The organism is Arcanobacterium sp. S3PF19, assembly GCF_000758825.1.
In the GTDB taxonomy this organism is placed as follows: Bacteria; Actinomycetota; Actinomycetes; order Actinomycetales; family Actinomycetaceae; genus Arcanobacterium_A.
On sequence record NZ_JRMX01000014.1, the window covers coordinates 287469 to 331068 of the forward strand.

At 56.4% G+C, this 43600-nt stretch carries 23 protein-coding genes and 2 tRNA genes (1 of these 25 running past the window's edge); 16 read left to right on the forward strand and 9 right to left on the reverse strand.

The genetic code is table 11. The features are described 5' to 3' along the window. From HMPREF1631_RS05630 to HMPREF1631_RS05645, 4 genes are all read right to left on the reverse strand, one after another. Positions 1-970: the 5' portion of an ATP-grasp domain-containing protein gene (locus tag HMPREF1631_RS05630; protein WP_052047158.1), read on the reverse strand. Its footprint begins 239 nt before the window's first position; 970 of the gene's 1209 nt are visible here — the first part of the coding sequence; its start codon is at positions 968-970; the stop codon falls past the left edge of the window. A gap of 19 nt (positions 971-989) precedes the next feature. Next, a complete protein-coding gene (locus HMPREF1631_RS05635; RefSeq protein ID WP_034233472.1) occupies positions 990-2003 on the reverse strand; it encodes a peptidoglycan bridge formation glycyltransferase FemA/FemB family protein in 1014 nt (337 codons plus the stop codon). Between the two features lie 114 nt (positions 2004-2117). Next, positions 2118-3854, reverse strand: coding sequence for a murein biosynthesis integral membrane protein MurJ (gene murJ, locus HMPREF1631_RS05640; protein ID WP_052047159.1), 1737 nt, complete (start codon positions 3852-3854; stop codon positions 2118-2120). Positions 3855-3988: 134 nt separating this feature from the next. Beyond that, positions 3989-4546 carry an NADPH-dependent FMN reductase gene (locus HMPREF1631_RS05645; protein ID WP_034233476.1) on the reverse strand — a complete coding sequence of 186 codons (558 nt, stop codon included), beginning with the start codon at positions 4544-4546 and terminating at the stop codon, positions 3989-3991. Between the two features lie 293 nt (positions 4547-4839). Between HMPREF1631_RS05645 and HMPREF1631_RS05650 the strand changes: the two genes are divergently transcribed. The 5 genes from HMPREF1631_RS05650 to HMPREF1631_RS05670 all read left to right on the forward strand — a co-directional run bounded on the left by HMPREF1631_RS05650 (position 4840) and on the right by HMPREF1631_RS05670 (position 14572). Further along, positions 4840-10068, forward strand: coding sequence for a leucine-rich repeat protein (locus HMPREF1631_RS05650; protein WP_084707504.1), 5229 nt, complete (start codon positions 4840-4842; stop codon positions 10066-10068). 113 nt (positions 10069-10181) lie between these two features. Further along, positions 10182-11264 carry a LacI family DNA-binding transcriptional regulator gene (locus HMPREF1631_RS05655; RefSeq protein ID WP_084707506.1) on the forward strand — a complete coding sequence of 361 codons (1083 nt, stop codon included), beginning with the start codon at positions 10182-10184 and terminating at the stop codon, positions 11262-11264. Positions 11265-11583: 319 nt separating this feature from the next. Next, positions 11584-12954, forward strand: a complete 1371-nt coding sequence (locus HMPREF1631_RS05660; protein ID WP_034233235.1) for a nitrate/nitrite transporter — start codon at positions 11584-11586, stop codon at positions 12952-12954. A 9-nt stretch (positions 12955-12963) separates the two neighbouring features. After that, positions 12964-13779 (forward strand): hypothetical protein, encoded by an 816-nt coding sequence (locus HMPREF1631_RS05665; protein ID WP_034233242.1) that lies wholly within the window; start codon positions 12964-12966, stop codon positions 13777-13779. 10 nt (positions 13780-13789) lie between these two features. After that, positions 13790-14572, forward strand: a complete 783-nt coding sequence (locus HMPREF1631_RS05670; RefSeq protein ID WP_034233244.1) for an inositol monophosphatase — start codon at positions 13790-13792, stop codon at positions 14570-14572. A gap of 133 nt (positions 14573-14705) precedes the next feature. Here the strand turns inward: HMPREF1631_RS05670 and HMPREF1631_RS05675 are convergent, their stop codons facing one another. Next, positions 14706-15455, reverse strand: coding sequence for a nucleoside phosphorylase (locus HMPREF1631_RS05675; RefSeq protein WP_034233246.1), 750 nt, complete (start codon positions 15453-15455; stop codon positions 14706-14708). Then, positions 15452-16687, reverse strand: coding sequence for an MFS transporter (locus tag HMPREF1631_RS05680; protein WP_034233248.1), 1236 nt, complete (start codon positions 16685-16687; stop codon positions 15452-15454). The genes HMPREF1631_RS05675 and HMPREF1631_RS05680 overlap by 4 nt, the downstream gene beginning before the upstream one ends. Positions 16688-16900: 213 nt before the next feature. Between HMPREF1631_RS05680 and HMPREF1631_RS05685 the strand changes: the two genes are divergently transcribed. From HMPREF1631_RS05685 to HMPREF1631_RS05705, 5 genes are read left to right on the forward strand one after another with little or no spacing between them, the layout of a single operon-like run. Next, entirely contained in the window at positions 16901-17641 is a 741-nt protein-coding gene (locus HMPREF1631_RS05685; RefSeq protein ID WP_034233250.1) for an IclR family transcriptional regulator, read from the forward strand. A gap of 33 nt (positions 17642-17674) precedes the next feature. After that, positions 17675-18463 (forward strand): ABC transporter ATP-binding protein, encoded by a 789-nt coding sequence (locus HMPREF1631_RS05690; RefSeq protein ID WP_198017384.1) that lies wholly within the window; start codon positions 17675-17677, stop codon positions 18461-18463. Then, the gene (locus tag HMPREF1631_RS05695; protein WP_052047160.1) at positions 18450-19244 is read left to right on the forward strand and encodes an ABC transporter permease; all 795 of its coding nucleotides are present in this window, start codon (positions 18450-18452) and stop codon (positions 19242-19244) included. Before HMPREF1631_RS05690 ends, HMPREF1631_RS05695 begins: the two co-directional genes overlap by 14 nt. Further along, positions 19228-20262, forward strand: coding sequence for an ABC transporter substrate-binding protein (locus HMPREF1631_RS05700; RefSeq protein ID WP_034233483.1), 1035 nt, complete (start codon positions 19228-19230; stop codon positions 20260-20262). The genes HMPREF1631_RS05695 and HMPREF1631_RS05700 overlap by 17 nt, the downstream gene beginning before the upstream one ends. Positions 20263-20268: 6 nt before the next feature. Next, a complete protein-coding gene (locus HMPREF1631_RS05705; protein WP_052047162.1) occupies positions 20269-21021 on the forward strand; it encodes an ABC transporter permease in 753 nt (250 codons plus the stop codon). 87 nt (positions 21022-21108) lie between these two features. Here the strand turns inward: HMPREF1631_RS05705 and HMPREF1631_RS05710 are convergent, their stop codons facing one another. From HMPREF1631_RS05710 to HMPREF1631_RS05720, 3 genes are all read right to left on the reverse strand, one after another. Continuing rightward, entirely contained in the window at positions 21109-23280 is a 2172-nt protein-coding gene (locus HMPREF1631_RS05710; protein ID WP_156956242.1) for a hypothetical protein, read from the reverse strand. Between the two features lie 285 nt (positions 23281-23565). Beyond that, positions 23566-23638 (reverse strand) — tRNA-Arg (locus HMPREF1631_RS05715). Positions 23639-23967: 329 nt separating this feature from the next. Beyond that, positions 23968-24057: transfer RNA gene (locus HMPREF1631_RS05720), tRNA-Ser, on the reverse strand. Between the two features lie 169 nt (positions 24058-24226). Between HMPREF1631_RS05720 and HMPREF1631_RS05725 the strand changes: the two genes are divergently transcribed. The 6 genes from HMPREF1631_RS05725 to codA all read left to right on the forward strand — a co-directional run bounded on the left by HMPREF1631_RS05725 (position 24227) and on the right by codA (position 43362). Continuing rightward, positions 24227-30946, forward strand: coding sequence for a S8 family serine peptidase (locus HMPREF1631_RS05725; protein WP_034233254.1), 6720 nt, complete (start codon positions 24227-24229; stop codon positions 30944-30946). A 51-nt stretch (positions 30947-30997) separates the two neighbouring features. Next, the gene (locus HMPREF1631_RS05730; RefSeq protein ID WP_034233256.1) at positions 30998-31762 is read left to right on the forward strand and encodes a Rossmann-like domain-containing protein; all 765 of its coding nucleotides are present in this window, start codon (positions 30998-31000) and stop codon (positions 31760-31762) included. 48 nt (positions 31763-31810) lie between these two features. Beyond that, positions 31811-32386 (forward strand): LytR C-terminal domain-containing protein, encoded by a 576-nt coding sequence (locus tag HMPREF1631_RS06865; protein ID WP_052047163.1) that lies wholly within the window; start codon positions 31811-31813, stop codon positions 32384-32386. Between the two features lie 256 nt (positions 32387-32642). After that, positions 32643-40484, forward strand: a complete 7842-nt coding sequence (locus HMPREF1631_RS05740; protein ID WP_052047164.1) for an InlB B-repeat-containing protein — start codon at positions 32643-32645, stop codon at positions 40482-40484. A 202-nt stretch (positions 40485-40686) separates the two neighbouring features. Beyond that, on the forward strand, positions 40687-42063 hold the full coding sequence (gene codB / locus HMPREF1631_RS05745; protein ID WP_084707510.1) for a cytosine permease: 1377 nt from the start codon (positions 40687-40689) through the stop codon (positions 42061-42063). Between the two features lie 9 nt (positions 42064-42072). Further along, complete coding sequence (codA, locus tag HMPREF1631_RS05750; RefSeq protein WP_034233258.1) at positions 42073-43362, forward strand: cytosine deaminase; 1290 nt, start codon at positions 42073-42075, stop codon at positions 43360-43362. The last annotated feature ends 238 nt before the right edge of the window (positions 43363-43600 follow it).

Here is a 43600-nt window from a genome sequence, read left to right on the forward strand (position 1 = left end):
CAAAATCGCGCACCGCCTGTTCAATGAAATTCACGCCGTTGAGGTTTGCGTAGTGGAAACTGCGCCCGAGACGCGTATTTAACTCCAGCATATACGGGCGGTCCGTGTGCGCGTCCACTTTGAAATCAAAATTGAAAAATCCGTAGTAGCCCAGTTTTTCCAGGGCGCGGGTGCACATTCCAAACAGATCGGAACGGTCGGTGTCGGTCAGAAGCAGATGATTGCCCACCCACATCGGGCGTTTGTCGGTAAGCACGCTGCGCGCCTGCACAAAAGTGCACTGTTGCGTGCGTCTGCTGCGATATCCGTTTACCGAATACTCCTGTTCGTTTGTGCCCGCAATATAGGTTTGGACCAGCATTTCCCCGGTGAACCCGCTGCGGAACACACTTCCGAGATATGCGCGTGCCTCATTTGGGTCCGCGGCAAAAAATCCCTTGTGTTTGCCCGGAAAGTCAAAACGGTTAAATTCCCCGTAATTGGCCGCTTTCAGGAACAGGGCACCTTCTTCGGGGACGGCCCGGCAGTAGTTCTCTGCCGTGGCAACACCCGTCTTGGGCACGGCCACGCCGCACTCTTCCATCCGGGAATAGAAATAGTTTTTGTCTGCGAGAGCCGGCCCGAGTTTGGGATCAGGGTAGGGAAGCAGGGGCGTAAAATCCAAATTTTCGAGACAGGAGTAAAGAAGTTCCAGGTATTCTTCGGTGGGGCCGAAAATCATCACTTCGTCAATTTCATCGCGGTATTTTGCGTAGACCGAGTTGAGCAGTGCGCAAAATACATCCGGATCCGAGGAAAACCGGGGATCGGTGTGCAGGTGGGCGATTGAAGTGCGGTAAAACGGGAGCAGCACGCCCGCCCCGCAAACCACGCACTTTTTTCCGAATGCCGCATGGTAGCTGCGTGCAATCGTATAGGAATTCTCGTCCGTGCCCAAAATAACCGGAAGAATTTTTTCCGCATCCGTCATTTTTCCCACCTTTGCGTCTCTAGTGTGCCCGGGCTTTTGAGCGTCTGATAAACAGAGCGTATTTCTCTTCGTCCAACGGAATGTCCAGATTTCCGATCCAGTTCACAACGCCGTCGCCCGTAAATTTACGCTTGAAACGGTACAGACCGTCGTTTTCTTCGTCCGTGGAAAAAATACCGCCCATGTCGTAATAACGGTATCCGTGCTCAAAAGTGTATTTCAGTTCCTCAAAATTGATCTGGTAGCTTTGCCCGAGATTATATTCGTGGGTATCCGCGCCATACATCGAAAATGCCCGGTTGCCGTGCGTCACAAGCATGGATGTGGCGACTGCCTCGCCTTCGTACATCGAAAAACTGAGCCGCACATTTCCCGGGAAGGCGTCGTAAAGACGCTCAAAATAGTCGTAGGGACGGTAAGTGATGCCGTGATACTTATTCATTATTTCCAAAATGCGGTAAAACTCCGGCAGATCGCCGCGCCCGCCCACACGGTTGCTGATTCCCAGGCGGTAGGAGCGCCGGACCGTTTTTCGCGTATTGGTCGACAGCGAAGCCAGGATCTCCTCGGCATTTGCGAAACCGGACTCTGAAAAGTCCATAACCAGGCTTTGCAGCGGCTGGGAAGTGGATCCGTGGTCTTTGCGGAACGTGTATCCGCAGCTGCGGTAAAGCTCTTCAATTTCGGGGTTCTCGGGAATTTCCGGATCCATGCGGAATAAAAATCCGTTCCGTGACCGGGCAAAATCACTGATTTCCCCCAGAAGTGCGCACACCGAAGCGGTATCGGAAAGATCGCATACCGGTCCGCGCGGAGCGTAGAAAAAACGTCCGCCGATATCTTTGTCCGCAATGGAAAGCACGGAAACCGCGGCAGTGACGCGGCCGTTTTCCTCGGTGTAAAAACAGTGGTGCTGCCAGCCCTTTTTCACCTGTGCCCAGCCAAATGTCTGCATAAGTGAACCGTAGGGGGAAGAGTCGGTAAATTCGCGCAGTTCCCGGACTTTTTCTTTATCGTCAAAATTTAAAAGCACGATGTTGATTATATCAGGGAGGAGGGGAAACGGAATCTTTTCCTGTTTTCCGGTAAGCCGTGCGCGCACGGCCGGCGGCGTGTTTTGCCTCTTTGGCCCGCGCGAAAGAAGGCTTTATCTGATTTTCGCGGCTATTTTCTTCAGTCCCAGTTTGGAGGCGATCAGAGCCAGAGCCCGGATAATGGCGTCCAGCTCACGTATTGCGAAAAGTTTCAGAAGCGCCAGGAATGCCGTTCCCATCAGCGGTGTAACCACCAAAATCACAATCACGGATCTGAAAAATCCGCCCTGCGTTATGTGTGCGGCAAACACGTTTACCGCCGCGAAAAACGGAACGGTAATCAGCAGCGTGACGGCGAGCAGCTTCAGGTGTGTGCGCAGAATTTCTCGCCCGTGAATTCTCTGCAGGAGTTTTCGGCAGCGGAGGAACAGAAGCGTTCCGCTGGTTGCCGTGGCAACGCTCATCACCGCGGCGATTGCGCTTACCGTATATACGGGAGGCAGCAGGGAGCACAGCAGATACCCTCCCGCCAGAATAAACTGCGCCGGCAGAGCCATAAAAAAAGCACCGCGCATATCGTTGAACGAATAGCATACGCGGTTAAATACGATCGTCGCCCCGGCTCCGAGAAGAGTAAAGCTCATCGGGACCACCACAAACGCCAGAGAAACAATTTCATTTTGCGAACCGGCGGGCACGAAAATCCGGGAAACGGGCATGGCGAGCACGGCAATTAGGGAAATTGCGAGGAAATTAAAGGCGGAGACGGTGTTTATCGTGGATGCCGCCTGCCGGCGCATCTGCACATAGTCGTGTTTCTGCGCGGCTTTGGCAAGCCGGGTGAACATGGCGGTGGCGATCGAAACGGTAATGAGCGATGTGGGAAGCTGGCAGATGGAAAAAGAAACCGTATAGGCGGCATTTCCCGCAACCAAAGCGGTGTCTGTTCCCGCATCCAGCGCTTTCTGCGTGGCGCCCGAGGCAACATTTGTTTCCAAAGCCGTGGGGATAATGGAAATGAACGTGAGGAAAAGAACCCAGAGGGATGCCCTGCCCGCCGTGCCCAGACCGGAATTGCGCCATGCAAAATCGGGGCGGAAGCGGATTCCCACCAGATGCAGAAACCTGAAGAGAATCAGTGCCTGCGAAGCAACGCCCGCGGTGGAGAAAACTGCCAGAATCAGCCCGCGCGCGCCCTGCCATGCCTGCGGATTTCCGACGGTCTGCGCAGTGGCACGTCCGAAAAGCAGCAGCAGCAGCAAAAGGCCGGCGATTGCCACGACGTTGTTCAGCACGGGAGCCCACATGCCCGGGCCGAATTTTTCCCTTGCGTTCAGGATTTCCCCGAGTATTGCGTACAGGCCGTAAAAAAACAGCTGCGGCAGACACCAGTAAGTGAAAAATACCGTCATGGAGTACCACTGCGCGTCCATCGTGGAAGCAAAAGTTTTTACCACCAAAGGTGTGGCCAGTGTGAGCACGGCGGTGAGAACGCCCAAAACGGTAACGGAGAGCGTAAGAAGCTTGTTGATAAAGGCGCTGCCTCCGTCCGCACAGTTTTCGGATGCCTTCACGATGGAGGGAACCAGAACCGCGTTTATCAGTCCCCCTGCGATGGTTGCAAAAATAATATTGGGGAGTTTGTTTGCAATATCGAAGGAATTTGCAATCGGAGAGTTCAGGCCGAGCACCAGAGTCAGCAAAACCGGGGAGCGGATCATGCCCAGGATTCGTGAGGTGAATGTGCCGAGAAACATTACCAGCGATGAACTTACCACGGAAGAATGGGATGTTTTTTCCGTCTGTGCCTCCGCCGCGCGTGCGGAGTGTGCCGTTGAGTGCATCTTCATAGCAGTAGTCTAAGCCATCGGCATGCTTTGCGTTAATATCTGCGGGCAGGTGTGAATGTGTCAATCGAAAGAAAAGAGCGTTGATGCGTGCCCGCCTTCCCCGCGGAAGGCGGGCACGCAGAAGAGATGCGGGGTTACTTTTCGATCAGAGAGACGAAATTTTCAATATACCGGCGCAGGAACGCAACCGTGTCGGGTGCGCAGATTTTTCCGTTTTCGTCCAGCAGTTTGGGTGAGTGCCCAAGGAAAACTTCCGGCTGGCCGGGCAGGGGCATATCGAAATACGACAGTGCCAGACGCAGATTCTTCTGCGCGCTGTATCCGCCCATGCTGCCTACGGAATGGCTGACGATTCCGGCCGGCTTGTTTTTCCATGCCACATCGCTGTTTGGCTTCGAACCGATGTCAACGGCATTTTTCAGGCAGGCGGGAATGGTCCGGTTGTTTTCTGGGGTCACAAACAGAACTCCGCAGCAGGCTTTGATCGTTTCCCTAAATTCGCGGTATTCCTCCGGCAGGGGCATATCGGTTACTTCCGGATCGTCGTAATCAAAGCTGTAAAGCGGCAGACCGCCGATTTCCACTATTTTTGCCTCGTAGCCCGCAGGGAAATATTCTGCCAGGTTTTCCGCTATTTTACGCGCATAAGATCCGCGTCGCAGGCTTCCTACAAGTATCGAAATTTTTTTCATGTTCTGTAACTCTTCGTTCTCTCGCTTTTGTGCCGTTTTGCGGCGGCACGGTCTGTGTTCCGTCCGCATCTGCGGCCGGTGTGCGTATCGGCAAAGGAGACGCTCCTTTTGCGTCTTTTATTGTAACAGCTCAATTTTTCTTTTTCTTCCCGCGGGCGTTTCCGTTCCCGCGGGGCGCAGGTCTGTTTCCTAAATTGCCCTGACGTGCGGGTTTGGGGGTGTTCTCGCAGGTAAAATTATGTTAGGATACCCTTTGTCCGTATTTTTGTATTTGCAGCCTGTGGGGGTTATCTATGCTTTTTTCACCCGACTGTGTTTTCTTTACGCGCAGAAAAACAATGGTTTTCTTTTTCGCTTTTCTCTTTGCGCTCAGTTCCTGCTGCGCAGGCATGGGCAGGGCGTTTGCCTTTGGCGCGGGCACGGCTGCGGATATGCCGGACAATGGGAAATCCGGGGTAAAAATTTCTTCGGATGTACGTGTGGGGCCGGACGGATTTGCCGACGTGCTCGTTACTTTTGCCGACAGTGCCCCGGACAGACGGATTTCGCAGGCCCGTGCGGAACTTACGCCGAATGCGCCCATGGCGGCGATCGCTCTGCGTGCCGCCTCACTGAGGGCAGACGCGGCGCAAAAGCAGGCTCTGCAGATTCTTGCGGGCAATCCGGGAGTGAAAAGTTTTGAGCAGCTGAAAATTGCCAATACGATTAATCTGAAGGCCCGCCCCGACGTGCTTAACGCGTTGGCCCGGCTGGAGCAGGTGCGTTCTGTCAGCCCCAATCGCAGTGTACATCCGGTTAAGCCCGCAAAAACACGCCGTGCCGCCGTGGGTTCCCCGCGCAGCGCAGAGTTTGACGAATCTGCGGAGGTGGAAGAAAACATAAAGGCGATCCGCGCAGACAAAGTGTGGGATATGCGAAAAATCGACGGAAAAGGCGTGACCATCGGTCTTATTGACCAGGGTGTGGATTTTTCCCATCCTGCCTTAAAAACACATTTTCGCGGATATGACCCGAAAACGGGCAATATCGAATTAAAGGGCAATTATCTGGACCTTGTCGGCAGCGGAAATACAGATACGCACGGCACTCATGTGGCGGGAATTATGGTCGGTTCCGAGCCGAGAATGCGTGGCAATACCGAAGTGCGGGTAAATCGGATCGGAGTTGCCCCGGGTGCAAAATTTATTGCCGTGCGTGCATTCCGCGACGGGGTCGGAGGAAGCAACGCCAATATTATCAAAGCCTGCCGGTGGATGCTCGCTCCGGGAGGCGATCCGGGCAAAGCTCCCAAAATCATTAATCAAAGCTGGTCCGACGGCACGGACAAACCCGATCCGTGGCTGGAAGAAGTGTCCAAGACTATCCGTGAAGCGGGAATTTTAAATGTTTTCAGTGCCGGAAACAGCGGTGCGGTAAAAGCCGTGCCCGGTTCGGTGGACAATCCCGGTTCAATGCCCGGTGTGTTAAGCGTAGGTGCCGTAGACAACGACGGGCGTCTGGCTGATTTTTCCCGCAGGGGACCGGGCAAATGGCCGGGTGCCGAACTTAAACCGGATTTGACGGCTCCCGGCGTGCATATCCGCTCCTCACTGCCGGGCGGACGTTACGCTTCCTGGGACGGCACCAGCGGCGCCGCTCCGCACGTGTCCGGCGTGGCTGCTCTGGCGCTGCAGGCCAATCCGAATCTTTCCGTGGCGCAGCTTGAAGACCTGCTGAAAAAGAATACGCGCGGCGGAACGGATGAAAATTATCCGTCCAAGCCGAATTTTGGCTATGGGTATGGCGTGACGGATGCTTTGGACACGGTAAATGCGGCATTGCGCGCGGCAGGGAAACTGCCGGAGGCAAAAACGGGAACTTTAAGCGGAAAAGTTTCGGTAAAGGCAGCTGCGCCCGCCGAAATCAAAGCCGACGTTGATATCCCGGCGCGCGCCTATGTGCGCCGCTCTCTGCCTGTATCCGTTGAGTTGGGCGATTCTGCGGATATTAAAACACTTACCCTTGTTTTGCTGCAGGGCGGCACTAAGGCAGCCGAACAGAAAGTTTCGGTAGGAAAAAACGGAAGCGCTTTCTATAAGATCGCAATTCCGGGAGATAAAATTACCCGCGCGGGAAATTATCGGCTTTCGGTGCAGGCGCAAACCACCTCCGGCGATACATACACAACGGAAGAAGTGCCCGTAACGGTAAAAGAATCCGTAAAACCCGGAGAATATTTCACCGATTTTGAGCAGCGGGAGGCCGGAATCGACACAGAAGGCGATTTTGGAATCGGTACGGTAAATCTTCAGGCCGACCCGAAACCTGCCTCCGGCAGTGAAATTTTGGGTCTGAATCTGAACCGGCTCGGAATGGGAAATGCTCCGCAGTCCACATTCGAGCTGCCCGCCATAGATCTGACCGGCATAAAAGCCTCGGATAAAGCGGAGCTCGTCTTTGACGAAAATGCTTCCTGGAGCGGAGGCGTGATCGGATTCCAGGCGCTGGGCGTGCCCAAAGCGCCGGAAGAAAAAGCCCTGGAAGTATTTAATTATCCTACGAAACTGCAGCAAAACGGATGGGTGCAGAGGCGGATCGATCTTTCGCGGTTTGCCGGAAAAACCATTGATCTGTTTGGGTTCAGCATAGTCGGCGGAGGCGTATCCGGCGAGGGATGGTCTGTGGATAACCTGCGGTTGGAGTTAAACGGAAAGACGCTGAAAGCAAACACCGAGCCGGCGCCGCGCAGGATCGGAAAAATGACGGCCGTTTCCGCTCTTTCTTCGGGTCTGAAGCCGGTTTTGGCCGGAATTTCGATTCCGTCCCTGGGGCTGAAAGCGAAAACGGACGGGAAAACGGGTGTATTTGCTTTTTCGTCTCTCCCCGTGGGAAAGTATGACGTTTATCTCGGTGCGCAGGGCTTCGTGACGCAGAAACACACGATAGAGGTGAATGCCGATACGGAAGAAAAACTTGACGTTGTGCTGGAGAAAGACGCATCTCTTCCGGCTCCGCCGCCGTCTTCCGGTTCCGAAGACGGCGCGGGCAGTGTGCCTTCGGAGGGTGAATCGGGAATGCGTGAGATAGGCTACGACAACAATAACCCGTTGGCGGGCGGAATTATTCACGCAAAAACTGGCAATGCCGTTGCGGTGGACGTAACGGGCGGTGCGGATTGCGAGCTGGGAGCGGTGCGGATTTTCGGCGCGGGAAACAATCCGTATCTTCGTTCCGGGAAGATGGAATTGCGGATAAAAGCGGTAAATTCTCTCGGACGTATCATAGATGTGGCAAAGCCGCGGATGATCACGGTGAAAACCGGTGTTTGGAATCAGATTGACCTTTCGGGGGAGAAGATTCGCGGCAACCGGAAGCTCTATGTGACGGTGAAGCAGATTTTGCCCGGCGGACGCACCCCTGCCGTGGCTTTGGATGGCTCTGTGCGCCCCTCAACTTCCGCAGTATCCCATGCGTATCTGTTTAACGGCGAATTTGTGCCGTTGAAATCCACGGGGTATTTCGGAATGCCCATGATCAGGGCCGTGTTTAAGACGAATAATCCGCAGGATAAGGCACTTTTCCCCGCTGCGCCGAAATTTGCTCCGCAGATTGGCACCGCTCCCGTGCCCGACCCCCTGATTTCCGACGAGCAGCAGCCGAAAGACCTGACCGATGTGGGCGAATGGCAGATCAGCCCCTCGCGGGGAGTGATCACCAAATGGTATAAACTCGGTGAGTTTTTGGCCAAACCCGCCAATGAGCAGATCTTGGAGGTGCCCGGGGAAATCGGAGGCGTGAAGATAACGGGTATCGGCGCCGGGGTGTTTAAGAATCCGGCGCGCGGGGTAAAGAATGTGGCCGAAGTCCGGATCCCGGAGGGCGTCACTGAGATTAATGCCGAAGCGTTTTTCAATCTCGGCGTAGGAAAAATAAGCTTCCCGCAGAGTCTGGAAAGAATCTATGCCGGCGCTTTCCAAAACGCAAAAGTGAAAGAACTTGTTCTTCCCGGAAATCTGCGCTACATAGGCGAGGATGCATTTGCCTACAGCAGAAAAATCGAAAAGCTCGACATTCCCGACAGTGTGGAATTTATCGGCCGTTCGGCTTTCGACGAAGCCGAGGCGCTGACTTTCCTGAAACTTCCCCGGAATCCGAAATTCACGGAAATCAGCGCGCTGACTTTCCACAGCGCGGGAAAACTTACGGAAGTGGAGATTCCCGCTTCCGTGCGGATGATCAAAGCCGGTGCTTTTGATAAAGGATTTTCCTTCGACGAAAGCGGAATTACCCGTTTGGTCCTGCACGAGGGACTGGGTTCCATTCAGGACAATGCGTTCAAGGGGAATAAGATCAGCGTGCTGCGGATTCCGGATTCGGTGGAGGAAATTGCGGATTCGGCTTTTGAAAACAATAAAATCAATTCTTTGGTGCTCGGCACGTCTTTGCGCACGATCGGAAGCAGTGCCTTTGAAACAAACGAATTGAAAGAAGTTGTGCTGCCGGATCGGACCGAATCGGTGGGCAGAAGGGCTTTTGCCGACAATCCGCTGAACCTGGTGCGTTTTGGGCGCAGTCTCATGCCCTACGACAAATCGAAGAAAAAGGGAATCAGAGAGTATGCCCTTCCCGATACTTTGGGCAAATTGGAGATATACCGCGCGGAGCAGGTGAATGATAAATTCAAAGAATCTTTGGCCTCCGACAGCGGGCTGAAGACGCAAATTACAGTTCTGGACGGCAAAGTGAAAACTTTCACCGATGCCGAAACGGGAATTAAAGCGGAAATCGGATCTTCGAATATTGCAGAAGGCGTAAAGCCGAAAATCTCTGTGCTGGCGCAAGACGGTGAGCAGGTAAAGTCGCTCATCGCAGGGCTCGCCCCGGACGGCCGGCGTATTTCCGTTCTTCGCGCGGTATCGGTGCAAATGGTTGACGCAAATGGGAAAAAGGCGGACTGGCAGGGAACGCTGCGGGTATTCTTACCCGTTTCGCAGGCGGGTGCCCGGATTTATACCCGGCCTTTGGGGAGCGGTGACCGGTGGACGCTGCGTTCTTCCGCGGAGCAAAATGCGGATGCTGTTTCGGACCGTTCCGCAGCAGATCCTTCTGCGCCGGCCGGCGGCGTGAGTGTGGAACTCTCCGCGGCTTCCGAGATTGCTGCCGTGCACGAAGATGCATCCGCGCCGGATTTGCCGGGTGAGATTGATTATGGATACAGGCTGCCGTTTATACCCCCGTTTAGTGTGCCGTTGCCGCCGGATGTGAACCCCGGCGGGGAGAGCGGGCATTCCTCCGATTCGGTTACGCCCGGAGCGGGATCAGTTTCCCCTGCGGGCACTCCCGGCGAAAGCTTCGCGCATACGCCAAAGGGCGGATCGGATAAAGTTTTGCTTTCCGCCGGGAATCGTGCGCGCCGTCTTTCCCGAACGGGAGCCGCACTGCCGCTGACGTGTCTGTATGCGTTTTCTGTTCTTCTCGGTGCCTCTGTCTGCGTGCGCAGAAGGGAGAAAATGCGGCGGCGGCGTATAGTCGGTAGCATATAGATGGGTGCGCGGCGGCGCTGCCGTTTTCGCACGCCGCCGCGCAGCGCGAAGCGTACGGATTTTCCCGTGCGCTGCCGCGCCGTATATGCCGGCGGGACGAATCCGAAGGGGAAATGATGGCGGAGAAAACGAAAGCAGGCTGCCGGCAGGTAACGATGAAAGACGTGGCCCGCGCAGCGGGGGTTTCCGTTTCCTCGGTGTCTTTGGCGCTGCGCAACGATTCGCGTATCTCTCCTTCCGTGCAGGAACGTGTACGCCGCGAAGCGAACCGTCTGGGGTACCGCTTTAATCTTTCGGGGGCGCTTCTTTCGCAGTCTCGCCCAAAGCTGCTCGGAGTAGTGGCGCATTTCGATCAGGAGCTGCACACGGCCTATGTGCGTGAAATAGCGGATCTTGCTTCCGGAAGCGGGTACCGGATCATCGCGGAAAACGCCGCGCTGTACGACGATCCCGCAACGGCGTTGGAGAAGCTGGCGCAGCTGCGGGTGGCGAACGTGATTGCGATCAATCCGCCCGTATACAACACGGACGAGGATATTCTGCCGACTGTGGTGATTGCCCAGGATACGGATTTGCCGCAGGCCGATCTGGTGCGCAGCGACAATATGCAGGGCGTGACCGAGCTTGCTTCCCATCTCAGGCAGCTGGGACACCGCTGTGTGTATTATCTGGCCGGTCCGCAGGGCGTTTCCGGCGATGCGCGGCTGGAAATGCTGGCTTCCGTGCTGAAGCGGGAAGATATTGAAATGTATCCGTGGCAGGCAGGCAATACGCTTTCCGCCGGTTTTGCCGCTATGCAGGATCTGTTGGTGCGGCTGTGGCAGCGCGGGCGGAACGCGGAAGCCGAAAATTTTTTCCCCGCCCGTGTGGGGGCCCTGGGAAAAACAACGGCGATTGTCTGTTACAACGACCAGTGTGCAATGGGTGCGTATCTGGCGCTGCTGAAAGCGGGGATTGACGTGCCTGCGGATGTTTCTTTGGTCGGCTTCGACAATTCCGCGGCAGGTGCGAGCCCTGCGTTTTCTCTGACCACGATTGACCGCTGTCCGCGGAAAGTGGCGGAAGCTGCTTTCTCTTTGGCCTGCGCGCGGCGGGAAGGGCGGGAAACGGAGATCCGGCGGGTGACAGTGCCCACACATCTGGTTGTGCGCTCTTCGACCGCGCAGGCGAACTTTTTACGCCGCGTCGGAAAGTGACGATTCAAACGTTTGAATAAAAAAGTGAATACCGTAAATTCGCGTAAAATAGCCATCAAAAAAACTATTACAAAAATGTAAAAATTAAATTTTAAGATAAAAAAGGAAAAATCTATTGACATCGTTCAAACGATTGAATAGATTTGAGGTAACGGAAGATATCCTGACCGGCAGGGTATCGGTCCGCTTCGGCGAACCGGAAAACGTCCGGCGGCGTCACCGGCGCGCAAAGGAGTGCGCACACGCAGAATAAGAGGACGCCCGGGATTCCGTTTTCTCCGGTGCGGATATGTAACGTGTATAGTAAGGGGGCTATGCGATGCGAAACGCAGTTAAAAATCTTGGCTTTACGGCCACAAGCTTTATTTCCTTAATTTTGATTACCGTAAACGCTCAGCTGATCTACGCATTTTGGGATATCAGAAACACAATCCCGAAAGATTTTCCCGCCGCGATGGGCGTATCGGACGGTCAGGCCGGCTCGCTTTATTCCATGCAGGGTCTGGTGATTATTCTGGGGACCATTGCTTTGGGCTGGATCGGCGACCGGTTCAGGATCAGAACCATCATGCTGATCTCTTCCCTCGGCGCGGGCGGCATTTCCCTGTTTATCACTGTCGGATCGCCGCATCTTTCCTTCGCGACGCTGCTTATCTGCTTCTTCCTGATGCTGCTGTTCACCGAAGTTCTCTTCAAGCCTGCCAACTTCAAGGCGGTCAGCCTGTCCACCGGTCCGGACCATCAGGGAACGGCATTCGGATTCTTTGAATTCGGCAGGGGAATGCTTGCGTTTTTGGTCTCGCTGCTGTGGACGGGAATGCTGGCGGGCGGCGTTGCGCCGAAGACAATCATGTACACTTCCTCGATTATCGTGCTGGTAGCCGGTATTTTGGTGTTTTTCACGGTGCCGAAGGAAGAAAAGGTAGGCGACGAAACCACCGCCTCCAGCACGCTGGAAGCCATCAGGGGTGTGGCGCACGTGGCCAAACTGCCGATTGTGTGGATTGCCGGAATCAACGTGTTCTGCATTTACGGCGCTTTCGTTGCGGCGGGAACGTATTTTGCCCGCTATCTTCAGGCCGGGTACGGCACCTCGGCCGTGGCTGCGGCAACTTTCGCAACGGCGGTGATCGGGCTGCGGATGCTGCCCCTGGTGTCCACGATTCTGGTGGAGAAGGTATTTAAGTCAACGGTGAAATTTATGCGTACGATGGAAGTTCTGCTGGCAGTGCTGCTGATCGCCATCGCCTGCATTTTCTTCACCAATCACCCGGCGGTCAGCGAGTATCCCGCCGGTCAGGTTCCCGAGGATCTGATTTCCCAGGCCACGCTGTGGACGCTGGTAGTGCTGATGCTGTTGGCGTCGGCAACCACATTTATGATCCGCGGAGTTTACTATGCGCCGATCGGAGAATTCGGAATTGCGAAGAAACAGGCCTCCTCGGCAATGTCGTTCGCAATCACAATCGGTTATATTCCGGCGCTGCTGGCTCCGATCGTGCTCGGCAATCTGATCACGCCCTCCGTCAAGGATGCCAACGGGAATGTGGTCACCGAAATTCTTACCTCCACCGAGATTCTGGGCGCGGCTTTCATCGGCCTGGCTGTTCTCAGTCTGGTGGCGGCGGTTATGTCGCATGTGATGGTCGGAATGAAACGGCGTCACAGCGAAGCGAAAGCCGATTTTTAGGAGAGAGTTATGAGTGTCGGTTGGATAAAAAACATTTCGGACGAAACACTGCTCAGGGATCTGCTGATCCCCGGCACGCACGACACAATGACCGGTCCGTGCCAAAAACGCTATTACAAGACGCAGACGCTGTCTTTGTCGGAGCAGCTTGAAGCCGGTGTGCGGTATCTGGATATCCGGCTTACCCGGGATCTGTATGCCGCCCACCGCGAATGGAAAAGCGATATCGGCGGCGAAACGATACTGGAAACGCTGAAAGATTTTCTGAACCGCAATCCGGAAGAATTTGTGTTGGTGCGTTTTCAAAACGCGAACGAGAAAAAGGACGATTTCGACAGATACTGCCCCGCGCTGAAGGGACTGGTAGGCAGGTATTCCGATCTGTTTTTCGAGTTTTCTTCCGCGCAGAAGGAGAAGATCTCGGAGCTCACGGTGGGTCGGCTGCGCGGGAAAGTGCTCGCTTTTGAGTGCTCGCCGCACGAATATGAGGCCACCCGGGCCGGCGCCCTGCACTGGGCATATCCGTGGCACGACTGCCCCGGACTGGCGATTCAGGATCTGTGGGACGGACCGGCCGTGGAAGAAAAAATTGCCGCGGTGACCAACGCCCTCGACTGCCCCGCATGGAAAGACAGACTGGTGCTGAACCACATCAGTGCGACAAACGGAGAGCCCGGATACCCGGATGCGTACGCCGCTGTTTTGAACGAAACAGTATTACGGGGCGTGCGGGATTTGGCCGCGGGAAGTGGTAGATTAGCCGGTGTGCTGATCTTCGATTTCGTTACCGAAGAAATAGCAGAGAAAATTATTAAGAAGGGTTAGTGTTGCTGTAATGAATGTTTCCCAATTGAGTTTGGCGCAGCTGCGGGATTTGGCGCTGCCGTTTTTGGAGCGCGCCCGGGAGATTGCCTTGGGCACCGGAAAGTTGGAAGTCAGCGTAAAATCTGACCGCAATGATTTGGTGACGCAGGTAGATCGGGAGATTGAAAATTTTCTTGCCGGGAAACTGGAGCAGGCGACCGGTTATCCGATGCTGGGCGAGGAAGGGCATACGCGTGATTCCTTTGCCGGCCGGGTATGGATACTGGATCCGATCGACGGAACCATGAACTATGTGGCAACCCACCGGGATTATGCCATTTCGCTGGCATTGGCCGAAGACGGTGTTCCCGTGCTGGGTATCGTGGTTGATGTTGTGCGCGGAATCGTGTATTCCGCCATTCGGGGGCAGGGCGCGTTCTGCGACGGAAAGCCTCTGGGGCGCGTACCTGAGGACGTGGGATACCGGAATGCGGTTTTGATCACGGATCTGAAAGAAATCTGTGCGCTTCCCCGTCTGCGTCAGGCGCTTACGGAATCCAGGGGCCACCGCCGTTACGGGTCGGCCGCGCTCGAACTGACGGAGGTTGCCTGCTCCAGGGCCGGAGCATTTGTCCATCTGTCTGTTTCGCCGTGGGATATTGCGGCAGCTTCGCTGATCTGCGGCGAAGTCGGTGTGCGTGTGACGCGTATGGACGGCACACATCTGAATGTGTGCGAAAAGGGGTCAATTTTGGCAGGCTGGCCGCAGGTGCACGAAGAGCTGTTGGAAAAGCTGATCCGTGCCCCGCGCTGACCGGAGAAAATCTTTCCGGCCGTGACTTTCCGTCACGGCCGTGCGGCGGGTTACAAAGGAGGTGCCCGTTCCCAATTGGGAACGGGCACCTCCCGTCTGTTTTCATTTTGTCAGTGTTTTGCCCTGCGCTTTCTCAGGCACAAACAGCGTGAATTGCCTCCAGTACCGCCCGCGCCGAAGCGAGATGGCGGCGGCGGTAATCTTCGTCATTTGCCCAGAAGTTGTTTTTGCGCGTGACGTGTACCACAAGGCTGTTGGCAACGGGAATGCGGTAGAGCGATCCCAGGATAAACAGGATGGCTGTTTCCATCTCGCAGTTTAGGATGCCCCGGTCCCGGTAATATCCCATTCCGCCGCCGCGCGTAAAGAGTTTCCCGGTTTCGGTCTGCGGATCGCGGAACTGCCCGGCGTAATATCCTTCGGACGTGAGCCCGATTCCGATATGCGTGACCATGTCGTGCTGTTTCATCTGCGTATTGATTTCGCCCAGAAGAATCGGATCCGCTACGGCCGGGAAGGAATCTTCGACGTAGCTCGACATCAGTCCGGCAGAGCGGGCCATGGCGGAATTCAGGATAATGTCTCCGACGTTTATTCCGTCCTGCCACGCGCCGCAGCCGCCGCAGCGCACAATCCGTTTTGCACCGTTTTCGATCAGTTCGGTGACGGCGATTTCGGTGGAACCGGATCCGATTCCCGTGGAGCAGACAGATACGGGGATACCCCTATAGCTGCCGCCGATAACCTGAAATTCACGCGAATCGGTGATTTGGTGCACATTTTCCAGCAGTGTGCCGATTAAGGCCACGCGGCCCGGATCACCGACGATCAGTGTTGCTTCCCCGAGCATTCCGGGAAGCAGATTTTTCAGGTGAATACTCATTTTTCCTCTGCTCCTTCGTTTGTGTGTTTCTTCACGTTCAGAGTGAGAACCGTGAGGAAAGAGATTACATACAGTACCGAGAGGAAGCCCATTGCCACGGTGAGCGAATAGTTGTCGAGGAAGAATCCGATTGCCACGGCGGAGAAACCTCCCACGGCACGTCCGATATTGAAAATAACGTTGTTTGCCGTTGCGCGGATATATGTCGGATAAAGATTTCCGACGATTGCCCCGTATCCGGCGTTCATTCCGTTGGCGAAGAATCCGACGATTGCCCCGCCGATCAGAATCGCGCCTGCAGAGGCGGAGAATGAGTAAAGGAATACGGCCACGGCCGAGGCAAGAAGGAATAAACCGTAGGCAAATTTCGGTCCGATTTTATCCATGAGCTGCCCGAATACGAACATACCCAAAACCATGCCGATGATTGTGGCAATCATCCATGTCGAAGAGCCTTTCACGGAAACGTGCGCCTGCTCCTGGATAATCGAGGGAAGCCAGTTCATCAGTCCGAAATATCCCGCTACCTGCACGGTTGCCATCAGCGTCAGGCGCAGCGTGGTTGGCGTGCGTCCGGCGCGGAAGAGCTCGGCCACGGAAATTTTTTCGTTTTTGTTGCGCCCGGCTTCCGCGCGCGCTTTCTTCCAGTGCTCCGATTCGGGCAGGCAGAACCAGGCCCAGATGGCGAAGAATACGGGCAGTCCGCCGAAGATAAACAGTGCGCGCCATCCTGCCGCGGGTACGATGAGCGCGGCGGCGACGGCGGCAATAATTGCGCCGAACTGTCCGGCAATCGTAACCCACGATGTTACCCGTCCGCGCCGCCCGGCACTGAATGCGTCGGCCGTAAGGCTCATAACCACGCCGTACATACCCCCTCCGCCGACGCCGACGAGAAACCGCAGCACGTACACCGCACCGATAGTGTCCACGAAGCCGACAGCGGCCGTGGCGAGAGAGAAGATGGCCACGGTAAGGGCAAGATTCTTCGCCCTTCCGAATCGGTCGGCAAGCGTGCCGAACACGATCCCTCCCGCCAGCATTCCCAGATTGGTGACTGTGGAAATGAATCCGCCCGCCGTTTTGTTGATCCCAAAATCAACGAGCATCGAGGCAAGCACGAAAGACAGAAGCATTGTGCTTGTGCTCTGCAGTCCCAGGCCGCCCAATGCGGCTCCCAGTACTTTTTTCTGATAACCCGTAAACCCGCGTTCGGTCTGGGTAGTTTTCATTGTTCGCCTTTCCTGCCGTTTAATCCGGTCTCAGCTCCGAAACCGCTTTTAAATTATAATTTCCTGTTGACTATTTCTTTCCGCTGAGCGAAAATAGTTTCCGTACAACGAAGTATAGCGAGCTTGGAGTGGTATGTCTAGAGGGAAATACGGGAGCGAAATTAGGTATTTTTATAGAGTGGCAATTCCGGCGCGCACAGAACGGAGCAGACAGTGGAACTCGTAAAACGCACACTCGCAATTCTTCGCACTATCGCCGAAGGGGAAAAATTCTTAACGCTTTCGGAAATTTCCCTGCGGACAAAAATTCCCGTGTCCAGCATCAGCCGCATTATTTCCACACTCACGGAAGAACAGTTCGTGGTGCGGGGCAGCGACAGACGCTACGGAATCGGTCCGGAAGCCATCGGGCTGTGCCGCGGCGGGCGTTTTTTGGACGACGCTTCCCGCGATATCCTCTCCAACCTCTGCGAAGAATACGAAGAAACCGTATTTTTAAGCCGTTTCGTGGGAAACCAGGTGCGCTGTCTTGCGCTTTGGCACGGCACGCGTCCCGTAACACTGGCCGTGCGCACCGGTGATATGCTGCCGATTCATGCTTCGGCCGCGGCGCGCGTAATCCTCGCTGAATATCCCCTTTCCCGGGCGCAGGAAGTGATTGCCCGCAGCGAACGGATAAAATTCACCCCCAAAACACTGACATCCGAAAAAGACATTCTCCGGCACCTGAAAACGGTGCACGAACGCGGATACGACATCTGCTACAACGAGCTGAACGCCGGTGTTCTGGTGGTTTCCGCGCCGATCATCGGGCCGCACAATACGGTCACAACCTCGGTTTCAATGGCGGGGGCGGTAATGGGGGACGCAGAGGCAAAAGCCGGTGCCGAACACTGGCTGCCTCCCGTGCAGGAGGCGGCAAAACGGATATCCGGACTGTGGACGCACGAATAACAGGCATCCGAAAAAGCGTACGGAGGGAGAAAGTTGAACGATACATCCGAAAACATCACAGTAAAACTGCGGCACGTGAATAAGCGTTACCGTTCCCGACGCGGCGCAGCGGAAACAACCGCGCTTCTCGATGTAAACCTGGAAGTCAGGCGGGGCGAAATCATGTCGGTGATCGGCCCTTCCGGCTGCGGAAAATCGACAATGCTGCGGATCATCGCCGGTCTGGACACGGACTTTACGGGAGAAGTGCAGCGGTTTTGGAAAACGGAAAGAAAGAAAGGCCTGCCCGATACGGGATTTGTGTTTCAGTCCCCGACGCTGCTCCCGTGGCGTTCGGTGCGGAAAAATATCGCCCTGGGACTGGAGAAAGCCGGTCTTTCGCGCGCCGAGACGGATGCCCGGATAGGGGAAATGCTGGAAATGACGGGTCTTGCGGATTTCGCCGATTCCTATCCGAATCAGCTCTCCGGCGGAATGCAGCAGCGGGTGCAGATCGCCCGGGCGCTCGCATACGATCCCCCGGTGCTCCTGATGGACGAGCCTTTCGGCGCGCTCGATTACATTACGCGCGAACAGCTGCAGGAAGATCTGCTGAAAATATGGCAAAGCACGGAAAAGACCATCATACTTGTGACACACGCTACCGATGAGGCGGCGTATCTCTCGAAGCGCGTATGCGTTCTCTCCTCGCGCCCGGGGACGGTAAAAGCGGTTCACACCGTGCCGATATCCTATCCGCGCACGATAGACGTAAAAGCCGGCGCGGACTTTGCGCAGTTTCAGAATCTTTTGCGGGAGGAGCTCAAAGATGAACCGAAATAAGCCGTTTCGGTTTGGCATTTCCGCCCTGAAATGGTTTGCCTACGTGCTCTGCCTGCTTCTGCTGTGGCAGCTGTATGTGTCTGCGGCACGGATTCCGCGTTTTATCCTTCCCCCGCCGACGGAAGTGCTGAAAGAATTGGATGTGCTGCTGAAAACGGGCGAACTGTATGCGCATTTCCTTTACACCGCGCGGAATATGGTCTGCGGTTTCGGTATCGGGCTGATTTTGGGTGCGCTGTTGGGAACGCTGTGCAGCAAAAGCGCCTTTGTGTCGGCAGCTCTTTCCCCTTTTCTTGTGTTTTTGCAGGCGATGCCGAAGATCGCTCTTGCGCCGCTGTTTGTGCTGTGGTTTGGGCTCGGTCTGAAAAGTCAGCTGATTCTGATTGTGTCGCTGGCGTTCTTTCCCGTTCTTTCCGGGACTGTGGCCGGTTTGCGCAGCCGTAATCCTGATTTCGACCATCTGCGCCGAATTTTCGTGATGGGTAAATTGGAGTTCTTTTACAAAGTGGAGATTCCGGCGGCCGTTCCCCTCTTTTTCGCCGGCGTGCGCCTTGCCCTGCTGGATGCGCTTACGGGCGCGGTTTTGGCGGAATTTATCGCTTCCGAAAAGGGTTTGGGATATCTGCTTGTGCTCGGTAATTCGACTTACAAAACTTCGGTCCTGCTGGCGGCGGTGGCCGCGATCCTGTGTTTCGGGGTGCTGGTCTACCTGCTTATTCAGTGCGCCGAAAACTATTTTCTGCGCTGGAGGGATAATGGACGGAATGAAACGGTATTTTAAGCGGGCTTTTGGGTGCTTTGCGCTGTTGGGCGTGCTGTTTTCCCTTTGCGGGTGCGCCTGCGGGGAGATAAGTCTGCGCCGCGCCCACGGGCTGACGAAAGTTACCGTTCAGATTGACGGAGCCGCAGTCCCCTACTATGCGCCGCTGTACGTGGCGAAGGAAAAAGGGTATTTTGCCCGCGAGGGACTGGACGTGAGCTTCATTTACGCAGATGCGTCCACCGTGCTGAAAAATGTGGCGGTCGGAAATGTGGAATTCGGTTTCCCCAACGGCGATTCAGTTGTTTCGGCAATCGCCAACGGCGTGCCGATCGGCGTGGTACACACAACCTATCAGCAGGGAATAGGGGCAATTTTGAGTCTGGAGGGCAACCCGGTGCGAAAACCGGCCGATCTGAAGGGAAAGACGGTGGCCGTAACCGGCCTGGGCAGCCCGAATTTTGTGCAGCTGCAGGCCCTGGCGGCAAAAAACGGGTTCAGCCTGCGCAATGATCTGACACTGAAAACAGTGGGCACTTCGGCAATCACCCAGGCACTGCAGGGCGGGGAGGCAGACGCGATAATTTTTTCCCGCGTGCGGTATTTTGCCATGAAGAACAAAGGCGTTCCCGTGCATGAAATCCCGCTGGAGCGTTATTTCCCCTCCTACGGAAACGTGCTGGTGGCGAACCGGTATCTGATAGACAGATATCCGCAGACCGTGCGGGGTTTTATCCGCGCGCTGGATGCTTCCCTCTCGGATCTTACGCACGGGAAACTTGCCGGGGGCGTCAAAATCGCAATGCGCTATGCGCCCGGGTTCAAAGGTGAGGAAAAGCAGGTTCTGCAAACGATGAATGAGCTGTTTGTGGGCGATCTGTGGCAGTCCGACCTTACCCGGCGCCGCGGATTCGGATTCTCCGATCCGAAAAAATGGCAGAGCATTGCCGATCTGCAGTACCGTTACGGGCTGATCGACACTCCCGTAAAAATGAAGGATTACGTATTTCAGCCGGATTATTTTCAGGCGAAGAAGTGAGGTGCCATGTTTGGGAAGAATAATTTTCGGCGCCGTTGGGGCGGATTCTGCTCGGTAGCGCTGTTTTTGGTGCTGTGGCAGATTTTCTCGCCGCCTGCCGGGGGCCACGGTGCGCTTCCTTCCCCCCTTGCGCTGCTTGTGCGCGCCCGGGAACTGTTTTCCTCGGCGGGACTGGGCTACGACGTGGCCGTCACCGTCTCGGAAATCGTGATCGGCGTGGCTGTGGGCACGTTTGCCGGCCTTTTCACGGCATTCGTCTTTTTCCGGGCGCGCAGGGTGGAGCGGCTGTCGTTTCCGCTGATTCTGATTGTGCAAATTACGCCGAAAATTGCCCTTGCGCCGCTGTTTGTGCTGTGGTTTGGGATCGGTTTGTTCTCCAAAGTGTGGCTGGTTGCGCTGGTGACGTTTTTCCCGGTGCTGGTTAATTCTCTGGCGGGACTGCGTTCCATCGATCCGCAGATGTTTGAGCTGAGTAAAATTTTGGAGCTTGGCGCCTGGCGTCGGCTGCGCGAAATTGAGCTGCCGGGGATCCGGGAAAATATTTTCGTGGGGCTGAAACTCGGAGTTTTGTCTGCCGTAACGGCCGCCGTGATCGGTGAGATGATCGGCGCGCGGCAGGGACTGGGGTATGTGGTCGTGCGGGGGCAGGAATCCGCCGACGTTGCCCAGAGCATGGTGGCAATAATTCTGCTCGGATTTACCGGTCTTCTTTTTTGGAAGGGGATCGAAAGGCAGACAGAGAAAAGCGGAGAAAAATAGGGCCGAAACGAAACCCGGGCGGGACTGTGTCCCGCCCGGGTTTCGTTTCGGCCGGCGAATATCCGTTTTCGGTTATTTTCCGGCTGTTTAGCTATTTTCCCTGCGGCGGGCAAAAATCATTCCCGTACCGAGGGAAAAGAGAGCGAGAATCGGCAAAAGAGCCGCGCACGCACCCGTTTTTTCCAAACCGGCGGCAGTGATCCGGGCAGTTGGGGCCGAATCTGCGTGTGCGGCGCTGCCGGATCCCGGCTGCTGCGCTTCCTTAACCGTGAACGTCTTCGTAAACGTTCCCGATTTTTCCGCAGTTACTTTGAGTGTGTGCGTTCCCGGGGCAAAATCCGCAGGGACGTTCCACGTGGCAGACAGCTTTCCCGTCGCATCCGCTTTCATCTCGGGGAGCGTAACGATCTTTGAGTATATCGCGGCCGTTACTTTTTCATTCGGCTCAAGACCCGTGAGCGTGAAAGCCAGGCGTCCGCCGGGCACTGCCTCGGTGTCCGCAACCGTCAGCAGCGCGTTGCCTGCGTGCGGTGCCGGAGGTGTGGGAGGTGCCGGAGGTGTGGGAGGTGTCGGAGGTGTGGGAGGTGTCGGAGGTGTGGGAGGAGTCGGAGGCTTGGGGCCCGGCTCGGCCTGCGCGGTTCCCTTCACATACTTAATCTGAAGGGAAACAACTTTCTGCGCGCCGGCGGCAGATGCCTTAAATGCCAGCGTATGACGTCCCTCGCGGTCACGCAGTACCTGTGCCAGAGGCTGTGATCCGTCTTCGGAATTCAGGGAAAAGACTTCCGGACGGTAGCCGGGGAACTTCTTTATCAGTTCGTCCGTGAAAGGAATCCGCACTTCTTCGTCTTGGGCAAATTCGCGCGTCTGTTCCACAGGCTGCCCGTTTTCGGCCTTAAACGGTTCGGTGATCAGTTCGGTCGGACCGTTTTCGGTGGGGTGGACGTAGGTGAATTTCACAGTAACTTTCTTTGCCGGATCCAATGCCGTTTCCTGCAAAGCGGCCTGCGCTCCCGTGATTTCGGCCGTCAGCGCGTCCACGTCCTGCTGTGTGTCGTAGGCAAATCCCTGCGGGATTTTGTTTTGCGCTTTGTGCACGGCGGCAATGAAGGCTTTACGGGTGGCGTCCGTCCATGTTTTGCCTTTCGCCGGTGTTTTGACAACGGCCGCGTCGAAAGCCTTCTTCAAAGCATCCGTATTGGGGGCGGTGTAATTCTCCGTCTGCAGTGCGTCGATTGCCGTTTTCAGCTGTGTTTCGGCGGCCGTGAAATCCCCGTGTGTGGTGATTTCGCTGCCCTCATGGGGAACCAGAATCCCCGTCAGATCTTTCTTTGCCACCAGATTGGCCGCCTGGGCCGCTGCCTGCGTCAGTGCCTCATAGCCTGCTTTGGTGAAACGTTTTCCGTTTTTCCCGTTTTCGGCAAGCAGCTTATCCGTTTTTTCGAGCAGCGTATTCAGCGCGCTGCGGTCAAAGGGAAGCGGGGTGATTGCGGAGAACTTTTCGTTCAGCGCGGTGCGCATTTGCGCCAGGTCGTCCTGCGTGATTCCCGAGGGGTCGGACTTTGCCTTTTCCAGCAGGTCTTTGGCTTTTTGCAGCTGTTCTTTGTAGGCTTTGTCGGATTTTTCTTCCAGCTTCAGCCCGCGGCTGACTGCACTGCCGTAATCCCGCTCATGCTCGGATATGGCTTCTTCCAGCTCGTGGGTGTCTAATTTTTTCGGCAGACCGGAAATTTTTACGGTGAACGGGCCGCCTACTTTCAGCTGCAGTTGCACCGAATCTCCGCGTACCGGAATCGGGTTGCCGATTCTGAAAATGGTTTTGTCGTATTGCGAGGCGGTGTCTTCCGGTGCCCATTCCAGGCTGTCTCTGGCGTAGTCGTTGTATTTCAGCCAGTTGTCGGAATCGGGCAGGATAAATTTGGAATCAAATTTCTCCACGCCCACGTCCTGGGCGCTGTAGGGCATTCCCAGTTTGGCGTATATCATTACTTTCTTTGATTTGCTGAGTGAATCCACTTCCAGCGTGGCGGCCCAGACGGTGAGCGTTCCGCCGGAGTCGAGGCTGAACGTCTGCGGAGTCGAATTTGCTTTCACGGTTTCGAAGCCGGGTGTGCTTTCCTCGGCGATGGCGGGGGCATGGGTGAAAAGCACTACGCTTAATGCCGCAAAAAATGCGGCTGCCCGTTTCAGCACGGATCCGGGCGCGGCTGCCTGCTTTGCCGTTTGCGTTTTGCGCGCAAACATTTGCGGATATTGCATAAAAATCCTTTCGGTAATTTATTGTTGGGTAAGTGTAACCTTACCTAATAATAACTGCCGGGGGCAATAGTGGAATATTCACATATTCGCAGGTAGAAAGGGAATATGTAACCCAAATCGGGGGTGGCGGACGCGGATGCGAAAAAAAGAAAACGCAGACGGACCGCCCCTGCCGGCAGAAGAAACGGAGAAAAACAGAGAAAACGGAGAAAAAGCACCGAATAGGCGCATAAAAATAAGAATCGGCTCGACAGGGCGTGGAAGTCAACCATCGAGCCGATAACGCGCGCCAGAAGGGACTCGAACCCCCAACCTCTTGATCCGTAGTCAAGTGCTCTATCCATTGAGCTACTGGCGCAGGATATCTGTTCTTTTGGAACATCGTCCATTCTACAGCCTTATACCGCGCGAATACCAACCGTATTCCGTGGCACTGCACACAAAATAAAATACTGCGCATGGGCGGGCGGAAAGCAAAGTATCCCTAAAACCACACCTCAGGGGAGCGTAAACGGGCATGTTTGGGTGTATCTGCGGCATATCGGTGTGTCGGGGCGCCGGCGGAGAAACGGATAAGGGCACGGGCAAAACCGCAGGCGAACGGATAAAATTCCCGGGCGAAACCCGCAAAACAGCAGGTAAAACGGCTTAAAATAAAGGAAAGCCCGCGCTGGGCGCGGGCAGTCGCGGAGACGGAGGGATTTGAACCCTCGAGCCGCTTAATTCACGACTACTCCCTTAGCAGGGGAGCGCTTTCGACCACTCAGCCACGTCTCCGTACAAGTACAAATGATAGCGGATTATGCCGGGCGAACCAACTTTGGAGTCTGCCGCCGCCCGGCAGCGGGAAGGGGACACCCTTTTATGCTAAAAAACTCAGTGGAAGCGCTGCATTTTTATGATATTATCCACGTGTTATTCTCAAAATAAATTAGGAGAGCCTAAATTGAAATCCGCCAAAATTGCACTCGCGGCGTTCGTCAGTTTAAGTTTTTGCGCGGGCACGGTTTTTGCCAACGCCGATTCCCCCGCCGAAGAAACATCGCCGGGGATCACAGCTCCGCTGAAAAAACGGCTTATCGTCGACGGAAACGGGGCCAAACAGTCCGTTATTATTGAGCTTGCCGCCGATACCAATGTGGAGCTGGCAAAACGCAAAGCCTCAGCCGATCCTGCGCAGCAGAGAAAAGCCGTGATCGGCGCGCTGAAAGAAACGGCGGTAAAATCGCAGGCGCCGCTGCTTGAAACGCTTGAGACGTATAAAAAGCAGGGCCGGGCAAAGAATGTGGAGAGTTTCTATATTCTGAATGCGGTGGCTGCCGATTTGGACGGCAGTGCAATTAAGGAGATCTCACGGCGCGCGGACGTGAAATCGGTGCGTCTGGACCGTTCTCTCCGTTCCGATCCGCCCGTGCGCCAAACCCCGCGCGGCGCTGCCGCTTCCGGTGTGGAATGGGGAGTAAAGAGTATCGGTGCCCGGCGTGTCCGCGACGAGCTGCATTTGGATGGCAGCGGCGTGACTGTGGGAATCATCGATTCGGGCGTGAATTACACGCACCCGGCAATCGCTTCCCAATTTAAGGCTTACGACAAAGACTACGGGCTGATCGGAACAGACAAAAGCTACCGGGATTTTGTTTCCGACGGAAATACTTCCCTGAACGATCCTGCTTACAATCACGGAACGCACGTGACGGGCACGATAGTCGGAAAAGCGGGCGAAAATAATCAGATCGGCGTTGCCCCCGGTGCAAAATACGTGGCTGCCCGGGCGATCGGCGCACGTTCGGGGGACGAAAGCAGTATGCTGCGTGCCGCGGAGTGGATCATGAAACCCGGCGGGCGTGCGGAGAACGCCCCGCGTGTGGTCAATAATTCCTGGGGCGGAGACAGCGACAAAAACGACTGGTTTACCTCGATTGTCGAACGTTGGCGTGCCGCGGGAATCTTCCCCGTCTTTGCCGCGGGCAATACAAACGGCTATCCGGCGGACGGCTCGCTGTCGAATCCCGGCAATCTGCCCGGCGTGTTCTCCGTTGCCGCGTGCGACAGGAACGGAAAACTTGCCGATTTCTCGCGCGTCGGCCCTTCGCCTTTCGGCAAAGACAAAATCAAGCCCGATATCTGCGCGCCCGGAGTGAATGTCCGCTCGGCTCTGGCCACCGGCGGATATGCCGCGTGGTCGGGTACGTCCATGGCGGCTCCGCACGTTACGGGCACGGTTGCGCTGATGCTGCAGGCAAATCCAAAACTTACCGTAGAGCAGATCGAACAGATTCTGAAATCCACGGCCATTCCCGCCACGGATCTGCGCTATCCCAAGTCCCCGAATATGGGATACGGATACGGCAATCTGAATGCCTATGACGCCGTGCGCAAAGCAAAGCAGCTCAAAGACGGCACCGCTTCGGCGGCAGACATCACCGTAAAAGGCCATGTGCTGCAAAAGGGTGAGGATGCGGCCGCTCCCGTGGTGGAGCCGCTGTGGCAGAAACAGGCTTTCGCGGGGCAGTCAGTTGAACTGAAGGCGAAAGTGAGCGACGACGTGGCCGTCACCGCCGTTAAAGCACAGTATCGCAACGGCAGCGCAGGAGACTTTACGGATGTGGAGCTGAAACAGACAGCCGGAGATGCACGCTCGGGCACGTACACGGGCAGGATTCCGGCTTCCGCGGTGACGGGAAACACCGTCCAGGTGAGAATCATTGCCGTTGATTATGCGGGAAATGAAGTGGGCGCGACCGACGTGCACACGATTGCGGTGCGTGCGGGCGTGCGTCCGGGCGAATACTCCAACGATTTTGAAGACAATATCGACGGGTGGAAATTCTCCGGTTCTTCCTCTGCCGGTTCCGTGACCGGCGATTGGAGCTGGGGTTCGCCCATGCAGAAAGACGAACCCGGCGCCTTTGGCAAAAAGCTGCTGGGAACGAAAGTCGGGCAGTACAGTCCGACACGGCAGATAGATTCCTACGCGACGATGCCGCCTTTGGACCTGTCGGCGGCGAAAGGGAAGAAACCCGCTCTCTCTTTCGACGAGTATCTTGGCTTTAACGGTGTTTCCACGGCAAAAATCCAGGTTGCCGAAGGCGAAAACGGCAAGTGGGAAGACCTCGACCAAAAGCTGATCCCCCCGGGGACCGTTCCTGCCTGGAAGCGCGTTTACTACAGTCTGGAAAAGTGGGCGGGCAGCGCGAAACCGGTCTTCGTGCGTTTCTTCTTCCACTATCCCGACCACGGCAGCGGACCCGGCTGGTATATCGACAATATCCGGCTCGACCCCTCGGATAAGCTGGCTCCCGATGCGGTTTCAAATCTGCGCGGTACCGTGCGCGGACCGGGCGTCGAAATTCTGTGGAATGCCTCATCGGCAAACGATGTCACCGGTTATGCCGTATACCGCGGAACCGATCAGGATTCAATGCGGAAAATCGCCACCGTGCCCGCGGATGCGGCGAAGCTGAGCTATCTGGACACCGGTTTGCGCAGCGGGAAAGCGGTGTACGCCGTGCGTGCCGCAGACAGCTTCGGAAACGAATCGAAGATTGTGCAAAAACTTTCCGTTTCCGCAGCAGATCTGCACAATATCGTAAATTACACGGGTGTGCCCGGCGATAATTTCACCAAGGGCACAGTCGAAGGCAGCGTGAACGACTGGGAAGCCGGCGTGCCGCGCAAAGTGGGGAATTCTTCCTCGGTGCTCTCACTGCGTGAAGCGCAGCTTGGCCTGCGGGAGAAAATTTCCGCCGGCGATTCCGTGTGGGGCACAAATCTCGGACGCCCGATAAGCGGCAGCGATCTGTTTGACGCGCGTGTTTCCGGGCAGCAGCATTCTTATGTGCAGACGCCGTTCTTCACGCCCGGAAAAAATTCCGTGCTGGAATTTGAAAGCTACAATGCGCAGCAGTATCTCGGCGAATATCAGGACAATCTCTCTACGGTGCAGGTTGTGGCGAAGGACGGCACGGCAACCACGCTGATCGGCGCGGACGAAATTATGAACAACCGGGAAAAGTTTGTTTTCCGCTGGATCGGGCACTCCCTGAATAAATATGCAGGAAAAGAGATCGCGCTGCGTTTTGTGCAAAAGACCGGCAAAAACGTGATTAATGCCTACGAGCTGGGCTGGTATCTGGACAATATCCGCGTGGGCGATCCCGCCCGGGAGATAAAAGCGGAAAATACCTCGGTGGGTGAAATCGTAACCGCCCGGCAGAGGCTGTCTTTGGCGTCTCTGAGCGGATCCGCTTTGCCGGCCGCGCACGCGCAAAAAACGATTCCGCTGCCGGAGGCGAAAGTGGAGATTGCCGAATTGGGGCGCAATGTGCCGGTCAATGCGAAAGACGGCAGTTTCTCGCTGAATGTTTCCTCCGGCACGTGGACGGTCACCGCGCAGGCATACGGATTTATTCCGCAGCAGAAACAGGTGTCGTCGAACACCGATCTTGAATTCGTGCTGGAGAAAGCTCCGCAGTCGGCATTGGGCGGAACCGTTACGGACGCTGAGGGAAAAGCCGTGAAGAATGCCTATGTGCGTGTGGTCAGCGACGCAAATATCGAGCCGGTGAAAACCGACGCCGCCGGAAACTACACGCTCCCGGCAGTTTACCGTCATCAGCCGGTTACGCTGCGCGCATTTGCTGCGGGATATGCGTCCGCGGATGTCAGCGTTGCCCCGGGAGAAGGAAATACGGGGCACAACTTCCGACTGGCGAAACTGACCGGCGGCGACGGGGAGCTGATTTACGACAACGGCAAAGTGCGCACAAACGTGGTGCATACGAAAGCCGGCCGCGGGGTGGCGGTGCGTTTCTATCCCGGAAAGGTGCCCGCTTCCCTCACGGGCGTGAAGCTGTATGTGGCAGACGCGGACAAGGCGGAGAAGAAAGATGTGAAGCTCCTTGTGCTTGCCGAGGATGCCGATCAGAGAATGCAGACTTTGGCGGAACTGGATTCCGTGACGCTGAAGACGGGATGGAATTACGTGGATCTTGCCGGCTACTCCGTGAAAATCGGCGGCACGTTCTATGTTGCCGTGGTGCAGAAATATCCCGGCCCGGACGCTTTGGGCGTTGCGGTGGACACGCAGGGAACGAACTCGGCGGCTGCCGGGCGTACGTATCTGTATAACGGTGATTTCGTGCCTGCCGCAGAAGCCGGCGTAGTGGGGGCGGCGATGCTGCGTGCGCAGCTGCATTACGGCCCCGATGCTCTTGCGGCCCCTGCCGAACCGCGCCCGGGCGAGCCGTCCGTGCCCGAAGTGCCGAAGAATCCGCAGGATGATTTTCAGTGGGATGTGCACGGCGATCATGTGGTGCTGAAGAAGTACACGGGTCAGGCGAAGAAAGTGAATGTGCCTGCCGTGTGGGTTAATCCCGCAACCGGGGCAAAGCTGCCGGTGACGGGTGTGGCGGCGAACGCTTTCGCCTGGAAGTACCGCGAATCGATCACACTGCCCGAAGGAATTACGGATCTCGAACCGGGTGCCTTTACGTTCGCGGTGAAGAAAGACGGTGTTTTGCATATTCCATCGACGGTCAAAGAGCTGAAGCCGAATGTGTTTTCCCAGATGACCGGGGCGAAAATCACGGGTCTGGCGGGTATTTCCAAAGTGCCGGCAGACGCTTTTAAAGATACGCACGGCGCAACCGTGGAACTGCCGAATGCGGTTTCGGTTGACCCGAATGCTTTCCGCTCCACACGCGAGGTTTACAATGCCGAATACAATAAGGTGATTACAGCCGAGGGCAATCCCGCGGGTCTGACCTCCGTGGACGGGCAGTATCTGGTGAATCCCGCACAGCTGGAAGTAAATGTGGAAATCGTGGGCACGGAAAAGACGGATCAGACGGTTACGTATATCGGCCCGGGAAATTCCGGCAATACGTATCCGACGTCGAAGAAAGCGAACGAATTCTATCGGGTTGGGCAGAGCACGGACGTGGATGCCCCGCGCAATATGCTGGTGTCTTATCTCGAAAACACGAAGAAAGTTACGCTGTCCAAGCCTTTCACAAAGGTGACGTTCTTTGCTTTGAATCTGAAGGGCGAAATCCGCGAACCGCTGTTTGCCGGAGATACGGATATCCTCGGTCTGGCACTTGCGGAGGCGACGGCGGACGTCGAAGTCTGCGGCGACGGCGTAACCGACGCTTCCTGCACCAAGCTGCCTTCGGTCAAAACCGGGCGGGACGGAAGTTTTTCGGTGAAGCTGCCCCGGCCGCTGGCACTCGGACAGAAGATTAAGCTGAAGATTACCGACAAACACGGGAAATCCTATGCGTATTCCCCGATGAAAGCCGGGGATAGGCCCGGGAGCGACTTCCTGATGGAGTCCAACAGCAGGGGAATTCTGCTGCGTTATCTCGGCGCGGGCGGAGCGGTTGATTTTCCCGCTTCGGCACCGGACAAAAACGGTACCGTACGTCCGGTGAATATCGTGGGCAGCTATGCGCTGGCAAACAGAAATCTGACGCAGGCCGCCAATTTGGGCCGGGTCGGAACGCTGACGGAAATCAAAGCGGGCGCTTTTGCGGGCAACGCGCTGAAGACCGTCGCTCTGCCGGTGAACCTGCGCGAAATAGGCCCCGCCGCTTTTGCGGGCAACGTGCTGGAGTCTCTCACGTTGCCGAATCTGATGCACAAGATCGGCGACGGTGCGTTTGCGGGCAACCGCATCGCCAATTTCACTCCCGGAAAATATACCGCCCACTACGGCAATTATGCTTTTGCCCAGAATATGCTCCGCAGCATCCGTTTCGGCTCGCGGATTGAGGATTTGGGCAGAGGAGCATTTGCAAACAACAGGCTTACGTCTGTCGACTTCGACTCCGATACGGGAAGCGGAATTACTCCCCAAGGCGGCGCTCTGCGTGCCGCGGCGCATCAGGGCCTGACGCGGATCGCGGAAGAAACCTTTGCGCACAATGATCTCACGGAGGTGACGCTGCCCGTGCGGTTCGCGTCCGTGGCTGCGGATGCGTTTGCCGCCAACGGCCGGTTTGTGAATCTGCTTTCGGACAACGAGGGAATAAAGGATTCGATTCTCGGGGAGTCTTCCGGGCATATCGTAAACGGTGCGGATATTACGGTCCGCTTCACGGATACCGACGGAAAGCAGATCCATCCGGATTCCGTCTGGGTCGGGCAGAATCTGACGGCGCGTACGGGCAGCGATCTGTCTGCTTTCTACCGTATCGGGAAGCAGGCGGCCGTGTCGGCTCCCGAAATCGGCGGTTATCATGCGCTGCGCGCGCAGGTAACTTTTACGGCGAAGAAAGCGCACGGAACAGTGGTTGAGCTGAAGTACCAAAAGGACCGGCAGGAAGAAACACCCGGCGGCTCCGGTGCGGGTGAGAATCCGGACCGGCCCGGCGGTTCCTCTGCGGGCGTTCTGCCCGATACGCCGGGCACCGGCAGTCTTCCCGGTGTGGGTCTGCCCTCTGCCGGCGCAGAACATTCGGGGCCTGCGGCCGGAGAAAGCCCGTCTTCCCTCCTGTCCGGAGCGACGTTGGTGAAAAACACTTTGGGCACGGCGCACAAAACCCGCCGTCTTTCCCATACGGGTGCGGGGGTATGTGCGGTCTCGGGTGCGCTCGCGGCTCTTCTGCTCTGTGCGGCGGGCGTATTTGCGCGCAGACGCCAATCGGTGCATACAAGGCGATAAATTTCCGGCGGTTCGTCCGAAACATCGGGCGAACCGCCTTTGGGAGGAATAATGAATTCGGCATGGGAAATTTATGACCGGCTGATAGAGGCGATAGATCCGAACGTGAAAGTGACGCGGGCGGAAAATGTGGGACCCTGTTCCGAAGTTACGTCTTCGGAAAACAGTATCGGCCGCGCCCTGATAATGCCCTCCGACTCCCGTCCCCGCATATTTGCCGGCGGAAGCATGGAGGGCAGGAGCCTGAAAGATATTGCCGCTTTGGTCAAATCGTGGAATTTTGACGAGGCGTCTTTCGGCATGGCTGCCGTTAATGCGTGGTGGGGGCAGGAAGAGCGCGCCCTGGGAAACGGTTTTGTCAAAATGAAATCGCTGATGTTCCGTGAACTTTTCGATCCTTACGCACAGGAAACAGCCGGAAAAACGGTGGGGGTCATCGGGCATTTCCCCTTTGTGTTTGATGCTTTGCCGCAGGCAGGGCAGATTTATGTGCTGGAACGCGCTGTGCGCCCCGGTGATTATCCCGATTCTGCCTGCGAATATCTGCTCCCGGAATGTGACTATGTTTTTATCACGGGCTCGGCTTTTGTGAATAAAACCATTCCGCGTCTGCTTAGTCTTTCCCGCCGCGCGCACACGGTTGTGGTCGGTCCGTCCGCCGCGTGTGCGCCCTTCCTTGCCGAATACGGCGTGGATACGGTTCTGGGCTTTACTTCTTCGCTGATGCCCGCAGGGAAAAAGGCGATTATGGGTAACGGGCGTATGTACGGCGCACGGCTTATTTTCACCGCCCATTCCCGGGAGAAACGGCAATGATTTTTCCGCGCACTACCGGTTGCCGCCAACCTGCGATACATTAAACGTGTGGATAAAATTACCGAAACCCGCGCGGAGTATAAAGCCCGTCTGAAGCAGCGCCAGACCGTGATATTCGGTTCGATCGGTGCCGTGATGGCTATTTTGCTGGCACTGAATATGCTGTTTTTCACCGGGATTCTTCCTTTCCCTTTTTACCGCGGTTTTTCTTCGGCGAAGCCGGTGCAGTATACGGTGCCGTGCGCGGCAAAAAAGGCCCGTCCCGTTCCGCTCGGCGAAATCAACGTCCGCGTGTACAACGCAACTGCGCGTACGGGTATTGCCCAGCAGGTGAGCGACGTTCTGAAAGAGCGGGGAGTGAATGTTTCCGCCACCGCAAACTGGGATTCCAAAGAGCGGGTAACGGATTCGGCTTTGATTATCACGGGACGGAAAACCGTTTCCCAGGCATATACCCTGCGTGCGTTTTTTCCCAAGTCGCGGGTTGTGTTTGAAAAGGGAGCGAATACGGGAATTGTGGATGTCGTGATCGGGAAGCAGTGGAAAGAGATGTATGAACTGCCCGCGAAAGCCGATTTCCGCAAAGCAATGAATTCTCTGCCCGGCTGCACATCGGATTTCTGAGTTTCGTCTGCTGCTGTTTCCGCTTTTCAGCCGCGCGGTATGCCTGCCTGTTTCTCGGCTGCAAATCGGTGCCGCCGCCCGTTTCGTCCTTATTTTGTCTCCGCACAGACAGGCGGCGCACATAAATATATGTGATTTTATTCCTTATAATTTTCTGTGCGTGCATATACGCGCAGGGGGGGGTACTGTATTGTACAGTGGTATTTTCATATGCTTATCCGCATATTGATTATATGTAGACGTTTTAGGGAGAAATATGGCAAGCCGGAAAAATAATGGACACGGAAAAGATTCCGGGCGAAATGCAAAACATTCCGCCGCCGCGCACTGCACTCAGATCGGTGCGGCGAGTGTGGCTCTTACGTCCACTCTTGCCCTCGTTCTGCCTGCTTCTGCGGCTCCCATGGGAGACCCGGCACCCGGCACGCGCCATTTGGAGCAGACACGTGTTGTAAAAACGGAAAATAAGTCTTCCGCCGCGCCGGCGCATTCGCCCCGTACTCCGCTGCAAAGTGCCAATACCGAACGTATCGTGCGTGAAGTGCGCAAATATATGGAGAAAGCCGGCGCGGGAAAGCCGGGCGCACCGGCCGCGCACCCGGACACCGATGCTGTAAAACAGCAGCCGGCTCAGCGCACTTCCGCTCCTGCGCCGCTTCCGCCCGCTCCGCGAAGGACGCGCCGCCATGCCTTGGTACGTCCGCTTTCCTCCGGGGCGGAAACGCCTTCGCCGCAGCAGAATAATCCTGCCGGTGCCGCGCCCGCGCCCGGCGCGGGTACGCAGCCGAGCCCGGCCGTTACCGGGGTGCAGGGCACTTCCGCGGCGCCTGCTGCTCCCACTGCTTCGAATACTCCTGCCGCTTCTAATGCTCCTGCCGCGCCCGATTCGCAGTCTTCCAATCCCGGCGGCCAAAAACCGAATACCGCACCGGCGCAGCCGTCTGCGGCTTCCGGCACATCCGCTGCCCAACCTGCACCGGCGCAGCATACTTCGCCCGGCGCAGCGCCCGCGCCCAACGCCGGTACCCGGCCGCAGCCCGCACCGGGATCGCAGACGCCGGCCGAGTCTGCGCCGCCTGCTGCTCCTACTGCTCCCACTGCGCCTACACTTCCCTCTCTGCCCGATTCCGGCAAAAACAGCCAGGTGATTGTGCCGAACACGGAAAATCAGACGGCACAGACCAAGGAAGAGGCAAATGAGCAGGTGCAGACGGACAAAAAGCCGGAAGACACCTACAATCTGAAGATTCTGTATACGATCAGCGGCGAGCCGAACAAGCAGTTGGTTCAGCCTTATGAGCTGACTATTGACCGGCAGAAACTGGAATCGCTGGCAAATCAGAGCGAATATATTGAGCTGCCCAAACCTGCCGGCTTCCACCCCGCAGTCACGCATACGGGGAACTATACCTATTTCGTGCGCAACGAACAGGGCGAATTTGTGCCCGACAACGGCACAAACGGAGATGCCGTCCGCTATCTGCGTCTCGACCGGCAGCTGATCGAAGAATACTGTATCGGCAAAGACGAAAAAACGGGTGTTCATTACGGCGAACTGAACATTAATTATGCTCCCCGGGTGACGAAGTACTACGTGCGCCACCTTCTCCAGGACGAAGACAACCGCAACGGTTTCCACGATTCGGGCCGGGGAACGAAGATCATCGAAATCACCGACACGGACGCTTCCGGGCATCCGGTGAAAAAGAAGATTCACGTCACCGAGCATCTGGGCACGGTGGGGTCGTTTATTTATGCGCAGTCGGTGGAAATCCCGGGTTACGAGCCGGAAAAGAACAATGTGGGTTCCCCGCTTTCCGACAAAGCCGACGACGGCGACCACAAACTGGTGCTGAATATGCGCTATTACCGCAAGTCGCATGACGTAACCTACGACACCGCGGGCGGTACGGACATTACGGCGCAGCGGGTGTATTACGACACCGTAATTCCGCCGGTGAAAGACCCGCAGCGGCGCGGCTACGTGTTCAAGGGCTGGGAGCTGGTGGATTCCGCGGGGAGGAAGATAAAGGATCTTCCCGCTCCGGCGCAGCCCGGCTCGTACGAAAGCCAGTCGACTTTCAAAATGCCGGATGAGGATGTGCATTTCCGTGCGGTATGGGAAGCGAACAAGACTACCTCCTATACGGTGAACGTATGGGTGCAGAAGCCCGATCTGGTTGATCCGGCGCACCCCGATTCCCTGATTAATTATGATTTTGTGGGAATGGTGAAGCGTGAAAACGTCAAAACGGGCAGCGATGTGCAGCTCGATTCGATGTCGGATGCGGGCGTATCCGTGCCCGGCGCGCAGGACGGGCAGCACGTCACGGAAAATCCCCTGCTTGGTCTGACGGAAGATGAACTGACCGGCTCCGGCGGGCTGATTAAGAATTTCAACTGGCTGGGCGACGATCCTGTTTCGGAGCTTCATCCGCAGGCAGGCGCGGATTCCTTTACGCGCTATTTCCTGATCAATAAAAAGCTGACGAAGAAACTGAACAGCGAACTGCGCGCCGGCGCCGCGGAAAAGAAAAACCGGCTGGATCCCAACGATCTGAATAACCGGCTGGATCTGGTATACGACCGGAAAACGTATGAACTGATTTTCTTTGCCGACAAAGCCTCGACGGAGGTTGACTACAACCCGTTTATATATACGAAAGACGAGAACGGTACGCTTACGGCATACTGCTACGCGGCGGCGGGAACCGGCTGCGCCGAATCGCTGGAGGATGGGCAGGATACGCTGGAATGGAAAGGAAAGACCATTCCCCTGAACCGTAACGGATACCGTTTCAAGGCCCGCTACGGGCAGATTCTCTCCCGCTGGCCTTCCACATCTTTTCTGGGAGGAATCCCGGATGGAAAGGGCTTTTTGGGCTGGAGAATATGGGATAAGAACAACAAGAGTTACCATTTCAGCTACCGCGACACGCCTCCCTACAGGCTGCTGGGAAACGGCAGTGTCGGCTTTGTCGGTCTTGGTTTTGCGAATCCGGCCTGGAAGATTAAAGACACTCCGGAGGGGCAGGGGCATGCCCCCGGTCCCGACCAGATCGTGATGTATGCGGATATGGGCCCGGGCGTGCGTCACATACAGACGCTGATCAAGAAGCAGACGCTGTCTTCCGCACGGAATCCGGGCGCCGATGCCGAATATGTGGTATCCGAAGACTCCAACGTCAAAGATGATACCGATAACGCCGAATACGATTTTACCGCTCCGCCTATTGCGGGCTTTGAACCGGCACAAAAAACCGCCCGCCAGGACAGCGTCGACGACGGCGATTTTTCCGAAAAGGTAGACGATCTGTACGAGGAATACAAAGAAGCCTACGAAAAGGAACATCATAGGGAATATCCCGTAAGCAGGGAAGATTTTCCGAAGAAATTTAATCTGAAGTTCGGCAGCAGATTCAATCCGGATAGTGAGGAAGCCGACGATGATGATAATACCGAGAAAATCGGTTGGCTGGAGTTCGATTATAAGCGGCTGAAATATAAAGTCGAGTTCTGGGAGAAGGACGGCACACAGTCCATGATCTCCGAAGAACTGCCTTATGAAACCAATCTGAGCGCGGAAGGCTACACCGGAAAGGTAAAGCCGGTACCGGGCAGCGGGCAGTTCCCCGATACTTACACCTTTATGGGCAAAACCTTTACCCGTCCGGCATACCTGCCGAAAGACTATGTGTTTGTCGGCTGGGCGCGTGACCGCGCCGGAACGCAGCTTATTGAGGGCGGGGACGGCCCCGGAGTCACGCTGCCGCTGAACGGAATCAAACTCTATGCGGCATGGGCCCGGGCAAAAGCGAAACACACCGTCACTTTTGATTACAATATGCCGCAGACCGATGCCCACGGGAAAGAAATACCCGGTACGAGTGTAACGAAAAAGCAGGTTGTGGAGCATCGTACGAAGCTGGATAAAACAAAGCTGACCGTGCCCACCCGCCCGGGTTACGATTTCTACGGTTGGGAGATCACGCGCACCCTTACCGAGCCGGACGGCAGCACTGTTGTGAAGTCTCTGCCTTACGCTTTCGGCAACGGCGTTGTGGAGGATATTACGCTGAAGGCGGTCTGGATTAAAGACACGCGCTACACGGGAACCGTGCGGCACGTCTTCCTGAAGCCCGGTGTCACCATTAAAGACTATGAGAGTGCGCCGGATGACGCAGCACGCAGTAAGCTGGTGGAAATCGTCCGCGACCAGTCTCTTTCCGGTCTGCGCGAGCATCTGACGTATGCGGCCGAAGCCTCGTACCGCGATTCGCGCCATTTCCCGGACGTCAACTATCAGAGTTTTGAGGTTTCTTCGAACCCGTCGAAGAATACTGCCACATTCGTTTATCAGACGTACAACACGCGCTCGTATACCGTGCAGTATCTGGATGCGGCAAATCCTTCGCACCGGCTGCTTGCGGATAAAACAGTGCAGTCTGTGAACCGCAAATACGACGTTGCGTCCTATGCGCAGATAGACGGCTACAAGCCTCGTTCCCTGCAGCAGACGATTATTTATTCCACGGATTCGGAGGGGAAGCAGACCGCCGACGTTGTTATAAAGTTTATGTATGACGACGTGCGTGTGCTCAGGCGCGCGGACCGCACCCAGAAGACGCCCGACGGATACACCCGGTATATATTCAGGGTCGCGGACGGGAATGCCGATTCCGGTTTCATTTCCGACTGGCAGAATCATGCTGTGCCGGACGGCGGAGAATTGGTTTACGACGTCATTCACGGCACGAAAGCATATGAGCTGCCGCTGCCGAAGAAGCCGCAGGCGAAACCCGGATTTGTGTTTTACAAGTGGAAGTCGGCGCTCAGCGTTTCCGACGGCAGAGGGGGAATGCATCACGTCGACGGCCCGGACCGTCTTCCCGTTCTTTCCGAGTCGCAGTCGGTTGCGGAAGTTGTGTATACCGCCCATTTCAACCTGAAGACGCCTCTTCCCGTGTCCGCTACGGTGTTCCGTCCCGGGCAGAAGCTCGGCGCGGGCGAAGAGGGTGCGAAGGCACTGATACAGAATTTCGCGGAGTATCCCGCCGGGGCGCATTTCTCCTATGCGCCGGGAGAAGAATTCGATCCGCGCCCCGGTCTGCATAAAATTACGGTGCAGGTCACCCTGGGCGGAGAAGTAACGCAGACGCAGGTGGAATACACCGTTCTTCCGCAGATGGTATTCAATACCTACTGGGATGCATACAAGGATAAGTACGGCAGCGAATATGTGCCCCTGACCTTCACTTCCAAAACGGATGAGGGCACGATTGTCGGCGGCGACAGGCCCTATAAGAACGGGGCGAGCGATGCGATTACCGCCTGGGTGTATAAGGGCGCGGATCAGCGGATTCGTGTGCCGCTTGCGTTCGGCAAAGACCACAGCGACAAAAACTACAACTATGTGTTTAAAGGCTGGAAGCTTGTTTCCCCGGACGGACAGGTTCCGGGCGGGCAGGGAGATTCTGCCCCGGATATCAGCCCCGAAGCCGGGTATTACGATCTGAAGAACCCGCAGGCGGGTCTGACATATCAGGCGGTCTACAGGAAGATTGACTATGTGTCCGGCCATTCCGACAGCGGCGATATTCCCAAGGACGCCGTGGTTGCGGTGTTTAAGCCCGCGCCCGGACGGCAGTGGGATGACGGAACCACGGGCCCGAAGGTGTACTATGTGCGAAAGGGAACGAACATCCGCGACATTAAAGACGCCGATGGCAGGTCTGTGCTGGATAAACTGGCGGCATCGCTGACGGGCGCAACCGGCTGGTCGCGAAGCAGTATGCTGAACGACGGCATGAAGGTGGATCCGATTGATGATATGTCTTCCGCCTCGTGGGTGGTAAAGGAACCGTTCCAGGAATTTGTGGCGATCCAGACCAAGAATGCCGTTCCGATCACGAAGAGCAGTATGGAGTTTGCGATTCGCAAAGACGATTCCACGCTGCCCGCCCCGGAGAAATTCATCGAAAACTATGATCTTCTGCGCACCGATCCGAACGTGGACAGTGTGCGGGTAGAGTATGTAGGCAGTCTCAAGACGGAGAAAGAGGGCACGTATTCCGTGCCGCTGAAGGTCACCGTCAAATATAAAGACGTGAAGAAACCGGTCGAATACGAATCTATCGGCGTGCTGAAAGTGCTCTACGACCTGCTTTACGGGGAGAAGACGGAGAAAGATCCGCATACCGGCGAACTGAATCTGAACAACCCCGAAATGAAGAAGATTCACGATTTGTATGCCCGGGTGACCTTTGCCGATGCCGCCCCGGATGCCGATTCGCCGCAGGGCAAAGGCAAAATTGACGGGCGCAAAGAATTCTATGCCTACAGGAGCAAGGCCTCGGGAGTGAAAGCACCCAAGGCAACGGGCAGGGATTACGACGCGCTTGGCTACCACTACACATTTAAGGGCTGGCACATCGTAGGATCGCCCGATTCGGAGATACTCAGCGACGCAGATGTGTACAGGAAGACGTATCCGCAGGATACCGTGTATGAAGCAGTTTATACGCGTATGGAGAACATCATCGACCCGAGTAAGGTGGACGAGATTCCGGCCGGCTATACGGCAGTGATCTTCACTCCTGCTTCCGGGCGTCTGTGGGCAGACGGAACGGACAAGCCGAAACTGCGCTATATCCGCCACGGGGCAAATCCCGCCGACAACGTGGCGTTTGCGAAGCTGACGGCGGAGCGGCTTGGGCGCACGCTTTCCGGTTTCACCGGCTGGAAGATGTACGATCCGAAAGACAAAGAGTTTGATCTGGCAGACAGCAAGTCCTGGGATTGGGACAAGCCCCGGATTCTGGTGGCGCGTCAGACTCCGCTGCCGCAGCTCAAAATGCGGGAAGTGGTGATCGGTGTCGGCGACGAAATGCCTGATCTGCAGGACTTGGTGGCAAATCTGCCCGAGCTGGCAAACAATCCGACCGTAACCGTGGAAAAGGCGGAAACGGAAGACGGCGTTCCCGTGAACGGGTCTTCCGCACGTCCCGGAGTCACCATTGTTACGCTCACCCTTTCCTATCAGGGAGACCGCGCCGGGAAACCTGCCGGGGCGCACGCCGATTTGTCCGACACTCCGAACTTCGAGCGGATCCGGGTGCGCGTGCCCGTGCGCGTGCGCGTACTGCCGAATGTGATTGCCGGGCAGGATCTGCCGGCCGCCGGCACGCCCGAAGCGGACTTTGTTGCCCAAAACTATACAAAGGTGACGTACGTGGCAGGGGAGCACGGAAGGATGCTTTCACCGGTATTCACCTATTGGGTGCGGAAGAATACGCAGGTACAGCTGGCGTTGCCGCAGATAGCCGCCGACAAAGGCTATCTGTTTAAGGACTGGACGTCCCGCACGAATCCCGTGCCGCAGGATCCGGGTCTCCGGGGTGTGGCCTCTGCCGAGCAGCGCGAGGCTCTGGCACACCGGGCGGAGATTGCGGGGAAGCCGTTTGTGGCGAAACTGATCCGTTCTTCGAAGCAATCCACGCTTTCTGCCCTGCGCGCTCTGCTCGAAAACGCGGGTGTTCATCAGGAAACGCAGTATGAGACGGTAATCACGGCGAACTTTGAGAAGATGAAACCGGCCAGGTTTGTTTTCTCCGCCACTGCCTGTGAGGGAGCGAATGCCTACTTCACTCTGGCGGACGGCTACGGCAAAGCCGTGTTTGCCCCGGGCGGGCCCGCTTCCGTGTTTGGTTTGCGTACTTCCTGCGAAACCGGGAAGTGTGCGATAGCCGGCGTGCCGCGCATTACCGATTGGGCAAGCGGCGAGCGGTCGCGGATAGTGCCGATGATGTTTATGACTGTCGATGAATACGGCAGGGAAACGGAACTCCGGGTGGATGTGGAGATTCTGCGCCGGCGCGACGCGGCTTCGCCGTACGTGCCTTCGCCCTATAGCCCGCCTGCTGTCCGGCCGCATAATCCGCCTGCTTCCCCTGCGGCAGCCTATACCACGCCGGCAGTCAATCCGGCGGTGCCCGAACGTCTGCCGCGTACGGGCGGCCACGCGGATTTGGGATTCTGGGCGGCGGCTCTCACCGCGCTGGGCCTTGCCGGCCGGCGGCGGAAGAAGGAGGAGGAGTAGTCTTCGCGGTGGGCGGCGCACTTTGCCGGTCTTGGGCCGCGGCCCGGCCGCGGTTTTCCGGTAAACGGTGCTTCGCCGCCTGCTGTCCGGTTCGGTCCGCCTTTCGGGCGGACCGAACCGCCGTATTTTGGGGAATTTTTATTTCGCGGAATTTGTGCTACACTTATGACAATTTGGGTTAAAAACGCAGATAGGAGTATTCATGGGTGGCACAGACCTGCAAACTGTCCGTAAAAAACCGGACAACGATTTCTCTTTTGGAGTTGTTCCCGTTTCAGACCGACGTTCCTTTTGGGGCGTCGGTTTTGTTATGCTCGGCTTTACGTTCTTTTCCGCGTCCATGTCGGTGGGGGCAAAACTGGGCATCGGTCTGGATGCGGGCGGTTTCGCGGCGGCGGTCACGGTCGGCGGGCTGATTCTTGCCTGCTTCACGGGCGTACTGGCATACGTGGGTGCGGCAACCGGCATGGGGGTGGACGAACTTGCGCGTCACTCATTTGGCACCTACGGTTCTTTTCTTCCCTCGTTTCTGATCGCTTTCACGCAGATGGGCTGGTTCGGTGTCGGCGTGGCGATGTTCGCGCTGCCCACGGCGGATGTGCTGGGAATCAGCCCGATTCCGATTGTGCTGGTGGCAGGCGGACTGATGACCGCTTCGGCGTATTACGGAATCAGGGCCATTGAAATCGTGTCTTTCGTCTCCGTGCCGCTGATTTCCGTGCTGGGAACCTATTCGATGGTAACGGCGGCCGCAGCCGGCGGCGGGCTGTCGCATGTTTTCGCCTCCGGCTCGGATATGTCGGTACTTACCGGAGTGGGCCTGGTGGTTGGATCCTTTATCTCGGGAGGCTCTGCCACGCCGAATTTCACGCGCTTCGCCAAGACGCCGAAATCCGCGGTAATTACCACGGTGATTGCCTTCCTTGTGGGCAATACGCTGATGTTTTCTTTCGGCGCGGTGGGCGGGGCGTTCACCGGGAAAGACGATATTTTCTATGTGATGATTGCCCAGGGCCTGGCTCTGCCGGCTCTGATCGTGCTGGGAACCAATATCTGGACAACAAACAACAACGCGCTCTATACAACCGGTCTGGGGTTTGCAAATATCACAAAGTATCCGAAGAAACCGCTGGTGATTGTGGCAGGTGTTGTGGGAACGCTCTGCTCGCTGTGGCTTTACCGCAACTTTGTGGGCTGGCTGAGCTTTCTCAATGCCACGCTTCCGCCGATCGGCACAGTGCTCGCGGCAGATTATTTCGTCTGCCGCCGCACGTATGCGCTGCGGGAAAACACAGCGGTAGTCGGAAGATCGATATTCGCCGTTGTCTGCGGCACAGCTGCGGGATGGATGGTTCCGCTCGGGATTGCCTCTCTGAACGCGGTGGCGGCCACGTTGGCGGGATACGCGGTGTGGACCGTTTTCACGCGCGGCGCGGCAGGCAGCGGCCGGCGCGCGGTGGTGACGTGCTGCGTGCCGCAGTCCTCTCCCGATGTGCCCGAATTTGGGGATGCCGGTTTCGGGCAGAATGCGCAAGACGGCCGGAGAACCGCCCGGGCACAGCGTGAAGCGGAAAAGTGAGGCAGAGGAATGAAAAAACAGATTTTTAAAAATATGCTGATTGACGGTGAGCGTCTTTGTGAAATGACGGTCACCGACGGGGTGATTACCTCCCTGAAGCCGGCGGAAGGCGAAAACCGCCCGTCTTTCGCCCCCGGGGCGGAAAACGAAGCAGCGCACGGGGATTCTTCCGCGGTGCAGGTATATGACTGCGGCGGGCGGGTGGTTCTCCCGGGGATTGTGGAATCACACGTGCACCTGGATACCGCGATGACGGAAGGCGATCCGCACCCGAACCGCTCCGGAACGCTTTTTGAGGGGATCGAAATCTGGTCAAAGCGTAAAGAACGCCTGACTGCCGGGGATGTGAAAGAGCGTGCCATGCGGGCAATCCGACAGCAGGTACGTTTCGGGGTGCAGTATATCCGCTCGCATGTGGATATTACCGATCCGCAGCTTACCGCGCTGCGCGCACTGGCGGAGCTGCGCGAGGAACTGAAAGATACCGTCACTTTGCAGCTGGTGGCGTTTCCGCAGGAGGGAATCGAATCTTTCCCCGACGGGCGCGAACTGCTCAAAAAGGCGGCGGGCAGCGGCGCGGATGTGATCGGTGCGATTCCGCATTATGAATTTACCCGTGAATATGCGGTCAGTTCGCTTAACTATGCGTTTTCGCTGGCGCAGGATTACGGTCTGCTGATGGACGTACACTGCGACGAAATCGACGACGGCGCTTCCAGGGGGCTGGAGACCCTGGCAACGCGTGCCTATGAGGCGGGAGTCGGGGAAAAGGTGACGGCGTCCCACACAACCGCGATGCATTCGTACAATAATGCGTATTTCACCCGGCTGCTGCGTCTGCTGCGGATGAGCGGAATAAATTTTGTGTCCAATCCGATGGTGAATACGCATCTTCAGGGACGCCTGGACACGTATCCGAAACGCCGCGGGGTGACGCGCGTGAAAGAACTCACGGAAGCGGGAATCAATGTTTCTTTCGGGCAGGACGATATCGTTGATCCGTGGAATCCGCTGGGCACGGGTTCGCTGCGTGACGTCACTCTTCTGGGGCTGTATGTGACGCAGATGATGGCGGCGGAACAGATCGACAGCTCATACCGTTTTATCACCTATAACGGCGCGCGGACTTTGAATCTGCAAAATTACGGTTTGGTGCCGGGCAATCCGGCGAATTTCGTGGTGCTGGGCGCTTCCTCCTGGCGCGAAGCGCTTGCGTTCCATGCGCCCGTGCTTGCCTCCTACCGCGGCGGCAGGTGCATATACGAGGCGGACGAGCCGCAGCGCAGGTGGCATTTCTAAATCTGCGCGGTTCCCAAATGCGCGCAGCGGTGCGTTCCGGTTTTTCGCATTCCGGTGCCGATATCCGCGCATTTGGGAATTTCTTTCCCCTTTTGTGTGAGATGTATTAAATAGGTGTGTTCCGGATAAAAGTTGAAAAGAGGTTTTTAATGCGGTAGAAATTTAGGTAAACATTACTTGTGACCGCCGCCCGGTGGCGGTCGTTGGCTTTTACTACCGATGAAAGTGCGGGGGGGGG

Excerpts from the sequence above, each read along its gene's own strand:
- HMPREF1631_RS05670 (WP_034233244.1), top strand. The coding sequence starts at position 13,790 with ATGAATGTTTCCCAATTGAGTTTGGCGCAGCTGCGGGATTTGGCGCTG.
- HMPREF1631_RS05700 (WP_034233483.1), top strand. The coding sequence starts at position 19,228 with ATGAAACGGTATTTTAAGCGGGCTTTTGGGTGCTTTGCGCTGTTGGGC.
- murJ (WP_052047159.1), bottom strand. The coding sequence starts at position 3,854 with ATGAAGATGCACTCAACGGCACACTCCGCACGCGCGGCGGAGGCACAG.
- HMPREF1631_RS05645 (WP_034233476.1), bottom strand. The coding sequence starts at position 4,546 with ATGAAAAAAATTTCGATACTTGTAGGAAGCCTGCGACGCGGATCTTAT.
- HMPREF1631_RS05665 (WP_034233242.1), top strand. The coding sequence starts at position 12,964 with ATGAGTGTCGGTTGGATAAAAAACATTTCGGACGAAACACTGCTCAGG.
- HMPREF1631_RS05740 (WP_052047164.1), top strand. The coding sequence starts at position 32,643 with ATGGCAAGCCGGAAAAATAATGGACACGGAAAAGATTCCGGGCGAAAT.
- HMPREF1631_RS05650 (WP_084707504.1), top strand. The coding sequence starts at position 4,840 with ATGCTTTTTTCACCCGACTGTGTTTTCTTTACGCGCAGAAAAACAATG.
- codB (WP_084707510.1), top strand. The coding sequence starts at position 40,687 with ATGGGTGGCACAGACCTGCAAACTGTCCGTAAAAAACCGGACAACGAT.
- HMPREF1631_RS05680 (WP_034233248.1), bottom strand. The coding sequence starts at position 16,687 with ATGAAAACTACCCAGACCGAACGCGGGTTTACGGGTTATCAGAAAAAA.
- HMPREF1631_RS05655 (WP_084707506.1), top strand. The coding sequence starts at position 10,182 with ATGATGGCGGAGAAAACGAAAGCAGGCTGCCGGCAGGTAACGATGAAA.
- HMPREF1631_RS05675 (WP_034233246.1), bottom strand. The coding sequence starts at position 15,455 with ATGAGTATTCACCTGAAAAATCTGCTTCCCGGAATGCTCGGGGAAGCA.
- codA (WP_034233258.1), top strand. The coding sequence starts at position 42,073 with ATGAAAAAACAGATTTTTAAAAATATGCTGATTGACGGTGAGCGTCTT.
- HMPREF1631_RS05660 (WP_034233235.1), top strand. The coding sequence starts at position 11,584 with ATGCGAAACGCAGTTAAAAATCTTGGCTTTACGGCCACAAGCTTTATT.
- HMPREF1631_RS05730 (WP_034233256.1), top strand. The coding sequence starts at position 30,998 with ATGAATTCGGCATGGGAAATTTATGACCGGCTGATAGAGGCGATAGAT.
- HMPREF1631_RS05695 (WP_052047160.1), top strand. The coding sequence starts at position 18,450 with ATGAACCGAAATAAGCCGTTTCGGTTTGGCATTTCCGCCCTGAAATGG.
- HMPREF1631_RS05710 (WP_156956242.1), bottom strand. The coding sequence starts at position 23,280 with ATGCAATATCCGCAAATGTTTGCGCGCAAAACGCAAACGGCAAAGCAG.
- HMPREF1631_RS05705 (WP_052047162.1), top strand. The coding sequence starts at position 20,269 with ATGTTTGGGAAGAATAATTTTCGGCGCCGTTGGGGCGGATTCTGCTCG.